General features: G+C 34.1%; 43 protein-coding genes and 7 pseudogenes (2 of these 50 cut by a window edge). 19 read left to right on the forward strand and 31 right to left on the reverse strand.

Annotation, left to right across the window (positions count from 1 at the left end; genetic code table 11):
- The 5 genes from HGO49_RS06715 to ubiA all read left to right on the forward strand — a co-directional run.
- A protein-coding gene (locus HGO49_RS06715) for an efflux RND transporter permease subunit (protein ID WP_017532603.1) crosses the window boundary here: on the forward strand, positions 1 to 1,055 show its final stretch. The gene continues 2,020 nt to the left of window position 1, outside the view; 1,055 of the gene's 3,075 nt are visible here — the last part of the coding sequence; its start codon lies off the left edge, out of view; its stop codon occupies positions 1,053 to 1,055.
- Between the two features lie 87 nt (positions 1,056 to 1,142).
- Positions 1,143 to 2,696 carry a transcription termination factor NusA gene (gene nusA / locus HGO49_RS06720; protein WP_017532602.1) on the forward strand — a complete coding sequence of 518 codons (1,554 nt, stop codon included), beginning with the start codon at positions 1,143 to 1,145 and terminating at the stop codon, positions 2,694 to 2,696.
- Between the two features lie 9 nt (positions 2,697 to 2,705).
- The gene (gene infB, locus HGO49_RS06725; protein ID WP_017532601.1) at positions 2,706 to 5,027 is read left to right on the forward strand and encodes a translation initiation factor IF-2; all 2,322 of its coding nucleotides are present in this window, start codon (positions 2,706 to 2,708) and stop codon (positions 5,025 to 5,027) included.
- A 9-nt stretch (positions 5,028 to 5,036) separates the two neighbouring features.
- Positions 5,037 to 5,387 (forward strand): ribosome-binding factor A, encoded by a 351-nt coding sequence (locus HGO49_RS06730; RefSeq protein WP_017532600.1) that lies wholly within the window; start codon positions 5,037 to 5,039, stop codon positions 5,385 to 5,387.
- A 3-nt stretch (positions 5,388 to 5,390) separates the two neighbouring features.
- Complete coding sequence (gene ubiA, locus HGO49_RS06735) at positions 5,391 to 6,278, forward strand: 4-hydroxybenzoate octaprenyltransferase (RefSeq protein ID WP_007302787.1); 888 nt, start codon at positions 5,391 to 5,393, stop codon at positions 6,276 to 6,278.
- Positions 6,279 to 6,591: 313 nt separating this feature from the next.
- Here the strand turns inward: ubiA and HGO49_RS06740 are convergent, their stop codons facing one another.
- From HGO49_RS06740 to HGO49_RS06755, 4 genes are all read right to left on the reverse strand, one after another.
- The gene (locus HGO49_RS06740) at positions 6,592 to 7,680 is read right to left on the reverse strand and encodes an IS481 family transposase (RefSeq protein WP_096616077.1); all 1,089 of its coding nucleotides are present in this window, start codon (positions 7,678 to 7,680) and stop codon (positions 6,592 to 6,594) included.
- Positions 7,681 to 7,849: 169 nt separating this feature from the next.
- On the reverse strand, positions 7,850 to 9,886 hold the full coding sequence (locus tag HGO49_RS06745; protein ID WP_172758529.1) for a hypothetical protein: 2,037 nt from the start codon (positions 9,884 to 9,886) through the stop codon (positions 7,850 to 7,852).
- 949 nt (positions 9,887 to 10,835) lie between these two features.
- On the reverse strand, positions 10,836 to 11,543 hold the full coding sequence (locus HGO49_RS06750) for an IS6 family transposase (protein WP_172758436.1): 708 nt from the start codon (positions 11,541 to 11,543) through the stop codon (positions 10,836 to 10,838).
- A 36-nt stretch (positions 11,544 to 11,579) separates the two neighbouring features.
- Positions 11,580 to 12,767, reverse strand: a complete 1,188-nt coding sequence (locus HGO49_RS06755) for a hypothetical protein (protein ID WP_237398553.1) — start codon at positions 12,765 to 12,767, stop codon at positions 11,580 to 11,582.
- A 50-nt stretch (positions 12,768 to 12,817) separates the two neighbouring features.
- Between HGO49_RS06755 and HGO49_RS06760 the strand changes: the two genes are divergently transcribed.
- Complete coding sequence (locus HGO49_RS06760; RefSeq protein ID WP_172758436.1) at positions 12,818 to 13,525, forward strand: IS6 family transposase; 708 nt, start codon at positions 12,818 to 12,820, stop codon at positions 13,523 to 13,525.
- A 240-nt stretch (positions 13,526 to 13,765) separates the two neighbouring features.
- Positions 13,766 to 14,689, forward strand: a complete 924-nt coding sequence (locus tag HGO49_RS06765) for an Rpn family recombination-promoting nuclease/putative transposase (protein ID WP_172758528.1) — start codon at positions 13,766 to 13,768, stop codon at positions 14,687 to 14,689.
- On the opposite strand, the gene HGO49_RS06770 is transcribed toward HGO49_RS06765, so the two are convergent.
- Positions 14,673 to 16,775 carry an ankyrin repeat domain-containing protein gene (locus tag HGO49_RS06770; RefSeq protein WP_172758527.1) on the reverse strand — a complete coding sequence of 701 codons (2,103 nt, stop codon included), beginning with the start codon at positions 16,773 to 16,775 and terminating at the stop codon, positions 14,673 to 14,675. The genes HGO49_RS06765 and HGO49_RS06770 overlap by 17 nt on opposite strands.
- Positions 16,776 to 17,514: 739 nt before the next feature.
- On the opposite strand from HGO49_RS06770, the gene HGO49_RS06775 reads away from it, so the two are divergent.
- The 3 genes from HGO49_RS06775 to HGO49_RS06785 all read left to right on the forward strand — a co-directional run bounded on the left by HGO49_RS06775 (position 17,515) and on the right by HGO49_RS06785 (position 22,240).
- On the forward strand, positions 17,515 to 20,019 hold the full coding sequence (locus HGO49_RS06775) for an ankyrin repeat domain-containing protein (RefSeq protein WP_172758526.1): 2,505 nt from the start codon (positions 17,515 to 17,517) through the stop codon (positions 20,017 to 20,019).
- Positions 20,020 to 20,189: 170 nt separating this feature from the next.
- On the forward strand, positions 20,190 to 21,515 hold the full coding sequence (locus tag HGO49_RS06780; protein ID WP_172758525.1) for an IS110 family RNA-guided transposase: 1,326 nt from the start codon (positions 20,190 to 20,192) through the stop codon (positions 21,513 to 21,515).
- A gap of 23 nt (positions 21,516 to 21,538) precedes the next feature.
- Entirely contained in the window at positions 21,539 to 22,240 is a 702-nt protein-coding gene (locus tag HGO49_RS06785; protein WP_172758524.1) for a hypothetical protein, read from the forward strand.
- Here HGO49_RS06785 and HGO49_RS06790 read toward each other — a convergent pair.
- The 3 genes and pseudogenes from HGO49_RS06790 to HGO49_RS06800 form a co-directional block, all read right to left on the reverse strand.
- Positions 22,230 to 23,416, reverse strand: a pseudogene (locus HGO49_RS06790) (molecular chaperone DnaJ). The gene HGO49_RS06785 and the pseudogene HGO49_RS06790 overlap by 11 nt on opposite strands.
- A 226-nt stretch (positions 23,417 to 23,642) precedes the next feature.
- On the reverse strand, positions 23,643 to 23,963 hold the full coding sequence (locus tag HGO49_RS07475) for a transposase (protein ID WP_172758443.1): 321 nt from the start codon (positions 23,961 to 23,963) through the stop codon (positions 23,643 to 23,645).
- 194 nt (positions 23,964 to 24,157) lie between these two features.
- Positions 24,158 to 24,820, reverse strand: a complete 663-nt coding sequence (locus HGO49_RS06800; protein WP_172758493.1) for an exopolysaccharide biosynthesis protein — start codon at positions 24,818 to 24,820, stop codon at positions 24,158 to 24,160.
- A gap of 322 nt (positions 24,821 to 25,142) precedes the next feature.
- Between HGO49_RS06800 and HGO49_RS06805 the strand changes: the two genes are divergently transcribed.
- The 3 genes from HGO49_RS06805 (at position 25,143) to HGO49_RS06815 (ending at position 28,948) form a co-directional block, all read left to right on the forward strand.
- Positions 25,143 to 26,288, forward strand: a complete 1,146-nt coding sequence (locus tag HGO49_RS06805; protein WP_172758523.1) for an actin-bundling T4SS effector WalE1 family protein — start codon at positions 25,143 to 25,145, stop codon at positions 26,286 to 26,288.
- A gap of 74 nt (positions 26,289 to 26,362) precedes the next feature.
- Positions 26,363 to 27,601, forward strand: coding sequence for an IS256 family transposase (locus tag HGO49_RS06810; RefSeq protein ID WP_172758362.1), 1,239 nt, complete (start codon positions 26,363 to 26,365; stop codon positions 27,599 to 27,601).
- A 108-nt stretch (positions 27,602 to 27,709) separates the two neighbouring features.
- The gene (locus tag HGO49_RS06815) at positions 27,710 to 28,948 is read left to right on the forward strand and encodes an IS256 family transposase (RefSeq protein WP_172758362.1); all 1,239 of its coding nucleotides are present in this window, start codon (positions 27,710 to 27,712) and stop codon (positions 28,946 to 28,948) included.
- Between the two features lie 37 nt (positions 28,949 to 28,985).
- Here HGO49_RS06815 and HGO49_RS06820 read toward each other — a convergent pair.
- From HGO49_RS06820 to HGO49_RS06910, 19 genes and pseudogenes are all read right to left on the reverse strand, one after another.
- Positions 28,986 to 29,950 (reverse strand): annotated as a pseudogene (locus HGO49_RS06820) (IS481 family transposase); the annotation flags it as partial.
- A 67-nt stretch (positions 29,951 to 30,017) separates the two neighbouring features.
- A pseudogene (locus tag HGO49_RS06825) lies at positions 30,018 to 30,527 on the reverse strand (baseplate J/gp47 family protein); the annotation flags it as partial.
- Positions 30,528 to 30,529: 2 nt separating this feature from the next.
- On the reverse strand, positions 30,530 to 30,865 hold the full coding sequence (locus HGO49_RS06830) for a GPW/gp25 family protein (protein ID WP_172758522.1): 336 nt from the start codon (positions 30,863 to 30,865) through the stop codon (positions 30,530 to 30,532).
- Positions 30,866 to 30,887: 22 nt separating this feature from the next.
- Positions 30,888 to 31,142: a PAAR domain-containing protein gene (locus HGO49_RS06835; protein ID WP_172758521.1), complete on the reverse strand. Its 255-nt coding sequence runs from the start codon at positions 31,140 to 31,142 to the stop codon at positions 30,888 to 30,890.
- Position 31,143: 1 nt separating this feature from the next.
- A complete protein-coding gene (locus HGO49_RS06840; RefSeq protein WP_172758520.1) occupies positions 31,144 to 31,608 on the reverse strand; it encodes a phage baseplate assembly protein V in 465 nt (154 codons plus the stop codon).
- Positions 31,595 to 32,071: a hypothetical protein gene (locus tag HGO49_RS06845; RefSeq protein WP_172758519.1), complete on the reverse strand. Its 477-nt coding sequence runs from the start codon at positions 32,069 to 32,071 to the stop codon at positions 31,595 to 31,597. Before HGO49_RS06845 ends, HGO49_RS06840 begins: the two co-directional genes overlap by 14 nt.
- On the reverse strand, positions 32,068 to 32,589 hold the full coding sequence (locus tag HGO49_RS06850) for a phage tail protein (RefSeq protein ID WP_237398556.1): 522 nt from the start codon (positions 32,587 to 32,589) through the stop codon (positions 32,068 to 32,070). The genes HGO49_RS06845 and HGO49_RS06850 overlap by 4 nt, the downstream gene beginning before the upstream one ends.
- Positions 32,582 to 32,896: a head-tail joining protein gene (locus tag HGO49_RS06855; RefSeq protein WP_017531704.1), complete on the reverse strand. Its 315-nt coding sequence runs from the start codon at positions 32,894 to 32,896 to the stop codon at positions 32,582 to 32,584. The genes HGO49_RS06850 and HGO49_RS06855 overlap by 8 nt, the downstream gene beginning before the upstream one ends.
- Entirely contained in the window at positions 32,893 to 33,897 is a 1,005-nt protein-coding gene (locus HGO49_RS06860) for a major capsid protein (RefSeq protein ID WP_172758517.1), read from the reverse strand. The genes HGO49_RS06855 and HGO49_RS06860 overlap by 4 nt, the downstream gene beginning before the upstream one ends.
- A gap of 29 nt (positions 33,898 to 33,926) precedes the next feature.
- Entirely contained in the window at positions 33,927 to 34,298 is a 372-nt protein-coding gene (locus tag HGO49_RS06865; RefSeq protein ID WP_038536951.1) for a head decoration protein, read from the reverse strand.
- A 74-nt stretch (positions 34,299 to 34,372) separates the two neighbouring features.
- Positions 34,373 to 35,389, reverse strand: a complete 1,017-nt coding sequence (locus HGO49_RS06870; RefSeq protein ID WP_172758516.1) for a S49 family peptidase — start codon at positions 35,387 to 35,389, stop codon at positions 34,373 to 34,375.
- A gap of 23 nt (positions 35,390 to 35,412) precedes the next feature.
- Positions 35,413 to 36,819 (reverse strand): phage portal protein, encoded by a 1,407-nt coding sequence (locus HGO49_RS06875; protein WP_172758542.1) that lies wholly within the window; start codon positions 36,817 to 36,819, stop codon positions 35,413 to 35,415.
- On the reverse strand, positions 36,816 to 37,520 hold the full coding sequence (locus HGO49_RS06880) for a glycoside hydrolase family 25 protein (RefSeq protein WP_017531715.1): 705 nt from the start codon (positions 37,518 to 37,520) through the stop codon (positions 36,816 to 36,818). The genes HGO49_RS06875 and HGO49_RS06880 overlap by 4 nt, the downstream gene beginning before the upstream one ends.
- Positions 37,517 to 37,741: a gpW family head-tail joining protein gene (locus tag HGO49_RS06885; RefSeq protein WP_017531716.1), complete on the reverse strand. Its 225-nt coding sequence runs from the start codon at positions 37,739 to 37,741 to the stop codon at positions 37,517 to 37,519. Before HGO49_RS06885 ends, HGO49_RS06880 begins: the two co-directional genes overlap by 4 nt.
- Positions 37,734 to 39,555 (reverse strand): annotated as a pseudogene (locus tag HGO49_RS06890) (phage terminase large subunit family protein). The gene HGO49_RS06885 and the pseudogene HGO49_RS06890 overlap by 8 nt, the downstream one beginning before the upstream one ends.
- Positions 39,555 to 41,055, reverse strand: a pseudogene (locus HGO49_RS06895) (ankyrin repeat domain-containing protein). Before HGO49_RS06895 ends, HGO49_RS06890 begins: the two co-directional pseudogenes overlap by 1 nt.
- Before the next feature lie 3 nt (positions 41,056 to 41,058).
- A complete protein-coding gene (locus HGO49_RS06900; RefSeq protein WP_172758515.1) occupies positions 41,059 to 41,535 on the reverse strand; it encodes a hypothetical protein in 477 nt (158 codons plus the stop codon).
- 7 nt (positions 41,536 to 41,542) lie between these two features.
- A complete protein-coding gene (locus HGO49_RS06905; protein WP_172758514.1) occupies positions 41,543 to 42,763 on the reverse strand; it encodes a DNA modification methylase in 1,221 nt (406 codons plus the stop codon).
- Positions 42,764 to 42,872: 109 nt separating this feature from the next.
- Complete coding sequence (locus HGO49_RS06910) at positions 42,873 to 43,340, reverse strand: crossover junction endodeoxyribonuclease RuvC (RefSeq protein WP_017531739.1); 468 nt, start codon at positions 43,338 to 43,340, stop codon at positions 42,873 to 42,875.
- A 258-nt stretch (positions 43,341 to 43,598) separates the two neighbouring features.
- On the opposite strand from HGO49_RS06910, the gene HGO49_RS06915 reads away from it, so the two are divergent.
- Positions 43,599 to 47,135, forward strand: a complete 3,537-nt coding sequence (locus HGO49_RS06915; RefSeq protein ID WP_017531741.1) for a DEAD/DEAH box helicase — start codon at positions 43,599 to 43,601, stop codon at positions 47,133 to 47,135.
- A 2,478-nt stretch (positions 47,136 to 49,613) separates the two neighbouring features.
- Positions 49,614 to 51,671 (forward strand): annotated as a pseudogene (locus tag HGO49_RS07575) (AAA family ATPase).
- A 469-nt stretch (positions 51,672 to 52,140) separates the two neighbouring features.
- On the opposite strand, the pseudogene HGO49_RS06925 reads toward HGO49_RS07575, so the two are convergent.
- Positions 52,141 to 52,899 (reverse strand): annotated as a pseudogene (locus HGO49_RS06925) (IS3 family transposase); the annotation flags it as partial.
- Positions 52,900 to 52,958: 59 nt separating this feature from the next.
- Between HGO49_RS06925 and HGO49_RS06930 the strand changes: the two are divergent.
- From HGO49_RS06930 to HGO49_RS06945, 4 genes are all read left to right on the forward strand, one after another.
- Positions 52,959 to 53,751, forward strand: a protein-coding gene (locus HGO49_RS06930; RefSeq protein ID WP_160142696.1) for an IS5 family transposase whose coding sequence is annotated in 2 segments (ribosomal slippage) — positions 52,959 to 53,222 and positions 53,224 to 53,751 — 792 coding nt in all. Because the reading frame shifts where the segments join, the coding sequence is not laid out codon by codon here.
- A complete protein-coding gene (locus HGO49_RS06935; RefSeq protein ID WP_237398557.1) occupies positions 53,748 to 54,170 on the forward strand; it encodes an ankyrin repeat domain-containing protein in 423 nt (140 codons plus the stop codon). Before HGO49_RS06930 ends, HGO49_RS06935 begins: the two co-directional genes overlap by 4 nt.
- Positions 54,171 to 54,237: 67 nt before the next feature.
- The gene (locus HGO49_RS06940; protein WP_172758512.1) at positions 54,238 to 54,465 is read left to right on the forward strand and encodes a hypothetical protein; all 228 of its coding nucleotides are present in this window, start codon (positions 54,238 to 54,240) and stop codon (positions 54,463 to 54,465) included.
- 20 nt (positions 54,466 to 54,485) lie between these two features.
- Positions 54,486 to 55,409 (forward strand): patatin-like phospholipase family protein, encoded by a 924-nt coding sequence (locus HGO49_RS06945; RefSeq protein WP_172758511.1) that lies wholly within the window; start codon positions 54,486 to 54,488, stop codon positions 55,407 to 55,409.
- A 78-nt stretch (positions 55,410 to 55,487) separates the two neighbouring features.
- Here the strand turns inward: HGO49_RS06945 and HGO49_RS06950 are convergent, their stop codons facing one another.
- From HGO49_RS06950 to wmk (HGO49_RS06960), 3 genes are all read right to left on the reverse strand, one after another.
- On the reverse strand, positions 55,488 to 55,820 hold the full coding sequence (locus tag HGO49_RS06950; protein ID WP_007301898.1) for a WD_0736 family protein: 333 nt from the start codon (positions 55,818 to 55,820) through the stop codon (positions 55,488 to 55,490).
- Positions 55,821 to 56,157: 337 nt separating this feature from the next.
- Positions 56,158 to 57,135, reverse strand: a complete 978-nt coding sequence (gene wmk / locus HGO49_RS06955; RefSeq protein WP_172758541.1) for a WO male-killing family protein Wmk — start codon at positions 57,133 to 57,135, stop codon at positions 56,158 to 56,160.
- Between the two features lie 46 nt (positions 57,136 to 57,181).
- A protein-coding gene (wmk, locus tag HGO49_RS06960; protein ID WP_172758510.1) for a WO male-killing family protein Wmk crosses the window boundary here: on the reverse strand, positions 57,182 to 57,671 show its 3' portion. Its footprint extends 425 nt past the window's final position; 490 of the gene's 915 nt are visible here — the last part of the coding sequence; its start codon lies off the right edge, out of view — the gene reads right to left on this strand; the stop codon is at positions 57,182 to 57,184.

Here is a 57,671-nt window from a genome sequence, read left to right on the forward strand (position 1 = left end):
TAGCAGAGAAAATCCTAAAAATTATGGACCAACCTTCATCTGGATTTATAAATATTCAAGATAGTAGATCAGCACCTGAAATAGAGTGGAATATGAGTATTGATAAGAGTAAGGCTACAAGCTCTGGAGTAAGTGTTGCAACCATCGGTGATTTTATAAAAATGGTTACAAATGGAGTATTAATTGGAAAATATAGACCAAATAACGCAGATGAAGAAATTGATATTGTACTACGCTTTCCCAGAAAGAATCGCAACATGAAAACTATAGATAACCTTTTTATTAATACAGCAAATGGACCATATTCTATGAGTAGCATAGTGAAATACGTTCCCGAAAAAAAGGCAAATAAACTAAGTAGGATTGATGGATCACGCACAGTAACAATCTCTGCTGACGTTGATACTGGCTATCTTGTTGATGAAAGAGTTAAGTTCATTCAAAATTCGATTACTCAAGACTGTAGTAAAGGAGTAAAGATTGATTTCAAAGGTGATAAGGAAGATCAACAAAAATCAGGAGCATTTTTATTAAAGGCTTTTATATTAGCAATTACATTGATGATATTGGTGCTAGTGGCACAGTTTAACAACATATACTATACATTTATCGTAATGACAGCAGTGTTTTTATCAACAACATGTGTATTTTTCATTTTCTTTCTTATTCAGAAAGTTTTTGTAGTTGTCATGTGTGGAGTGGGGATAATTGCTTTAGCAGGAATTATAGTGAATAATAATATACTATTGCTTGATGCCTTTCATCAGCAAATTAAGGTGCGCAAAAATAACATTAAGCAATGTATAATAAACGCTTCAATTTCTCGCATCAGGCCAATACTACTTACCGTTGCAACTACAGTTCTTGGTTTAATACCTATGATTACTAGGTTAAATATCAGTTTTTTTACGCTACAAATCACATATGATGCTCCATCAAGCCAGTGGTGGGTTGATATTTCAGCAACCATAGCAAGTGGAATATTGGCTGCAACGGTCTTAACTTTACTCTTTACTCCGGCGTTGCTTGTCATACAAAGACATGAAAAAACTTGACTTAAATTAGCAATCATTTAACATTTAAGATAGCGTTCTTTACCTGTTGAAGCTATAATTATAACTAATTAAATTGGATTTATTTATATGATTGCTAATCGTAAAAGCAGTGTTAAGCAGAAAAGCAACAAGAATAACATAGTTGGAAGCCTTGATGTAATAAAAACAGCGGGAGAGCTCTCACTTCAAAAAGGTTTAGATTTTGATATTATAATAAATGCACTTAAAAGTGCTATTGAAGCAGTGGCTCAACAAAAGTATGGTAGCAAAAGTAAAATTGTAGTTAATATAGATAGAAACACAGGCAAAGTTACCTCATATAGACAACTAAAAGTCACTAATGATGAATCAAATGAAAATGAGTGTGACTTAATTAAGTTGACACAAGCTAAGTTAATAAAAGAAGATGCAGAAGTTGGAGATACTATTAGTGAGTTGATTTCTCTTAACACTGATCTTGTTTCAGCAAGAATTGCCCAGCAAAAGATTTCTCAAATAATCAAAGATGAAGAGTTAAAAAAGCAATATGAGGAATTTAAAGATAAGGTAGGAGAAATGAGGTATGGCATCGTTAAACAAGTAGAATATTCAGATCTTATTATAGACATAAACGGAATTGGAGCATACCTCCCTTTACGGAACTTGATTGGTGGTGAGTCATTTCGTGAAGGCGATAAGGTTAAAGCTTACATACAGGCTGTTAAGCGCTCTGACGATGGACGTCAAATCATTCTTTCTAGGTCTCATGAAGGCTTTTTAGAGGCATTGTTGAATCAAGAAGTACCAGAAGTTGCTGACGGATTGATAACAATTAAAGGTATAGCTAGAGATGCTGGTTCAAGATCTAAAGTTGCTGTTTTTTCATCTGATAAGAATATCGATCCAGTAGGTGCTTGCGTTGGAGTTAAAGGAGATAGAATAAAAACTATTATACACGAATTAAACGGTGAAAAAATCGACGTCATACATTACTCATCAGATTTGGGTCAATTTGTTATTAAAGCCATTACTCCTGCAGAAGTATCAAAGGTCATTATTGACGAAAATGAAAATTGTATAGAGTTAATAGTTGCTGAAGATCAATTGAGTTTAGCTATAGGAAAAAAGGGTCAGAATGTAAGATTAGCTTCAGAGCTTGTTGGATGGAAAATTGAGATATTAAGCACTCAGCAAGAATCAGAAAGAAGAAATAAAGAATTTAGTCAATGTTCAGTTTTATTTGCTGAAGCTTTAAACTTAGAAGAGATTATGGGCCAATTATTGGTAACAGAAGGTTTTTCAAGTGTAGAAGATATATCTAACACTTCAATTAAAGAACTTGCTTCAATAGAGGGCTTTAATGAAGATATTGCAAATGAACTTCATAATAGAGCAAATAATTACCTGAAAGCAGAGAATGATAGAAAAATAGAAGAGCTAAAAAATTTAGGTATGGAAGACGATGTAATCAACTTAGCCTTATCAATAGATAATAAAATTGCTCTTAGTAAACATAATATTAAAACTTTAGAGGACATAGCAGATTTATCAAGTTATGAGTTTTGTAGCATACTCTCTTCCTCATCCGATAGCAAAGAAGATCTAAAAGATACAGCAGATTTAATAATCATAGAAGCACGTAAAAAGCTTGGATTAATATAATAAAATAATATGAATAATGAAGATATCAGTAATAAAAAATTAACCCTACAAGGCTTAAGCAAGCTTAAATTAGACATTAATTTAAACTCTTTAGCTAGTCAAAGTACTGGTACTACAATAGTAAAAAAAAGAAGAAAAATTCATTCTGCAGAAGAATATAGTTTATTTGACGAGAGTAAATTAGGCTCTTTAACTGAAAAAGAACAAATTTCCCGCATTAATGCTGTACAGAATGCCACTTTGCTGAAAGAAAGAAATCATAGAGAAGAAAAAGAGAAAATAACAAAAGAAGAAAGTAATAAAGAGGTTGAAGATAAAAATGAAGCAGACTCTTTACCTAAAGAAATAAATAAGAAAGTTTTAAGTAGTACTAACTCAGTTGAAAAAAAAGAAGATAGCACTGAATATGAGAACAATGATAAAAAGTCTCTTAAAGCTAGTAAAGATATATACTCTAAGCATTCTAAACTAGTCATTACACAGGCAATAGATGAAAGAAATGAACACCTCCCTGTATTTAAGCAAAAATTTGGTATAAGAAGTAAACAATCAAAGTTTACTAAGGGTAAAAATATATCAAGAGAAGTTATTATACCAGACAAAATAACTATCAGGGAGTTATCTATTCGTATGGCAGAAGATAGCAAGAGTGTGCTAAAAATGCTCAAAGAAGAAGTTGGGGAGAGCTATAGAGTAGATGATCTAGTAGATCCAGATATAGCATGCGAAATAGCAAAAAAATTTAATCATACGGCTAAACGAGTAAGTGATGCTGATAAAGAAAAGAATTTACTCTTCATAAGCAACAGAGAAAACTTACCTAAAAGACCAAAACCACCTATCGTTACTTTTATGGGACATGTAGATCATGGTAAAACATCATTGCTCGATGCATTTCGTGAATCCAATGTTGCAGAAAGAGAGTCAGGTGGCATCACTCAACATATAGGTGCTTATCAATTAACGACAAAAAATAAGCAAAAAATTACTTTCATTGATACACCAGGGCATGAGGCGTTTACTGCAATGCGTGCACGTGGTGCCAATATTACTAATATAGTTGTGATAGTAGTTGCAGCTGATGATGGAATCATGAAACAAACAGTTGAAGCAATAAACCATGCAAAAGCAGCAAATGTCTCTATTATAGTTGCCATTAATAAAATTGATAAATCACAACCTGGCGATGTAGAAAGAATAATTAATAGTTTGCCTCAGTATGACCTCATCCCCGAAGAACTTGGTGGTGATGTTATAATTGTGCCAGTATCAGCAAAAAAGAAAATCAACTTAGATAAACTAGAAGAGGCAATTTTATTAATTGCTGAATTAATGACGCTAGAAGGAATAGAGGATTGTCGAGCACTTGGATGGGTAATAGAGTCCAAAATAGATAAAGCTAAAGGAATATCAGCTACATTAATAGTTGAAGAAGGGACATTAAAGATTGGTGACATATTGGTAGTTGGTACAACATACAGCAAAGTACGCAGTATGGTTAATCACCTTGGTCAAAGAGAAAAAGCGGCACTACCTTCTACTCCAGTTGAAGTTACTGGTTTAAATGGTGTACCAAATGCTGGAGATAAATTTGTTGTTGTAAACTCTGAAAGGCAGGCTCGTGAAGTTGTTGAATACAGGTTAGAATTAATCAAGAAAAAGCAAGAAGATTTAGACGACAGTAATTTAGATATATTCAGTCGTAATGATAGTGAAACAGAAGAACTATCTGTAGTTTTAAAGTGCGATGTCACTGGTTCTATTGAAGCAATATCAAGCTCAATTGATAAGCTTGGTAAAGAGCAAGTGAAATTAAATATTCTACACAAAGCAGTAGGAGGAGTAACAGATTCAGATGTGCTGCTTGCAGAAGCATCAAGCGCAGTAATTTTAGCTTTTAATGTAAAAGTGGATTCAAAAATAAGAGAATTAGCAAAACAAAAAGGTATAGAAATACATACTTACAATATAATATATGAGCTTATTGAAGACATGAGGATGTATCTAACTAAAATGTTAAAGCCTGTTACACGAGAGGTTCGTGTTGGTTCTGCATCTGTAAGGCAAATATTTAATGCATCCAAAGCCGGTAATATAATCGGATGTTATGTCACTGATGGAGTTATAAAAAAAGATTCTTTAATTAAGGTAGTACGTGGCAGCAAATTGGTGCATGAAGGAAAGTTAAAAGCACTACGTAGATTTAAAGATGATGTTAAAGAAGTGGGTGTAAATTTTGAATGCGGAATATCGCTAGAGGGTAATATCGATATTAAAGTTGGAGACATTTTGGAAGCTTATCAATTAGTGCAAGAAGAAAGGACGTTATAGTAGTTGAATATGAAAAAGGAAATTAGAAACCTAAAAGTAGCATCGGTATTACACAGGGCAATATCAAAAGTCTTAATGGAAGGTAATGTTCTTAATGAAAAAGTAGTAGTATCTGATGTAAAGCTAAGCAAAGATTTGAAGAAAGCAGATGTATATATTGTGTTATCTTCATTAAACACCCAAAATGATAATGATGATATCAGCACTGTTGTTAATGAAATGAACCAATCTGCATGGTCAATACGTAAATCTATATTGTGTTATGTTGATTTGCGATTTATACCTGAGTTAGTTTTTAAGCCTGATTTAGCATTCGATAATTTTGTCAATGTAAGCAAAATATTACATAATCACACTTAATTAATGTATTTCAACCATTATTTCTCATTAATGAGAATACACAGTTTAACAGGTTTATGGCTTGTGCTATTTTCTAGCTTAAGCGGCATTCTTTTAGCCTCAACTTCTCTATCGTATCAGGCTCTTTTTCTCCTTGTTTTGTTTACTATAGGTGCATTTTTAATGAGACCCGCAGGGTGCATAATCAATGATATCTTCGATAGAGAAATAGATGCGCACGTTGAACGAACAAAATATAGGCCACTTGCAAGTGGTGCATTAAACATAAAGCAGGCTTTGGCTTTACTTTCACTGTTACTGTCTATTGCCCTGGTAATCTTATTATTAACCAATAAAACTACTCTTATACTTGGAATAATTTCAATGTGCATGATAGTTATCTACCCCTTGCTAAAGCGTTACGTTTGGTGGCCACAATTGTTTTTAGGGTTTACTTTCAACATGGGATCACTCATGGGTTCAGCAGCAATAACAAACCAGATTAGCATAGAATCCTTGCTATTTTATATAGGATGCGTCTTTTGGACGCTTAGTTATGATACTATATACGCTCATCAAGATAAAAAAGATGATGAGAAATTAGGAATGAAATCTACTGCATTATATTTTGGCAATACAACAAAATCTTGGTTGAAAAGATTTTATTTAATATCCTTAATGGCATGGTTGTACGCTGGTATACTATCATCATTAAATAACATCTTTTATATTGCTTTACTTGCCATAGGATTCATATTTCACCACCAACACAAAAATTTCAATCCAGACGATTCTAATCAATGCATGTCCATATTTAAAAATAATTCCCAGATAGGACTCCTGCTCTTTTTCGGTATCCTTTTAGATAGAATTCTAAATTCTACTTTTGTATCCGTTCAGATGCATGGCTAATGTGTAAATATCGAAGCAAAAATGGTGTCAAGCTCTGGAATGACAGAGAAAGCATCATATTGGGATGACACCATTTATTTCTATGGCTGTCTTTTCTATCTTATTTTGTCACCCTGATGAACAGATTCTACTGTTTAGAACATATCTTGAAAGGAAATTAGGAAGATAATATGATAGGATCAGTAAAAAATATATCTAGGTGATGTAGCTAAGAGTTGCACAAGGTGGCCAAGAAAGCACAAAATCAGAACAATTATTAATGCTATACGATACATAATGTGTACTAGACACAACTTAATCTGACAGGGATGAATTAACTGACAGAAGAATTGAGGTAGTTAAAACTAATATCAGTCTCTTGTTTCATGCTACTAATATTTTTCTGAAAAGCAATGTGTTTGCTATTAAGAAAAGTCTGAGTAGGCGTTTTGCCATAGCAATATTTGCCTGAATGAGGCCTTGTCTCATTATAAGAACGCAACCAATGATCAACATCTATCTGCAGATCTTCCAAAGAATTGTAGATTTTCTTGCGAAAAATAATATTGTAACACTCATCTTGCATAGTCTTATGGAATCTCTCGCATATGCCATTAGTTTGCGGAGAATTGGCTTTAGTTCTTGAGTGATCAATATTTTCGATTCCTAAGTATAACTGATAAGCGTGATTCTCTGGTTTGCCACAATATTCTGTACCTCTATCGGTCAAAATGCGCAATAATGGCACGCTTTGTACATCAAAAAATGGTATTACTCTATCATTCAGCAAGTCAGCAGCGGTAATAGCAGTTTTATCTGTATAAAGCTTAGCAAAAGCCACTCTCGAATAAGTATCAATAAAAGTTTGCTGATAGATTCTTCCTATACCCTTGATGTTGCCTACATAATAAGTATCTTGAGAACCTAAATAACCTGGATGCTCTGTTTCAATTTCACCATGTGCTTCCCTTTGTTCTTTAACTTTTTCTAAAGCCGCAAGTTGCTCCTCTGTTAGAATTATTCCATCTTGCATAACTTTTGCCTCAAGAGCCCTCAGTCTTTTTTTGAAGGTCTCAAGGTCATTTCTCAGCCATACAGATCTCACTCCACCTTCAGAGATTATTATGCCCCTTTTTCTCAGTTCATTTGCAGCTCTTTGTTGTCCATATGCAGGAAATTCTGTTGCAATATTAACTACAGCTCTTTCCATGTCTTCAGAGACTCTGTTTGCCATAAGTGGTTTTTTCTTGCTTATCTCATGCAGCGCTTCTTCTCCTCCATTTTCATATAGTTCTTTGAATCTATAAAATGTATCCCTTGAATATCCCATAACCTTGCATGCTTGAGACACATTTCCAAGCTGTTTTGCTAGCTCTAGCAATCCTAGTTTCGGCTTTAGTATTTTTGTTTGTATCGTACTCATTTCTAACACTCCTTTCTTTTATTATTTTATAACTTACTTTTTTAAAGTGTCAGATCAAGTCTTGTTTAATACAAATTAAACAACTTCAGGAGTAAATGGCACTTTGTAGTTGCTTGTCCACTGTCATATTATTTTTGTGTGATTTATAGAGATTATTACAGCTGATCTATCAGATTAAGTCTAAACTATTAGATATAAAACCAGTATCAGCGAAAGCTGAATTACCTTCATTATCATAATAGTAAGGATTTGTTTTTTGTACATCATTAAAGACAGTTTTTAATAGTACTTCCTTATCACTATTCCATGCAACTTTCTCCATAATTGGAATATACTCATTACACTTATGGTCACTTCCACAGTCCTTGATTTTACCGTTAGCCTTTAGATAAGGCTTTAATTGATTATAGCGTATTTGAGTGTTATTGCCCTCTTTATCTATCATTTGCCCTAAGTGATTAACAAGTATCAATGGTGCAATTTGTTTTACTTTCATAACACTTGTTCCACTGGATTCTTTAATGAGATCAGGACATGATTCTCTAGAAAAAAAGTTCTTATTTAATTCTTTATTACTGTAATGAATATCATAGTGACAGAAACTCCTAATTTCATCATCCTGACAGGATAATTCTTTTGTATTATTCACACAATTACCACATTTTATATTACTGAAATAGGATGCTGAATCAACATTCCCTGTAAAGGCAAATTTAAAATTTACTGCACCATAATGACCATCTGCTCCCTTTTCTATATATTTTACAATTTTAGAATTATTGTACATCTCAGGATACAATTCCTTTAGTAAATCAGATGTATTAAAACCTTGATGACCTATCTTCTTATAAGTTTTATAGAAATGAGCATAAGGCCCACAATTTTCTTTGTTGGAACAATCTGGAGTTATTTCTTGAGATGTAATTTCTCCATTTTCATTTCCTCCTTCATTAATAACAGGTTTATTTGTACCAGTTCCATCTCCTTCATTGGTAACAGGTTTATTTGTACCAGTTCCATCTCTTTCATTGGTAACAGGTTTATTTGTACCAGTTCCATCTCCTTCATTGGTAACAGGTTTATTTGTACCAGTTCCATCTCCTTCATTGGTAACAGGTTTATTTGTACCAGTTCCATCTCCTTCATTGGTAACAGGTTTATTTGTACCAGTTCCATCTCCTTCATTGGTAACAGGTTTATTTGTACCAGTTCCCTTCTCTTTTTTACATTCTTCAGCTCCTTTTTTATACCACTCAGTCTCTGCTTTTGCCATGTCAATTTTACACTGCATAAGTTTTTCTTTTACCTCTTCAATCCTAGACCGCATAACTTCTTCTTTCTCCTGTTCAATTTTACACCTCAAAGCTTCCATTCTTGCTACCTTAACTTCATTCTCAGCCTGTTCTACCTTTTCTTTAAACTCTGCCTCTATATCTTCTTTAGCTTTTTTTAACTGCTCAACTTCTTCTTTTGCTGCCTTAGCTTCATTCTCAGTCTGTTCTACCTTTTCTTTAAACTCTGCCTCTATACCTTCTTTAGCTTTTTTTAACTGCTCAACTTCTTCTTTTGCTGCCTTAGCTTCATTCTCAGCCTGTTCTACCTTTTCTTTAAACTCTACTTCTATACCTTCTTTAGCTTTTTTTAACTGCTCAACTTCTTCTTTTGCTGCCTTAGCTTCATTCTCAGTCTGTTCTACCTTTTCTTTAAACTCTGCCTCTATATCTTCTTTAGCTTTTTTTAACTGCTCAACTTCTTCTTTTGCTGCCTTAGCTTCATTCTCAGCCTGTTCTACCTTTTCTTTAAACTCTACTTCTATACCTTCTTTAGCTTTTTTTAACTGCTCAACTTCTGCTTTTGCTACCTTAGCTTCATTCTCAGCCTGTTCTACCTTTTCTTTAAACTCTGCCTCTATATCTTCTTTAGCTTTTTTTAACTGCTCAACTTCTTCTTTTGCTGCCTTAGCTTCATTCTCAGTCTGTTCTACCTTTTCTTTAAACTCTGCCTCTATATCTTCTTTAGCTTTTTTTAACTGCTCAACTTCTGCTTTTGATTGCAGAACCTCCTTTTCACATTCCACAAGTGAACTTTTTTCCTCTCTTATAATTCTATTCTCAATCATCTCGCCTACACTTTCTTCACTATAATAAAGTTTGTTAGTATATGAATCACCGTTACTCATTTGATCACCATAGCTATCTTTTAACACAAAAACCTCCTCCACAGCAAAACTGTAATTACATTAAAACAAAAAAACTAAAGATTTAATGTGGATAAAAGAAACCACAACTAAAAAAATCTCCAGTACACTACAGAAATATTATAAATCAAAATAATTAAAAATGTAACAATTGGATTGCCATATTTAGTATAAAACTAGCGTTGTGATCTAAATTTCTACCTTGATTTACCTTTGAATTATGTTTTTGGTATGAATTGGCTCAATCTTTCTTTATTATTGAGAACTGTTCCTTTTGGGATGCGTTGGTCTACCACTTGATTCATGCGAACTTTTATTTATAATCACTTTATTATACCTTATAACTAGCCATAATAGACTACTTTAGTCAAATTTAGATATGAACTGATCGGCTTAGCTTTGTTACAAATTTTACACTTTTATTTGCACAACGCTGCTTTTATTTAAGCCGTTCTCGCAAGGATACGTACCTTTTTGCGATTTTAGGAAAAGTAAATAAGTAAATTTTACTTGATGCTAAATGAGATGCATGTTTTAAAATGTTTCTCTGAAAAGTTTTACAGCTTCTTCTTTGAATTCTGCTGTATACTCTCTTCCATTTGTCATATTACACCCCTTTATAAAAACATTTTTTACTAAAAACGTCCCAACTTTTTCTGGAAGGTCTGTATCTTTTCAAGAAGAGAAAATATAAAAAAACACTAAAATGAGTAAAATTATACTTGCATTAGGTTTTTTATTTTACATAATATATAATGTTTTTTTGTAATGGTGGAAAGTCAAAGGTATCTTTAATCCTAAATAAGTTTCTGATACAAAAATAAGTCCATCATCTAGAGAGTTACACTGTTGTGAAAATGTTTTAATAAAGAATGTAATGTTTACAGGTAAGTTTCAGGGTTCTGTCGCATCTATAAATTGTAGTACAAGAAGATTGTAAAAACTGGAATTATGAGAGTTATAGAGCCATTAACATAGCAAAATTTTCAAAAGTAGAACCATTATCATTAGCTTTAATAATTTGTCTTTTTTGAATCATACGAATATTTTCTATGCCTGTGATGGTAATCTTTGCAGAATGGAAGCTTTTAAACCCAAGCATTGGTTTTATTAATTTTTTGATAAATCTATGATCTTGTTCAACAATATTATTTAGATATCTTACTTGAAAAACCGTGATTCTATAAGGTTCAGGAATTTCCGTATTCAAGTCATCAATAGCAGCAATATTACTGCCGCTTTTATCAATTACTACTTTCTCAGGAAGATTATTCCTTCTAAAGGCTTTACGAAAGAATGCAAGTGCTGCAGACTTGTCTCTACGAGTACACATCAGAAAGTCTACAGTATTGCCGAGACTATCTAGTGCTCTGTATAGATAAACCCATTTACCGTTTAATTTTATGTAGGTCTCGTCCATTCTCCAGCTACTGCCAACCTGCTTCTTCCTTTTCCTCACCTCTTCATCTATCAGTGGCACAAATCTGATAATCCACCTTTGTAGCGTAGCATGATCAATTTTCGCTCCTCTTATACTCATCATTTCTTCCAAATCTCGATAGCTCAAAGAAAATCGACACTTCATGTATACTGATAACATTATTATCTCTGCTGAAAAGCTAAATCCTTTGAAATAGGGCAATAATTTTGGACTAATACGCAACATCTTTGCTTTTTTAAAGATGATTATATTACTTCTTTTCTATTTTCCTACAAATGAAACTGACTTCGCTCTATAGATGCGACAGAACCCTGAGAAATTGTCGATTACTAACTTAGCTAACTGTTCTTGGTTTAAGTTTTGTAAAATTCTTTTTTTATAGTATCTGATAGAATAATCATCCTTCTGAATTATTGCTTTTTTGAGCTCCTTTACTAGATATGTATCTAGCTTCATTAGATTTTCATACATGCCTTGATTATCATGCAATTTAACATTCAATTGATCTATTAAATGATTTAATTTATCCAATGCTTGACCACTTATATAGTCCGAAAGCTTACTCTTAAGATCTTCTGTAGATAAATTGGCTGAGCTATCTAACATTACTAATTTTACTTTATACTTATTTTTGTCACAAAAATCTCTGAGTTCTTCCAATGGGTATTTTTCTTTATTACACTTATACTTAGCATTAGAAAAAATGGTATACAAAGCAAAAACAGGGATTCCTTTAGTTACCATATAATGAAGTTCATCACGACTTTCTAATGTCATTCCAAGAGCTCCCCCAAGCTTTTCTAGTAGCTTTTTCTCATTTTTTCCTAGGGAGGTAGATCCTGCAAACTTATCTTGTTCTTTATCACTATATTCTCTGACAAAATTCATAAACTCTGTTCTTTCATCAGCTACTTTTTTTCCCATTCCACATAAATCATCTATTTTACTTTCTTCTACTCCATGATATTCAAGATAGTCTCTTACTACAGCATCGTTGCCGTTACTGAGTAAATCTACTAGCTTTTTAGGAACTTGTTCTAATCCTTCAGATGACATCAAGAGGTGAAGTTTTTTATCTTGGTTCCAGTTTCTTATCAATCTTATGAACAAATCATAGTCTTTGTTTTCCTTTAGAACATTAATCACAGATTGCATATGTTGAGCAAGCTCTTGCTTCAATTTATCGCTTTGAACACCTTGGTCTTTAACGTATGTTTCTAAATCATAATTATTGTCTAATGCTGCTTTAACTTCTTCTACTAAGCCTTTCAAATCTGTACACCTCTTTTCATCAAGCTCGTGTCTGTTTAGACCCGTTAAGCATGAAAGTGTATTCTCAATTATTCCATGCATTACGCGGAATGCAGAATAATCAGCAATACCACTAAAATCATAATATTCTTTTACAATTTTGGTTCTGTCGCATCTATAGAGCGAAGTCAGTTTCATTTGTAGGAAAATAGAAAAGAAGTAATATAATCATCTTTAAAAAAGCAAAGATGTTGCGTATTAGTCCAAAATTATTGCCCTATTTCAAAGGATTTAGCTTTTCAGCAGAGATAATAATGTTATCAGTATACATGAAGTGTCGATTTTCTTTGAGCTATCGAGATTTGGAAGAAATGATGAGTATAAGAGGAGCGAAAATTGATCATGCTACGCTACAAAGGTGGATTATCAGATTTGTGCCACTGATAGATGAAGAGGTGAGGAAAAGGAAGAAGCAGGTTGGCAGTAGCTGGAGAATGGACGAGACCTACATAAAATTAAACGGTAAATGGGTTTATCTATACAGAGCACTAGATAGTCTCGGCAATACTGTAGACTTTCTGATGTGTACTCGTAGAGACAAGTCTGCAGCACTTGCATTCTTTCGTAAAGCCTTTAGAAGGAATAATCTTCCTGAGAAAGTAGTAATTGATAAAAGCGGCAGTAATATTGCTGCTATTGATGACTTGAATACGGAAATTCCTGAACCTTATAGAATCACGGTTTTTCAAGTAAGATATCTAAATAATATTGTTGAACAAGATCATAGATTTATCAAAAAATTAATAAAACCAATGCTTGGGTTTAAAAGCTTCCATTCTGCAAAGATTACCATCACAGGCATAGAAAATATTCGTATGATTCAAAAAAGACAAATTATTAAAGCTAATGATAATGGTTCTACTTTTGAAAATTTTGCTATGTTAATGGCTCTATAACTCTCATAATTCCAGTTTTTACAATCTTCTTGTACTACAATTTATAGATGCGACAGAACCGTTGTAAAAGATGATAAAATATAACATCTAAGGTGCGCAATGGCATTTTAGGGTTATCTATGAAGGTAGTTTTTTGTCAACTCTTGAAGTTTAGCTAACTTTAATAGACTTTAGCATAAAAACGTTGAATATTTCTTCACAATTGTGTATAATTATTAATGCTTTTTATCTTACTTTCTCATGGCTCTTTCGAAGTTTCTCGATCCAAAATTAGATTTAACATTTAAGAAAATCTTCGGTACTGAAAAAAATAAGAATATCCTTATCCATTTTTTGAATGATATCTTAGGCTTTACTGGAGTCAATGCTATTCAGGATGTTGAGTTCCTCAGCACCATTATGAACCCTGAGATTGCTTCTGATAAACAAAGCATCGTTGATGTCCTCTGTAAGGATTCTCTCGGAAATAGGTATATTGCGGAAATGCAGCTCGCTCGTGATAAAGGCTTTGAGAAACGTGCCCAACTTTATGCTGCTAAAGCCTACTCAAGACAGTCTGGCAATTACATTGATTTTAAAACTGTTTTCTTTATTGCTATTTCTAATAGTACTCTTTTTCCTTCAGATGTTTATTATATTTCCACTCATAATATACGCGATATAAAGACTAACGGACACTATTTAAAAGATTTTCAATTTGTCTTCATTGAACTACCTAAATTTACAAAAAGTAAAGTAGAACAGTTGGAAACTACTGTTGAGAGATGGTGCTTTTTCTTTAAGTATGCAGAAGAAACAACTGATGAAGATTTAAGAAAAATAGCAGAAAAGTCACCGATAATAAAGTTAGCGTATGACGAGTTAGATAAATTTCATTGGAATGAGAAAGATCTTGTAGCTTATGAAGAAAGGGTAATGGATTTACAGAAAGAAGCTGCTATCTTGGAACAAAAACTTGATGATGCTACTCACAAAGGTAGACAAGAAGGTAGACAAGAAGGTAGACAAGAAGGTAGGCAAGAAGGCATCCAAATCGGCCATCAAAAAGGTAAAATTGAAGGTAAAATTGAAGTTGCAAAAAATTCACTTAAGGCCGGTGTCTCTATTGATGTTATCGCTAAAATCACAGGCCTTTCTTTAGATGAGATTAAGAAATTAATTTAACCTTATTTCTAGTCAAATGGCCTTGAATAGAAGCATTATTTAAATAACTCCTAGGTCCTTGCTGTTCTTCTATATTATTGACCTCTAATGTATCATCTCTTTTGTGTAATATCTGTTGTGTTGATTGATTTAATATTACATCTAATCCTTTATTAAATTTAGCCATAAACTCATTAAACTTTTTCTCGCTTAATTTACCAGGGCACCCTACTTCCCTACCAGGACATGCTTTCTCTAGATGTGAGTTTAAAATCCCTGAAATTTCATTAAACTTACCACTCATGACTTTTCTAGTAATATCTTTCTGCACTCCCATATAATCAATATTTAACCGATGCATTGATATCCCACTTTTTAATGCAGCTTGCTCTACTACTTTCTCAAATTCCTCTATAATATTTAACGCATAGCCCTGTGCTTCTAATGGTGATATAGACTGAACTACTGTGGAAATATACTTCTGACCTGTGATTTTCCTTATAAATACATCTAATAAAAGAAGTATACCGTTGTTATCAATACCTTGAACTGTAATAGCTTTAGAAGGTTCCATACTTATAGCTGCCTTAAAAGGAGAAGAAACAAACTGAAAAATACCTTTAATAGTATCTACCGTAGTGTAAGCAAAAATATTGATAAATGAAGATGGCTTACTTGTTCCGCTTGTAACTCCTATTTTATTAGGACCTATCTTATCATTTTGCAACGAATTTTCATCCTCTTCTCCAGCACTTCTGTGATTACGCACACGTGTTGATAAGATAACACCTTGTTTTTGTAAATCTTGTAAAGTAAGTTGCAGGATTTCTTCACTTTTTCTTATTCTTTCTTCTAGAAGGTTTAGTATTTCCGAGCTATTTTCTTTACCGAGAAGCTTAATTATATTCGCTTTGCCAAGAGCAGCTGCTGAGCTTAAAGGCACCCAATCACCATTCGATTTACTAAGAGCAGCCGCTGAGTCTAAAGGTGTCCAACCATCTTTATTTTTAGCGTTAACGTCAGCATGTTTACTTATAAGAAATTCAGCTACTTCTGAATGACCAGAGATAGCAGCCAAGTGTAGAGGAGTATCACCATAATTGTTCTTAGTATTAATATCAGCCCCTTTCTCTATAAGTTTTTCTACTGTACTTAAGTAATCACGTGCAGTAGCCAAGTGTAGAGGAGTATCACCATAATTGTTCTTAGTATTAATATCAGCCCCTTTCTCTATAAGTTTTTCTACTGTACTTAAGTAACCACCTTCAATAGCCAAGTGTAGAGGAGTACCGCCTTCATTGTTTTTAGCATTGATATCAGCCCCTTTCTCTATAAGTTTTTCTACTGTACTTAAGTAACCACCTTCAATAGCCAAGTGTAGAGGAGTACCGCCTTCATTGTTTTTAGCATTGATATCAGCCCCTTTCTCTATAAGTTTTTCTACTATACTTAAGTAACCATGTCTAGCAGCCAAGTGTAGAAGGGTATAGCCATGATTGGCTATAATATTAACATCAGCTCCTTTCTCTATAAGTTCCTCTAATACTTGTAATTTACCATGAAATCCAACCCCAATAGCAGCCGCAATCAGGGGAGTAAGGCCATGATTTTTAGCATTAATATCAGCTCCTTTCTCTATAAGTTTTCTTACTACCTGTAAATTACCATTTAGAGCAGCCAAGTACAACGGAGTGTAACCTCTATTGGTCTTAGCATGAATATCAGCCCCTTTTTCTATAAGCTTTTCTACTATATCTAAATGACCATGCTTCGCAGCTTCGTGCAGAGAAGTAAAGCCTTTATTGTCTTTAGCATGAATATCAGCTCCTTTCTCTACAAGTCTTTCTACTATCTTTAAGTAACCACGTCTAACAGCCAAGTGCAACGGAGTGTAACCTCTATTGGTCTTAGCATGAATATCAGCCCCTTTTTCTATAAGCTTTTCTACTATATCTAAATGACCATGCTTCGCAGCTTCGTGCAGAGAAGTAAAGCCTTTATTGTCTTTAGCATGAATATCAGCCCCTTCATTGATAAGATCTGCAACCAGATTAGCATCTCCACTACGTACAGCAGCAAATAATTCATTATTATCACCAGGAATCATTTAACCCTCCATATAAAAACATCTAATTTAGTTAAGCAAAAGTAAGGTATTCAATCTCAAATAAGAAAAAATATCCTTTTCTAAATAAAACAGCTACCTAACAATATAAAGAAAAATATTTTCACTATCATATTTATTATACATAAAAAATTAATACCTCAATATACCTTCTATAAAATACTCCATCTCTAAAACCTGTCAATCCCTATTTAAAAATTTTCTATGCAATGAATTGCTATTAACTTATTAGTAATATTCAATAATAATTGAGTTAACATGGGCACTTCCAGCACTCAAAACTAAGGACAGTGAGAAGAGTTTGTTTTGGGATGTGTTGGTCTACCATGTGTACCATACGAACTTTTCTTTATAATAATTTTACTATACGCTAAAATCACCTATATTAGCCCATTTAATCAATATCTACATACGAACTGTCTTGCCTAGCTTTGTTTGCAAAGGTTTCAAACTTCTATTTTTGTAACCTTATTTTTACGCGGCTTGTTCTCACGAATGTACGACCTTTTTTAAAGTAGTAAATAATACAATTCTTTATAACACTAGTTAGTATGGTCTTCTTATTAGAGTTATCCCTTCAAAAAGACTGTGAATTATCAATCTGCTTTAATGGTATTATAATGTTTTACATATAAACCTATTCTGTAAAAATTCACATTTCAATTCATTATAATTATGATATATAATATACCATATGTTGATTTTAGTAGGGGGTATAGGTATGCTTAATCCAAATCAGATAGAACATGTTAGTAATGGTTTTGAAGACACTACGTCTCGTGAATTTGAAGGTTTGCATGAAGAAATATTTGAAGATATCAATAAAGAAAATTCAGTAATAGATAATTTAGAAAGTAAAATAGAAGATCTACAACAAGAAAATTTTGATCTTAAAAGAAATCTAGGGTTACACAAACACTATAAGCAAATAGCAGAAGAGGATAACGAAGTAGTAATTGCACTGACCAGAAAAATACAAACCCTAGAAGGGGAAATTAAAATGCTTAAAGTTACAATGGAGAAAGACGAAAGAGAGAAACGTAACATCTGTGAAGAAATTGAAAGATTAGAACAACAGAGAGAAGAATTAAAAGGAGATCTGGAAAATAAGATTTCTAGAATTAACACCTTAAAGAAGAAGTTAAAGGATCAAAAAGATGACATTCATTTCATGAACATAACAAATAAAAAGCTAAATCAAGATTTGGATCAAGCTAAGGCTTTAATAAATCGGTTAAAAGAGCGGTTGGGAGAGAAGGAAAAGCAGCTGGAAGACTTAACAAAGAAGTTACTAGATGATAATAATTATTTACAAAAAATTGAGTGTCTGAGAGATAATCTAAGGTTCGCTTATAGGAAACTAGATCAAGAAAAATTTAAAAATCATGATTTGATTGAAGAGTTGAATAGATTACAAAAAGCAGTTAATGAAGATCTAAAATTAAAAACTCTACATCCTCAACCCGGAAGATCACTCTTAGATGAGCTCGATCAGGCAGATATCAAAGCAGACAAACTTACTAAAACGGAGAATGATTGTGATAAAGGTGGATATAGTCAGGAATCAGATTTAGGTTACGCTTCTTTTCTTGACGGAATAAAACCAGAGTCGAGTTCTGAGCAAAAGTGTCTAGAATCAAATAGGCCATTGAATTTAGAAAAACAGGATTTAACTAGAGAGTTGAGTACATTACAAAAAGAAAATGAAAATCTAAAATTAAAAGCTCTACATTTTCAACCTGGAAGATCACCCTTAGATGAGCTCAGTGAGGTAAAGATCAAAGCAAACAAATTTACTAAAATGGAAATTAATTATGATAGAGGTAGTTGTAACCAGAAAGAAATTCATTATGAAGATGAATTTTTAGATGAAGGTTATCATAGTTTATTTGAGCAAGGAAAAGAATTACGTGCTAAGCAAGAGTGGTTAGAAGCAAACAAACTATTGGATGAAGAGTATGAATTAATTAAAAAATATTTATGGTTTCCATCTGAATTCAGTAAAGGTAGATCTCTAATGGCTAGTCAATACTCATTTGAGGAGCTACTGTGTATCTGGCTTGCTTGTACAACTAATTTGACCAAAAATCAAAAAAAGTTAAATAAAGAATTATTAAAGATTCTTAAGGGTATAGAGTGTTTTTATCAGTACGATACTGATAAACTAGAAAAGTTCTTAAAAGATAACAAGAACGATCAAGATTTAAAAGTTGTTCTTAATCTTAAAAGAGGAGAGTCTGGATTAACATTATTACATGCTGCTTCAAAACTCAATCATGACGGTTCTATTTTAGTAGATTTACTTTTACAAGCAGGAGCTGACCCTAATATAAAAAGCAATGAAGGGAAAACACCTTTACATTATGCTGCTAATAGAAATTATGCTTATCCTATTATAGATCTACTCTTAGAGGGAAAAGCTAATCCTAACATACAGGACAATACAGGAAAAACCCCTTTACAAATTGCGATTGATAATAATAACGTCAACAGTTTAGAATACTTCTTCACTACAAATCAGAAGAAGTTGAGTAAGGAACTATATGATATACTCCTAGGTACAGTATTATCTAAAGATAGTAAAAAACCTCATATGATAGGTAAATCTGCTAACGCTCGAGCTATTGAAAATTTAGAAAAATTTCTGAATAAACACAATAATAGTCAGGATCTGAAAATGATTTTCACTATTCAAGATAGAGCAGGTATGTCGAAAGTACTTAGTTATGCTAAGACTGCGTGCAAAGAAGTAGAGGATTTACTTCTAAAAGCAGGAGCAACTCACCCTGAAAAAAAGGACTCAAAAATCCACAGTAAGGAGAGAAAGTGTTTACCTCAACCAAGTACTTTATGGAACATACAAAATCAAGAGATAGTACTAGACAGATTTTTAAATGAAATATCTCAAGTTAAAGATATGGAACAGCTAGAAAAATTAGTCAATAAGGCTATAGTTTCTGGGATAGTGCTAAATTTTGCTAAAAAATCTTCTAAAAATAAAAAATACAACTTTCTAGATTATGTAACAAAAAAAATTAATAGATTAGAGAAGAATTCTAAAGTTGCCAATGATATAATATATAAATTGGTAGCAAGAGGAGCTGTCTTCTATTCTCAGGATAGCGCCGGACAGATAAAACCTGTCAAACCAAAAAGAAACTTCCTAGCTGAGTGTACGGCAAATTTTATATATAATTTTGTAGAGAAGAGCTTTTTGCAGTTATAGCCGAACTGTGCAATGGTGCCTTAAGTGCCCGTAGAATAGCGTGGCTTTGGAGGAACGGTCAAACCACTGATGGAGCCTTTTGGGCTACCTCGATTAGAAGAATGTATAACTCAACCGTCCCAAGCTTAAGCACTTCTCAACTATGGATTATTATATAATGGAGATTAAAAATGGCAAAGGTCAAAAGTAAATTAGAGATAACGAATCCTAATGCAGCAGGAATCGATGTTGGCTCGGCTGTACATTATGTATGTGTACCCGAAGGAAGCGATGAACAACGTATACAAAAATTTAGCTGCTTTACGGAAGATCTCTACAACATAGCAAAATGGTTGAAAAAATGTAAAGTTAATACAGTAGCCATGGAGTCAACAGGAGTGTACTGGATTCCTTTGTTTCAAGTACTTGAATCACACGGATTTGAAGTAAAACTGGTAAACGCAAAACATGTTAAAAATGTACCTGGGAGAAAATCAGATGTGCAAGATTGTCAATGGATTCAACAACTACACAGTTACGGGTTACTCCAAGGGTCATTTAGGCCAGATGATCAAATGTGTGTATTGCGTAGTTATGTTCGGCAACGTAAAAATTTAATTGAAAATGCTTCTACACATACTTTGCGTATGCAAAAAGCGCTAACACAAATGAATATTCAACTACATAGAGTTATAAGCGATACAACTGGTGTAACTGGAATGCAAATTATTAAAGCAATAATAGATGGTGAGAGTAATCCTGAAAAATTGGCTGAACTAAGAGATGGACGAATAAAAAGTGATAAATCTGTTATTGCAAAAGCATTAGCAGGAAACTATAGAAAAGAACACCTATTTACATTAAAGCAAGAATTTGAGCTATATAATATTTATCAGGAAAAAGTAGCAGAATGTGACAGGAGCATTGAAGAATATTATAAAACATTTGAGACAAAGTCTGATGAGAGTAAAAAGTTAGGTGAAGAGAAAAATAAGCATAGAAAAAGTAAACCAAACTTTGCTTTGCATGAAGAATTATATCGAGTAACTGGTATAGATTTTACCAAAATTCCTGGATTGGATATACTAACTGTACAAACTATCATTTCGGAAGTTGGTGTTAACTATAATAAATGGCGATCAGAAAAGCATTTTACTTCGTGGTTGGGGCTAAGCCCTGCTAATAAAATTACAGGGGAAAAAGTGTTTAGCACAAGAACACGTAAAGTCATTAATCGTGCCGCGAATGCATTTCGAATGGCTGCTCACTGTGTATCAAGAAGCAATAGCGGAATAGGTGCATATTGTAGAAGGTTAAAAAAAAGACTAGGTGCACCAAAAGCGATTACTGCTACGGCAAGAAAATTAGCATGTATCTTTTATAGTATGTTGAAGTATGGACAAGAATATGTAGAAAGAGGAATAGATTATTATGAAACACGTTACAAAGAGAGGGTTGTAAAAAATTTAATCAAAAAGGCACAGGAATTCGGTTATATCTTAGTTCAACAGGAATAACTAATGGGAAGTTTCTTAGAAGCATGGAAGTAATGATTACATTGGAATCGGAATTCAAAGACCACAAAACTAATATTATAAAAGCATATAAAGATTATATTAGAAAGACTCATAAGTTTATTGAAGTTGCAAAAAGTGCAACCAATTGTGAGCTGAACGACATAAGAATAGACAACTCTAATTTCTACTTGGAATATTCAGAAGATAGTATAATAGATGTTGCAAAAGTAACAAACAAAGTAAGAGATCTAGTACTAACTCAGAAAGAAATAGAGCGTGCAAGAAGTGTAATAAAGATCGGTAAAAGTGAAGTAGAAATTATTACTCAAGGAGGAATAAGAAATTACACAGACCTTGCAGATGGTAGTGATATAGTACTGACTTTCGATACTAGTTTTGGAGAGTTGGAAGTGAGATTATATCCTGATAAGGAAGATGAAAATTTGGTAATATTAGAAGTGAATGATGAAGATCTACTAGAGGAAATAGAAAACTATGACGAAAAAATAGGCAAGAATTGCTTACTAGGAGGGTTATCAGTAAGTGAAGCTATAAACCGAGGTTCTTTCGATAGATCTAGAGGATTAATTCATTCTGAAAAGATCGGTCAATCTGATGAGACAGAAGCCCCCCTTTGGAAAGAGCCTACAAAGATGAGAGTAGTCTCAAGTCTCCAAGAAACGCAAGCTACTCTCCACAATGAAGGAACTCGTACTATACTGTAATATTCCGCTCTACAAATTCAATTGGTTGAAGTTTTTTAGGTAACTTCTCAGTGCGAGCATCAGACAAATCAGTGCTTATCTCATCAAAATTTCTCTCAGCAAGTTCATTTGCCACTTCTGCAAAGCATTTCCTAACAAGAGGCATGATAATTGGCATTAATAGTTTTCGTGGATCGTACCATTTCAATAAGTCAGTTTCCTTTTCCACTCTATCCCTTGGATCCTCTTCTAACAAATCTTTTGTATGTTTTTCAGTGTATATTTCACAAGCTTTCAAAAAAACAGGAGCTAATATTGCAATAAATGTTGCTAACAACAACATTGGACCAAGTATAACTCCACCAACAGTTACTCCATTGCAATGAAATTTGTTGTAATTAAATAAACAGAAAAAGCAGCTGAAGGATATATAATAAGAAACTTGCTGCCTAGCATAATATAGCTCAATTTACTTATAAATTCATCAGTAGAAATCTCTGAATTTTCATATTTTTTCATATAGTAATTTAGTAATAAACCAGTGACTTTGTTGACAAAGAAGTTGAGTAGTATGATCACACATGAAAAGTAGCAAGCTATAGTAATAGTAATTAGTAGAAACAAGGGCAAATAAGCAAAATTTTGAAAAGTTAATAAGGCATTTTTACGTTCTATAAACTTTAATGCTAATGCTTTTTTGTCTTCTTTTATTAGATTCTCTTTTTTGTTTAGAGGAAAAATGTAAGAACGTAATTGCGCAATACAATCTCTTGATAAAGGATCATAAGAAAGCTTTTTTTCTAGCATAGAATTCAATTTTTCAAAATCTGCGCCTATAGCTTCTTTACTGATTCCCAGCTTTACAAACAATTTCTGCCTATAGCAAAATTCTCTTTCTGTTAAACGACCATTACTTTCAGCATTAACACTCACTTTAATACAAGGATTCCCTGACTCTAAAGGTTCAATGTATTTTTTTAGTCCTTGATAAACATTATAAATTTGATTAAATCTATTTTTATCTCCACCTTTATCAGGGTGATTCACAAGCACCAGCTTATTATATTGTTTTTTTAAAATCCTACTAAGCTCTTGATAATTCTTACCTACAACCTGTACAGCTTTTAGTTCTAATAAATCGAATAGCTCGGTATTATTGTTAAATTCTTGATCAGTTAATTTTAAATGTTGACCCATTTTTGTCCCCACACAAATACATAGTACTTTGAGTATATTACACTTAAATATTTTTTGCAAGTGATCAGTAGTAACTTAGATGTATTACACTATAGTGTGAAGGTATATGGAATATTTTAGAAACATTCTTCATTTTGTTTTAGTTTCTATGAACAAGGTTAATTTTCATTATATATGGCAGATATTATTATGGTAATATTAATAATCCTTATGATATAATTATCTTTTAAGGCTTTACTTTAGCTCGAATAAAAAGATCTAGAGCAACATGACGATCTTGAACGCTTGCACTGTGAACATCTGCCATAATAACTAGGCCTACTGTGTCTACAACAATATGACGTTCTCTACCCTTTATTTTCTTGCCAGCTCCTTTTTGAGTAGTCTTCACTGATTGACTATCAATTATTCCTACTGATGGTGTTTCATTTTTGCCAACCATTTTTCTTACCTCTTTTACTAGCATATCATGTATTTTTTCCAATTTGCCACTACCTGAGAAAATAGTCGTACACTGTCTCCAATGGTGAAAAATCTTTTGCTCCACTGGCAACCACCTCCCATTATATATCTTATTGCATTAATAATTATTCTGATATTATGCCTTCTTAGCCGACCTATCGCTCCTTGTGCAACACTTGGCTCTCATTCTTTGTCACTTATATCGCTTGTTACTCTCCTATTTTTTGCTTACCTCATCTTATTCTCTTCTTTATTCCCTTTCAAAATAGGTTCTCACAGTTAAAGATTAACCATGCACAAAACTTTTAGAAAAGAAAACGCACTCATTATAAGCTGTGGACCTTTAACTATTACAATAAGAGCAAATAATATTCCACACAAGGATACCAACACTCCAAATATCGAGACAAGACCATCCTTACTCATAATACCAAGTGAAATAAGAGTTGTACCGATTGCTGGAATAAAGTGAGTTAACGGAAACGGATTGGCTATCACCAACGCACAAACTAACATTATAAATGCCAAAATCTTTTCACCTGGCTCTAGGAAGATAAAGGACATTCTTGGTTTCATGAACTTTTCTATTTTTTTTAATGCAGGTAAAGTTTTTTTGACCACAAGGGCTAGTGTTGAACGTTTAAAGGATTTTCTTTCTAACCAATTTGGCATCCAGGGAGAATGAAACCCAAGCAGAAGCTGCAGTGAAAATAAGATTAACGGTATGGAAAGTATAGTTGTATAGCCAGGTGGAACTGGTATAGGCACAGATAGTGGCAAGGAGAAAATAATTATTAAAATACCAAAACCACGTTCTTGTAGAGATGTTTTAATTTCAAACAACGTCACTTTGTCACTATTAGCATTACCAGCATCTGCAACCTCTTGTAGAATATCAGATGCTAATTTTTTATCTTCAGTCAAATTCTCACTTTTTTGCACAATTACTTTTTAACAAAATCATTCCTAATAAATAGCATAATTACTCGTATATTCCAATCTTGATTTAACACTATTATCAGGATAATCCTCTGATATTCTATATACAGCCTTATCAGTTTGAATCTAATTATTTTGGCTGAACAAAGTCTCTTGATTCATTTATAATGACTATACTCTAGGCTCTAATCGTAAATTTGAGTCTCTATAAAATCATGTCCAGCTAAATTATTTTAAGCTATACCAATATTAGTAATCAAGTTAACACTAATTTAATGATGACATATATAAAATATAATATATTGAATTAATAGTGAGGTTAAAAATGTTACCTAATGAAACAAATTCATATTCTCTTGTAACTCAACAAGAAAATGATCTTGATTTTAAGAAATTTACTGAAGATCTATCGAATATGAAGAGTGTTAATAATCACAAAAAGCTAAAGGAAAGAATCACTGACCTGTTAAAAGGAGATACAGAATTCTCTCGCATGAAACAAGGAGATCAGGCTCTTGTAGTAGGTACAGCAAGTGGGTTATTTACAGCATTATTACCACTTTTAGCAGTTGGTGTAACACTTGCTATACCAGGTGCTATAGTTGGTCTTACTTTATATTTCGCTGTAAAAGTAGCTGTAAAATCAGTTCAATCTGGATATAAAGGACTCAAATGGTCAGCTGAAAAAACTGTTGAAGGAGCACAATATACTGCAGGCACAATAAAAAAAGGCTTTATAAATGCTAGAGATTCATTAAAAGAAGCTGGAAGTTCTGTAGCACAGAAAACAAGAGAAGGCACCAGTGATACACTTAAAAAAGTAGGAAGTAAATTGGGTAATTTGGGTTCAAGTATATCTAATTTGGATAGCATTCCATATTCAATAGACTTACAGAGTCAAACTGTTGTTTTAAAAACAGAAGAAAAAACGAAAAATTTCAACAGTGTGAAGGAGATGCTTGTTAGTGAAATTTTGCAAGACAAGACTGTAAATAAGTCTGCTTTAATTAAGGAAATATTCTCTGGATTAAACAGAAAAATATCAGAAAAAGCTGGTTCTATTGATGGTCCACAAGGTTTCAAAAAGGACCAATTAGTTTATCAATTGACACAGCAAGCAAGTTTTGTCGATAAATTAGATGCTAAAAAGTTGCAAAATTTGTTAGCTCAAAATGATAACAATCTCTATGAAATTTTCTCTGAACATCATGATGAAATTAAGAGGATTATTAGAGAATGTACAATAGAGCATAAACTTTCTAATTCTATAGAGAAGCTTAATAAGATAGCAAGCAAGTGTGGTGAAAGCAAAAAAGTAAGTAATGTGAAGTATCAAGTTTTAGCTGCAACACCAACTGCAACAATAGGAAGTAGACCAGGAGTAACGCGACGTAATAGCACTGGTAACCTTACTAAGGTATTAACTCCAAAAGTACCAAATATAAGTTGTACTAGACACAACTTGATCTGACAGGCAGGGGATGTTCAAAAAAGTGTGTCAAACCGAGAAGTAAAATATAATTGAGATAAAAATGGAGGTTTGACATGAGTCAAAGAATAGCAGATAGAACTACTGGTTTGGTAGATTATAAAGAATTAGAAACAAATATCTTGTCGTCTATACGAGAAGGTAGACCATTAATGGGAAAAGATGGTGCATTAACGCCATTTGTAAAAAGGCTACTTGAAGCAAGCTTGGAGGGTGAAATAGAACATCATTTATCTACTGAAAGCGAAGAAAACAATCGTAGAAACGGAAGGAATGGAAAAACTTTGAAAACAAGTGCAGGTTCATTTGAACTATTGACACCAAGAGACAGAGAGGGAAGTTTTGAACCACAGATAGTGAAAAAAAGGCAAACAAGCCTACATCCAGAACTTGAAACAAAGGTCTTGAACATGTTTGCAAGTGGTGTGGGATACAGAGATATAGCATCATATGTGGAAGAAATTTATGACCATAAAATATCTGCAGCAGAGATATCTGGAATTACAGATAAATTACTACCTATAATCAATGAATGGCGTAGCCGTCCACTGCAATCAGTGTATCCAATAGTATTTATGGATGGGATGTTTTTTAAGGTAAAAGAAGACGGTCGCTGTGTAAGTAAGTGCATGTATAACATATTAGGAATAGACCAAAATGGCAGAAAAGAAGTACTGGGTTTTTACTTAGCAGAAAGCGAGGGAGCTAGCTTCTGGTTAGGCGTATTAAATGACTTGAAAGAGAGAGGAATAGAAGACATTTTGATAGCTTGTGTCGATGGCCTAAAAAGCTTTCCTGCAGCTATAAATAGCGTATTTCCTAATGTGGAAGTACAGCTATGTGTAGTGCATCAAATACGGAACTCTCTGAAATACGTATCAAGCAAAGATGTAAAAGTTTTCATGAATGATTTAAAAAAAATATACCGCGCTACAAGTAAAGAAATTGCAGAAAATTATTTGCTTGAGCTGGAGGAAAAATGGGGCGAAAAGTATCCATTAGTTGTAAAATCTTGGCAGAACAATTGGGAAAGTTTATCTGGTTACTTCAAGTATTCAGGTCCTGTTAGAAGGCTAATTTATACCACTAATCTCATCGAGGGGCTACACAGGCAAATTAGGAAATTTACCAAGACCAAAGGCGCATTCACCAGCATAAATGCCTTGTACAAGCTGGTATATTGTGCTATAAGAAAGGTGGAAGAGAAATGGACGATGCCTGTACATGATTGGGCATTATCTATATCTCAACTCGATATTTTTTTCCCTAGTAGATTAAAGATTGAGTTGAATTAAAAATTCGGTTTGACACACTTTTTTGAACATCCTCAGCAGTGGGGATGTTCAAAAAAGTGTGTCAAACCGAGAAGTAAAATATAATTGAGATAAAAATGGAGGTTTGACATGAGTCAAAGAATAGCAGATAGAACTACTGGTTTGGTAGATTATAAAGAATTAGAAACAAATATCTTGTCGTCTATACGAGAAGGTAGACCATTAATGGGAAAAGATGGTGCATTAACGCCATTTGTAAAAAGGCTACTTGAAGCAAGCTTGGAGGGTGAAATAGAACATCATTTATCTACTGAAAGCGAAGAAAACAATCGTAGAAACGGAAGGAATGGAAAAACTTTGAAAACAAGTGCAGGTTCATTTGAACTATTGACACCAAGAGACAGAGAGGGAAGTTTTGAACCACAGATAGTGAAAAAAAGGCAAACAAGCCTACATCCAGAACTTGAAACAAAGGTCTTGAACATGTTTGCAAGTGGTGTGGGATACAGAGATATAGCATCATATGTGGAAGAAATTTATGACCATAAAATATCTGCAGCAGAGATATCTGGAATTACAGATAAATTACTACCTATAATCAATGAATGGCGTAGCCGTCCACTGCAATCAGTGTATCCAATAGTATTTATGGATGGGATGTTTTTTAAGGTAAAAGAAGACGGTCGCTGTGTAAGTAAGTGCATGTATAACATATTAGGAATAGACCAAAATGGCAGAAAAGAAGTACTGGGTTTTTACTTAGCAGAAAGCGAGGGAGCTAGCTTCTGGTTAGGCGTATTAAATGACTTGAAAGAGAGAGGAATAGAAGACATTTTGATAGCTTGTGTCGATGGCCTAAAAAGCTTTCCTGCAGCTATAAATAGCGTATTTCCTAATGTGGAAGTACAGCTATGTGTAGTGCATCAAATACGGAACTCTCTGAAATACGTATCAAGCAAAGATGTAAAAGTTTTCATGAATGATTTAAAAAAAATATACCGCGCTACAAGTAAAGAAATTGCAGAAAATTATTTGCTTGAGCTGGAGGAAAAATGGGGCGAAAAGTATCCATTAGTTGTAAAATCTTGGCAGAACAATTGGGAAAGTTTATCTGGTTACTTCAAGTATTCAGGTCCTGTTAGAAGGCTAATTTATACCACTAATCTCATCGAGGGGCTACACAGGCAAATTAGGAAATTTACCAAGACCAAAGGCGCATTCACCAGCATAAATGCCTTGTACAAGCTGGTATATTGTGCTATAAGAAAGGTGGAAGAGAAATGGACGATGCCTGTACATGATTGGGCATTATCTATATCTCAACTCGATATTTTTTTCCCTAGTAGATTAAAGATTGAGTTGAATTAAAAATTCGGTTTGACACACTTTTTTGAACATCCTCATAGCAGTATTTACCTGAGTGAGGCCTTGTCTCATTGTAAGAACGCAACCAATGATCGACATCTATCTGCAGATCTTCCAAAGAATTGTAGATTTTCTTGCGAAAAATAATATTGTAACACTCATCTTGCATAGTCTTGTGAAACCTCTCACATATGCCATTGGTCTGTGGTGAGTTGGCCTTGGTTCTAGAATGATCAATGTTTTCTATTCCCAAATAAAGCTGATAAGCATGATTCTCTGGCTTACCACAGTATTCTGTACCACGATCAGTAAGAATGCGTAATAGTGGTACATTTTGTCCATCAAAGAATGGTATTACTTTATCGTTTAGCAAGTCAGCAGCAGTAATTGCTGTTTTATCTACATAAAGTTTGGCAAATGCAACGCGAGAATAAGTATCAATAAAAGTTTGCTGATAAATTCGTCCAACACCCTTAATATTTCCTACGTAATAAGTATCCTGAGAACCTAAATAACCAGGGTGTTCTGTATCAATTTCCCCGTGAGCTTCCCTTTGTTCTTTGACCTTTTCTAACGCTGTAAGTTGCCCTTCTGTTAAAATTATTCCATCTTGAGCAACCTTTGCTTCAAGAGCTTTAAGTCTTTTTTAAAGGTTTCAAGATCATTTCTCAGCCATACAGATCTCACTCCACCTTCAGAGATTATTATGCCCCTTTTTCTAAGTTCATTTGCAGCTCTTTGTTGTCCATATGCTGGAAATTCTGTTGCAATATTTACTACTGCTCTTTCTATATCTTCGGAAACTCTGTTTGCCAATAGGGGTTTTTTCTTACTTATTTCATGTAATGCTCCTTCTCCCCCACTTTCATATAACTCCTTAAATCGATAAAATGTATCACGCGAATAACCCATCACCTTACACGCTTGTGATACGTTACCTAATTGCTTTGCTAGTTCTAATAACCCTAACTTTGGTTTTAGTATTTTTGTTTGTATCGTACTCATTTCTAACACTCCTTTCTTTTATTATTTTATAACTTACTTTTTTAAAGTGTCAGATCAAGTTCTATCTAATACACCTTATATCATCTCTAGTAACTTGCTTTTTTACAATTTCTAGTAGCTCTTCTGACGCTGTGGATAACTCTGTGGATAAAATTGAGATTTCTACACTTCCTGGCACTTTTGACTCAACCAGCGCATCCTTTACTCTTCTATCTGCTGAGAGTGCTTGAAACCGATAATGCTCTTTACTACCTCCTGTGCTTGAGCCAACTATTCTTGCCTTGATTCTTTTTCTGAAGCGTTCATCTTCTTCTCCATCTTGCCTCTCTGCTCCATAAAACTCAGCTAAATTATCAAGCTCTTCTCCCCTTGCAAACTTGAGTAAATTGCTTTTTACCGCTTCATTTATTCTTTGTCTCAGCAAAAGCTCTCTCCAGGCTGCTACTTCTAAAATCTTCATCGCTGGGTCACTTTCAATTAGTGCTGTAAAACTTTTATCTCGACTTATTAATTCTTCTTTCATCCGAGCAAAAATCTCTTCAAAGTTCAGTGGTTCGATAATATTTGGCTGCTGCATTTTTAAACAACTACTCCATTAATATTTATGAACTTACCTTCTGAAAGATAGACACCTTCTAAATTCAATGTTACTCTCCCTTCTTTTACTTCTGTTATCTTCACTTTCTCTAATTTAAACCTTCTCTCCCATTTTTCTAGTGCTCCTGCTACTGCTGCATAAATTTCTAGTGTAAAATCACGATTTATTGGCTTATCCACCAATTCAAATAATCTTGAGCCATAATCTCTCCTCATTATTCTACTGTTTACTGGAGTGGTTAATATATCAATTATTGATTGCTTTAAATGTTCTATTCCCTCTAATTCTTTACCTGTTTTAGCATCCATTCCTCTCATTTTTCGATTACTTTAATTTTTTTTATTTTGAAAACACACTTTGATTTTTACTTACTACTTGAAAACTACAGGACGCCACATCACCTGTTCTCGCTACACCAATACCATTTACAAATACGCTGTTTGATCCTTGTGTTAGTGTCTCTCCCATAGTTAAGGTATCACTTCTACGACAGACAGATCTACCATTAATACGCACATCTTTACTCCCGCTTACGCAAACATGAATAGGTACTCCAGTACAACTATCACCTGTACAAACTATAGCTCTTCTCATGTCAATTTAAATCTATTCTACTTCCTTTCAGTTTTATTCCACTTTTTGTCATTTCTATACTCGATTCTCCAGCTTTCAGTGTTATTTTATCTACTACTTCAATCTCTAAATGATGCTTCTCTTTATCATATAACAATCTTGTTCCATCCTGAAACTTCACACTATTTATTTCTTCTTTATTCTCTGGTGCAGGGTATTTTTCCTGATATATTCCTCCTAATACCACTCCTAATGATAGTTCACCAAGAGGAGAAAATATCATAACCTGTTCACCGATATCTGGTGGAGACCAATCTCTATCTTTTCCTGCTTTGCTCGTTATCCACGGCAACCAATCTGTTAAAAATTCTCCTATTTTCACTCTTACTTTTGCTTTTTCATAATCTATTTCTTTTACAACTCCTATACGAATGATATTCGCTAATCTTCTATTTAGCTCTGAAATTGCAAAACTATGGTCTAACATTTATATTTCCTACGTTTATTGTATGTGGTTTAATTTCCCCCTCTTCCCATACTGATTTACCTAAATGAAGCTGATGACTCCAATCAACCATCCACACCAAATATGCATCTAATTCGGGTCTAAATCCATCAGGCTCTGCAGAGAGAAATTCAGCAGGAGAAATATTTTTTACGTTCCAAGTATTTTTATTTACTACTCTTGCTACTTCTGCTGCTAATGACCTTACAACTAACGAGGAATACTCGACTGTTCCATCAACTACAATCCTTGCCTCAAATCTTACTTTTAGTGCTAACTCTTCTGTTCCAGGATCATGTCCCTTTTCAAATCCGCTAAGCTCCACAAAAACCGCTGGTGCTACTAATTCTTTTCTTATTGCTGGATATACTTCGCATGTCTGTATCGATGATATTTCTCTCTTCAGCGTAGTGCAGATTGCATTATGCAAATCTTTAAAATTCATACATTTCTTGTAATATAGTTCAATTCACGTTCAAAGAACTTTCCAAACATCCTTTCAAACTCATAATTAACTAGCTCCTTTATTATTTTTGATGCTTCTGGCTCCAGTCCTAATTTTACCTCTTGTATTGGCAAAGCTTTTCTTCCTTCACGCCTAAAAACACCACTATTTCCTCTTGGCATTGTTGCAGTAAACGCTCCTATAAACTCATGTTTTCCTATTTTTGTACCTCTTTTTGTTTGTCTCATCTTGCCCATTGCTGATACTCTAATATCATACAAATTTGCTCTAATTAACACGTCTAATCTGCTAGTTTTTGCCTTAAAAATTCTTAATCTCTTTCTTATCAAACTTAATTTTATCTGCTTTTCCTCACTGATTTCCTTAGCTGCTTGCGCTTTTAACCATAGTGCTGTTCTATTTAGTGCTTTTATAGCTGCTAGTTTTATTTTCTGCTCTTTTCTTTCAATATTGGAGATTATTTCATTAATATTATTACTAATTTTAATATCAAACACTTTCTATTGCCTCAATTTTCAATATTTTACCTGAAGAATCTTTCAATGGTGGTTCAAAAATCTTGTAGAACCTTTTTTCAATCTTGATATAATCACCTATGCTAAAGGAAGTAACGTCCTGATCACGTATTTCTATAGAAGCAATTTGCTGAGTTAATGTTCCATCTGCACCTAGAGAGTACGTAGTCTCAGGACGTTTAATTAGCACTTTTATTTTTCGAATCGCCTCCTTATTTTTATTACAATATATGGCTTCCACTCCTAGATGATCAAAACAATCCTTCAATAACCTCTCTATAATCGTCAACTTGCAGTAATTTTGATTAATACTCCAGGTCTGTGGCACATTGGCAGAGGATTTGACTGCGTATGCAAATCACTTCCTCTATCAAATCTCCTTGGTTCTTGTTTTGCATAAAGTGATTTTCCTAGTGTATTTACTGTCTCATTAAAGTCTGCTGGTGCAAAATATGTCGTAAATGTGCTCGCTGTTCCTAGTGGAAAACAGTGCCCTGTATCTTTCTCAATAAATCTTCTCACCGTTCCTTCAGGGTCAGTTGCTTGCCCTCTATACTCCTCAAATGTTATGCCACAGAACGTAAATCCTGATCTCATATCATTTCGAAGCGCTGCTCCTTCTTGCCATCTCTCATATGCTTCTTTTACTTTAGCATGAGAAGTTAGTGCATCAAAAAACTCAGGGCTTACCAAGGCATGAACTCCTGTCATATATTCACCACTTAGATTATCTTCTATATGCCGGAGTACTTCCATACACTTACGCTTTACATCAGTTGTCGCTGTTCCCAGTGCAAAATTTACTACTTTTGGCGTAATTTCAAATTCGTTGTACAGATTTAATAATTCACTGCCATCTGCGTCCAGAATAATCCCTTTCAGCGCTCCCATTCGCAAATGCTCTAATGTTATTGCATGTTTGTTTCTCATTAGCTGCAAATGATCAGTTATTACATCTGCCAGCGCTTTCAGTTCACTTTCTGATCCAAATGCCCTTATTCCCTGTACTTCCTCTGGTAACACTACATCATCATGTGGAATATGCGGAATCGTAAATGTTCTTATTTTCCGTTTTCCTCGTTTTCCCACTGTTGCTGGTGCTCCTGGCACTTGTGTTGGTAGTAGACTTAAAACTCCGTTGTGTTCTTCTATGGTAATATGTCTAAATCTTACTGACCTATTTGGAAATAAATTTAAATTTTCAACCCGTCCATAATTTATCGGCAATATATTCATCGCATTTGTTAGTGCCGTCATGCTAAATGCTGTATTTGTAAATGGATTTTGCATTTTTCCCCCTTTGTGTTTTTTATTTAGCTTTAGGCCGCTTTACGGATAATGATTCCTCGTCCTTCAAGTTGCTTTATTGCTGTAGCTTTCTGTTCTTCAGTAATATTTGCTGGCCATACAACTGCATGATCAGCTAGCATGGCACCACGAGCAATAATTACTCCTTTACTATTTTCCTTTGCGTTTACATCGCTTGCTATCACTCCTATCGCCGTTTGTGTACCATCTGTGGCAGTTGGATTTAAAGCTTTAATAAAACCATCTTTAGTATCATAACCAACTACTGTTCCCAGCTTTAGATTTTGTCCCTTGGCTACTGTTATCTGATCTCTTGAATATAAGTTGGACACTTCATATTTCAGAAGATCTCCTAAATTATTTCCTTCAGTTATACTTATCATGTCTTTTTCTCTCCTTTTTTTATTTTTTTACCGCCATATTTGTGGTTGTTATACACGGCGGTTATACACATACTTTAAATGTTTGATTGCCCACGACTTTTCGCTACCTGCATCATCAATTCTTCTCCTGAATTCTGTGGTATTGCACTTATTATCTCTGTCTTCTTCGTTCTCTCTGCAAGTAATTCCATTAAAACTTCCCTTGCTTGCTCAATACTTACGCCCTGCTCAATAAATTCTCCTATCTTTTCTGGCATCTTTGATATATTACATAATCTTATTATCTCTAAAATTTCTCTACGACAGTTCTCCTCAATAGTTGTCATACTAACACTCCTATGATTATTGATAAATTCAAAAAATGTTGTAACTCCATCTGCAAGACCTATTTCTACTGCTTTCTCGCCAAAATATAGACCTGCTTCTGTTGATCGAATCTTTTCAATTGAAAGACCTCTGTTCCTTGCTATTAGCTGCAAAAACATTTCATATAGTCTTCCTACTTCTTTTTGTAAGCTTTCTAAACTTTCAGACGTCATTGGCTCATGCGGATTTAAATCATTCTTCCGACTACCAGCAAAAATTGTGGTGTATTTTATTCCCTGTTTTTCGTCAAATCCACTTTGATCTATATGACTTGCTATTACTCCAACACTTCCTACTCCTGAAGTTCTACTCACAAATACCTTTTCAGCGCTAGAGGCTATAGCGTACGCAGCAGAATATGCATCATCATTTGCTATTGCAATAATTCTCTTTTTTACTCTTGATTCATAAATAAAATCAGCTAGGTCAAAGACACCGTTTACTTCTCCTCCTGGACTGTCTATGTCAAGTAGAATCGTCTCTATGCTTTTATCTTCTAAAGCACTCTCTATCTCTTCATGAATATTTTCATACGAAGTCATATCTAAAATATGATCAAAAGCTTCTGTTTTTTTTGTCAAAACTCCATAAATACGTATTATTGCTATTCCTTTTGGGTTTATATGAAAATGCTTTAAGTTCTTAAAGATAGGTTGTTTGCTGTTATATAATGATAGTAGTTCAAAGCTTCTTCTCTCTACCATTATTGGTTTATTTATCCACATCACCTTCCTCCCCTTATTGTATTTTATGGCACATTAACGTCACAATCGAAACAAAGTCCAAAAGAATTAGCACGCTTTTGATCTTCTGCTATTTCTTGGTCAATTTCTTCTACATCATAACCCATTTCTGAAACAACTTCTGAGCGACTCTTAAAGCCATTTCTTACCGCCATTTGCTGTGCTTGCTGATCTTTTAGCGGATCCACCCAATCAAATCCCTGTGGTATCCATTTTACTTCTTCTTTCGCTGCTTTTACTACTTTTTCATCTATACTCAGTTCTCCACAAAGCACTGCTAATTCTAGCCATCTACTCCATACTGGTCTGCAAAACTGAAATACCATAATGTTATGTTGCAGCATAGCGCATCGACGACGAAACTCTATCAGCCCTGCTCGAATGGATGAATAATTAACACCTGTTAAATCTCCTGTTAGCTGTTCATATGTTATCCCTGTACCAATCGCTATTGCCCTCAGTTGCTGTCTCATGAATGCTTCATAACTTCCTCCAACATCAGATGGCTCTGAAAATTTTATGTCCTCTCCTGGGTCTAAAAGCTGCATTGTTCCTGGCTCTAAACCTGATAGTGCTACTCCTTGCTCATTACTTTCACCTTCTCCCATGATATTTGCTTCTGGATCGAGTCTCGTAATAAATCCAGCAAACATTGCTGCAGTTTTCTTTCTCACCAGCTCTGCATCATCATATTGATCAAGCTCATAAAGCTTCAGCAGTATATTAGAAAGCCAAGGCTCCCCTCTGATTTGCCCAGGTCTTAATGGTCTATAAATATGTAAAACATCATTTGCTGGCACTCTCACTGATTCTCCAAATAAGCCTTCTCCTGGATGTTCTCTAAATAAGTAATATGCCTCTCTTTGTCCAAGCCTGTTAAACTCAATGCCGTTTCTTATTACATTACCATTGGCTAGTGTTTTATTGCTCTTATTGTCCAAATGCTCTGATTCTAGTACTTGCAGTTGTAATGGCACAGAAAATCCATCTTCCAGCTTTCTCGTTCTTAAACGTACAAAACATTCTCCTCCCTCTATCATACTTCTGCATACTAGAGCTTGTAATCCATAAAAATCACTCATTCCACAGCTATCTGCTTCATCTGTCCATTTTAGCCATAATTCTTGCACCTTCTTTCGAAATTCTCCATCTCTTGCTTTTGATTGCGGTTTTATTCCTGTTCCAATAGAGTTACTTACTATCGTATCAATTATATTTGCAGCGTAAGGATTTTTTCTTACCATATCCCGAGAGCGGCTACGTAAGTGCCCAAGGCTCTGAGAAAGTAAATTATTTATGCTTCCCGCTTCTCCTTGCCAATATATTACCCTTCTTCCTGAGCCTGACGCATCCCAGGCTGAACTTTTGATTTTTGGCTTACTAAATAGTTGTTTGAAATTTCTCAGCATCATACTAACCAAAATTCTCTTAATTCTTTCAAAGTTCCGTTAAATTTATTTCTGTCACATTTTCCGATTCCTTCTACTTCATGTGGCTCTGGACTTGTTTTACCGTCAGTATATTGCCATAAAATCCAATCATTCCAGCCTTTTGGTAATGTGAGCTCTTTTCTCCAGCTTGCTATCCATAATGGACATTTTGTCAAAGTTGGCGTGGCAAAATCCTTAAGAAAATAGCTACTGCCATAAATTAGGGGTAATCTTCCTGTTACTTCTTCAACTCTCTTTACAAATTCCTCAGCTTGCTTAACTGTAATATTTTTGCCACTTTTGTTTTCTTCAATATCCAGCGCAAGTATGGTATTTTTGCTTTCGCCTACCGTTTTTAGAAAATGATCAGCTTGATTTTTGCCGTTTCCTTCTGTGCCAAAATGATATGCTCCCCAGAGTAATCCTTCTTCTTCAGCTTTCTTTCTTCTCTTCGCATACTTTGAATCCACATATTTTAGTCCTTGTGTTGCCTTGTGAATTACTCCAACTATACCATTCTCTTTGTCTAGCTTAAAATTCACATTTTCTTGCCAATGTGACAAATCTATTATTCCATTTACTGAACTCTCTCTATTCTCCCATAGTTTTATGAAAGTTTTTAATTGCTCTAAAAATTCAGAATATTCCTCTTTTACAACTTTTCTCAGAAAATTTTCCCTCATATAACTCCTTTATTTGTTGCAAAAATAATCTTTCGTTTAGGCTTCATTCCAGCAATCTTTAGTTCACCTTTGATGCGTTGTCTGAGGCTGAGCAAATCATTTATCTGAACTTCAGCATATCTCACCACATGGTCACCATATGCAATTGATACTACTCTCTCTCCGCTTTGCAGTTTCTTTATCGCTTCTTCGACTTGAATTAAATAATCTTCGTTATACATTCTCCAACCACTTACTCTGTCTTACTTTTTTAGATTTTTTGCTTTCTGGTTTTTCACTTAAACTATTCCATTTACTCTCTGGCCAACGATCAATTCCTAAAGCAATAGATGCTGCTCTTGCGTAAATTCGGCAATCTAGTACTTCATTTCTTTCTCTTACCTTTTGCCACTCTTGTTTGGTGTATCCTTTTACTACCTTGCTGACTAATTGCTCTGCCGTTAGCTGCTTAAAATATTCAGGTGCATACTCAGGAAAATGACAGTATCCTGCTGGAGCTTCTTCACCGTCCTTTAAAACATTAAGTAATTGAAAAAGTTCTGACTTTAAAATCGATACTCCCACTGGCCAGAGCTTTATTCCTCTTTTTAGCTTTTGACCACCAACTGTTATATCAACTCTACTTGGACTGCTAAGTGGTACTAGTGCTTTATTTACACCTTTTACTGCCATTACTCTTCCAGAGCCTTGATGACCTCTTACCCAATTGTATACTTCTTGTGTCGCATACCCAGCATCAACCGCCATCATACTTATCATGTATTCAAGACCATTTTCACCGATAAAATGATGACTCAGAAGCTCAGAGAGTTTTCCCCATACTTCTCCACTTCCTGTATCTCCTTCAAATACTCGGTAGTCTATTGACCAACTTTCACGACTTTTTCCCCATGCTACAACTTCTACTTCTAAACGATCTTTTTGGACATCTACTCCTGCTGTGAGAACTACTTCACCTTTTGGTACTGTGCCAATCTGAAAAAATTCTCTTCTGTTAAATAATTGCTTCCAGTCTGGTACTTCTCCCTTATCTACCCAGGTTTCTCCAAGCGTTGTGTTGATCCAAACTTTCAGTAATTGTTCACTTTCCTTTGCATGCAGAAAATCCTCTACTGCTTGTTGCCAACTATACCACCCAACTGGGCTATAAAGACTTGAAAGGTGAAATCCTATTACTTTGCTATTGTGTACTTGATTTGTAGCTCTCCATTCTCCACGGTCTAGCATCTCTGTCTTTTGATGATTTTCTATTTTGCCGCTACATTCAGTACAGACATAATGTGCTGTTCTTGAGTCGTTGTTCTCCCATTTTATTTGTGACCATTTCAGAACTTGATAGTAATTACAATGTGGACATGGTACAAAAAAGTATCTCTTATCTGTTGCTTCAAATTCCTTCTCAATTCTCATGAATCGTTGGTGTTGATACTAAAAAAATCTTTCTCCGTGCAAATGTATTAGTTCGGGCTATGCTGAGTAAAACTGGATCTCCTTCTCCTCCTGAATCTCCTGGGTAGGCATCTATTTCATCAAGAAAGAGATATTTTACTGGCATAGATCTCAGTCCTACACTACTATTCGCTCCAGTTATTACTACTATTCCACCTGGAAACTCCTTACTTTGTACAGTATTCCCTGAATCTCTTGACCTTGGGTCTTTTACTTTACTTTTTAAACATGGTGTACTCTCTATTAACGGTGCAAATCTTCCCTTTGACCAACGTTTTCCCATTTCAACTGTTGGCTGTACTACCAGCATTGGACCAGGGGTTTGATCGATGATATAGCCTATCCAATTGTTACCAGCTTCTGTTCCCCCAATCTGCGCTCCTTTCATGAATACCACTTTTTCTACTGGCGAGGAGGGTGATAGAGAGTCCATGATTTCTTTAAGGTATGGCGTTCTCTCTGTTCTCCATTTACCTGGCTCTGATGCTGCAGTTGCTGCTAAAACTCGATACTCATTTGCCCACTCTGATACTTTAAGCTGGGGATCTGGCTTTAATCCTGAACAAAAACTGGCACTGTAGATCATTATGCTCCACTCAAACAACTGTTGTGTAAACTTTCTACTTCAACACTATCAATTTCTGATCTAACACTTTCTGTGCCTCTTTGCCCTTCTAATTCCATAAGCATCTTTTTCTGAAATTCCTTTTCTATATATCTTTTGCTCATCTCACTTATCATTATTGCTATAACAAGCGCAAATACCCCTGTTATTGTTGCAAAAATGATTGCACTACTTATTGTTGTTGTTATCAACCCTATATATACTGCTACTGCTATTGCGCTGACTGTAGTATAGATGCAGATAATATTATTATGTTTTTTCATCCTTTTATCTGCTATTTCTCTCTGTGCTATATATTTATTATGAAGGGTTGGAAAATTAATAACGGTATCTCTGCAGAGCAAAGACCCATTTTTTTCAGTAAACAAAACTTTAAGTAACTCTAAATTGTTTGATTTGATTGCTAAGTGCAAAACAGGTGTATAATTTGCTCCTTTTTTCAGCAATAACTTTACTACATGTAAATGCCCTTTTTCTGCAGCAAGGTAAACCGGCGGTAGATTTTTATTATTTGAAATATCAATATCAATTTCTTCTTTTAAGATAGACTCTACAAGCTCAATTTCTCCCGTTTGTACAGCTAAATGGAGTAGACTATTCTTTTCAGAACCGTATTTACTACTCATCAAAGCCTTCTTTATCTCAGGTTTAGCGTAATCAAATGGTGTCTTGCCGCTATCGTCTTTTACCAATGGATCTATATCTTCTCGCGTTAGTAAAACTTCTATTGTTTTAAGTCTTTCAGCGTAATGTAGTGGCGTTTTATTTTCGTAGTCTTGCAAATTGACTTGAGCATTAGGCTCCTTTATTAAGCATTTGAGAATATCAAGACATAAGTCTCTTTCATCGTAATTAGTATTACTTACGGCTATATGAACAGGTGACAATTTCATTGAGTTTTGCCCTATGCGCGCGCTATTTACATCTGCTCCAAGCTTTAGCAGTAACTTTACTATCTCCAATTTTTTGTTATTAACTGCATAGTGCATTGGTGTCTGATTCCGTGCATCAAAGACATCAATTTCAGCATTTCCTTCTTTCACTAAAATTTTGACAACATTTTCATGTCCTATTCCTGCTGCTAGATGTAATGGCGTATGATGCAAAGTATTTCGTGCATTAACGTCAATACCTTTTCCTATCAAATATCTAACTGCATTAACTTCACCTATCATTGCAGCCAAATGAAGTAAGCTATCTTGTTCTGATCCGTATTTGTTATTAATGAGCGCTTGTAATATTTCTGCTTTTTTCCCTTCTTTGGCGTAATCAAGAACCATCATTATCTTCTACAAAAGGATTGATATTCTTTTTTGTGAGTAGCAGATCTACCATGCTTAATTCGTCAAACTCTATAGCGCAATGTAGTGGTGTCTTTCCATTTAATCCTCTAACATTAACATCTAATCCAGGTTGATTGATGAGACACTTTATTAACTCTAAACTTAAGTTAGCAGACATTATTTAAAACTTAATATTAGATAATTCTTGTAATGAGTTTGTAATCTCTTCAGTTAGCGCCATATGAATCTTTTCAGTGTCACTCAGTGATGCAAGTAGTGCTGAAACTCTATTTGGAATATTAAGCAAATTATTACGGACAACTCTTGCTACGTTAAATGCATCGCGCTTTACTTCCTCTAATGCTACAAGTTCACCAATCTCAGCTTTTGCCTTTGCCTCCAATAATCTACCCCGCTCCATTTCATTTTTTATTCGCGTTTTTAGCAACATTGTAGAAAGGTTACTTGTATTTTCGTTTTCTGGATTTTTCCTCCTAAGTGGCTGACTTGGATCTCTTATTGCTGCCACCGCTTCATTTGCTTGTTCTCTATTGATCAAACCATCCTCCAACTTAACTATTCCTTTTTTTACTAAATAACAGACATATTGCTTTGATACTCCTATCTCTCTTGCCCATTCTGTTTGTGTAATTTTCACTTTTTTCCTACTGTTTTTCTTCTTGAATTTCTGCAAAAGTTTTACCAGTACCAGAAAGAATTGCCTCCCTACCTGTGTATATTTGCCAACGTTTTATGGTTACATCTACAAATTTTGAATCTAGCTCTATTGTTCTACAGATTCTTCCTGTTCTCTCACATGCAATCAGCGTACTTCCAGAACCGCTAAATGGATCAAGTACAACATCTCCTGGTCTACTACTATTAACTATTGCTCTCTCCATTAGCTCTACTGGCTTCATTGTTGGATGTAGTGTATTGTGCGTTGGCTTATCATAAAACCATAGATCACTTTGATTTCTACCGCCATACCACTCACGTTTATTGCCGCTTTTCCACCCATAGAGCATTGATTCGTATTGTCTTTGATAATCAGATCTTCCTAGTGTAAAATGATTCTTTGCCCAAATGATAAATGTTGACCATTTCCCTCCCGCTTCCTCAAATGCTTTTTGCAACGTTGAAAACTCTGATGATGATATGCAAATGTAAATTGCACCTTTCGTATATGCTAAAATATGGGAACAGATATCGTAGAGAAAAAGTTCGTACTTTTCACCTTGATTATCGTTTAATATTTTTTTCTCTTCTCTCTCCTGACTGCTACCGTAATCAACGTTATATGGAGGATCACATACGGTAATATCTGCCATTTTATTATCTAATACCGCTTTATATGATTCAACTAAAGAGCTATCACCACAATAGATTCGATGATCACCTAAAATCCATAGATCAGCTGGTTTTGTTATTTCTACCTTTTTGTCATCAACAACTAAGTCAGAAAGGTCTTCTTTTTCACCATCAAAATCATCGAGAAACCGTTGAACTTTTTCCAATTCAAATCCAGTCATTTTAAGATCAAATTGTAAATCTTCTAATTCTTGAATTTCCACCTTCAAAAGATCATCATCCCACTTTGCCCAATTAGCTGATTGATTGGCAAGTAACCGAAAAGCTTTAGTTTGTGGTTCATTTAAATTATCACTTAAAACCACAGGAATACTTTCTATACCAAGTTTTCTTGCTGCTTTAAGTCTTAAATGACCATCAACCACAGTGCCATCGCTTTTTGCAACTATTGGTATACGAAAGCCAAATTCCCTGATTGAAGCACACATTCTATTTACTACGTCATCATTTTTACGTGGATTACGCTCATATTCGACCAGATTTTGAGTAGGATAGTAGTGGATTGCTAAATTCATATAATTGCTATACTAATTAAAAAGTTAATATTTAAAATATGTCTGACGCTAAAGAAGGCCTGGGGTCAGCATCACCAAACCCGCCAGTATGGACGAAAGGACCCACTTTTTATGGATTTTTCATCTTATTAATATCTTTACTAAAATCCATAACATAGAACATCAAAGCTAAAGCATCTGCTTGATTATCATCTTGAGGTGAAAAACTTTTTTCACGTATCGCTTCAATAACTTCACTTTTACTTGCATTGCCTTTACCTGCTATGAAGCGTTTGATAGTTTTAACATTAACACCTTTGTATGGCACATGATGTTCTTCACACCAAGCAGACAGCACTGCAAGAAACCCACCGTAGCAATGGGCTGCATCAGTTCCTAGATGTCTTCTCACTTCTTCAAAATACACTGCAGTGAACTCATGTTTCAAAGAATTAAGCCAATTACGAAAGTTTAAGAAGCACATTCCGCCTCCACTGAAACGACTACCATGAAAGCTTTTGCTTCCACTTTCAATTACTCCATCTGTAAGAATTGCCCAGCCCGTTTGTTTGCCGAGGTCCAGTGTTAGGATTGACATTTATTTGAAACTTTTGTGTTTGAAGCGCGTAGAGGTAAACTCACCTCATTGAAACAATGCCCTTCTATAATATATATACCGGATTTCTCACTACTTTTTCCGGGATTTTCTGAAAAAAAGTTAAAATAATTTTTAATCACAAAAAATGAAGAGACTGTAGAAAAAAAGGTTTTCATATTGCCTTTTCTGTTGTTTTTTTGGCATTTTGTAGTGATTTATGTTAGATTACTTGAGTTTATTTAGGCTAAAATATATATAATGTCTATTTACGGGAGAACATGGTGGGGTAAGAAATGGCTTCAATCTTTCAGTGAAGTTGATTACGATAACCGCCTTTCACGTGGTAGAACTTATGCTAATACTGGTCGAGCTTTTGGTATTCAAATCAACGGCAATACAATTACAGCCAAAGTTAGTGGTTCAAGACCTCATCCATATAAAGTTAAAATAACACTCAATGAATTAAATTCATCAGCTATCCGTTGTATTATTGAAAATTCTCCCTCTATATTACCTAAATTAATAAATAAACAATTACCAACACTTTTGTTTGATAAACTTAACGACTCAGGTATTAAATTATTTCCTTCGAATTGGGAAGAAATGAACGCAAGTTGCAATTGTCCTGATTGGGCTATGCCTTGTAAACATATTGCTGCTGTAATTTATCTTATTGCTGCAGAAATTGATAAAAACCCTTTCGTAATTTTCAATATTCATAATTGTGACTTGTTGTCGCTGATTGATGATTTTGGAAATGGAAAATTAGAAAACATTCAAAGTATTCTAAAAATTAATGATCTATTTAAATCGTCTTCTAAAGTTAAAGTATATGACCAAGTAAACTTAAATGATATTGATCTATCGACTATTCCTAACCTTGCTAGCTGTATCGAAAATATCTTGACGAATAATCCACTCTTTTTTGAAAAAAATTTTCACAGTATTCTGCAAACAGCTTACAAGCATTGGCAAAAATATCCTACGGGGAAATCAGATTATTCTTTCTACTCTTCCAAGAAAAAGCTATCGGAAGAAGAATTGTTTACTACCAAATGGGGAAGTATTGAACACTGGCAAACATTTCAATTATTTATCGATGACCAATACCAACTTATTCAAGTAAGCAATGGTATAGCTAATTCATTTGTGCTCAGCGAAAGTGTTTCGAGGAATATAGCACAATTTTTAAACGATATTCCTATTTCATTACTGCACAAGCTTAATCCTGAACTTCGTTTCATGCATATAATTTCACAGTTTGCACGTATGCTCATGGAAAAATCAGCGCTAGTACCACAAATACTACAAAATAAAAGAGAAGAATTTATAATTAGGTGGATCCCTGCGTTATTTAATGAATCAGTCAAAGAAATTCATAGAAAAATATCATCTATGTGTCCACCTCTACTAATTCAATATCAGAAAACTTCTATAGATCCTGAAGAACAGGTTAATATTGCAGTTTCTTTAATCCTTTTGGGATACATGGCAAATAATTTTCCTGCAGCACTTGATAAATATAGAGAAAAGAATACCTTTCCTTCATCAATGGACAAGTATAGAGACAAGCACATCTTTGCATTATTTTTTACTGGATCAGCATACAAGTTTAGTGAGTTTAGCAACAGAGAAATACCTCAATCAATTAATCTCTGGTTATCACGACTTTATTTAACAGATAAACCATACAAACTTTACTTAATGGTAAAAGATTATTATGAAAGATTTGAGCTTGATATACAGGTATCTTTAGATGATGGAAAATCGATAATAAAGCTGAAAAAAGCATTGTCTAACTGCAGCACAAAACTGAGCATTTTATCTGATATGGGAATGCTGTCCGAATACATACCTGAGCTAGAAAGATCGATTGACGACAGCAGTAGATTACTGTTTAGCTTAGATGATTTTGCACCATTGTTTTTAAATATCTTGCCGGTGTTAAAAGCAATTGGCGTTATAGTTATCTTACCAAAATCACTGGAAAAAATCCTAAAGCCAAAGTTGAGTCTTAATTTATCTGCTAAAGGCAAAATTGAAGAAGATCGGAAAAGTTTCTTAACGCTTGAGAAATTATTGAAGTTTGATTGGAAAATAGCGATAGGTGATAAAGAGATAAGCATTACAGAATTTAAAAAGCTACTGAAAGATTCTCGTGGACTTATAAAGATTATAGACCAATATGTGCTTTTGGATGATAAGGAGGTAGAAGCTCTACTGAAAAAATTTGATAAGTTACCTGAACACTTGAGTCAAGCAGAGCTGATGCAAGCTGCTTTAGGAGGTGAACTAGATGGAGCAAAGGTAGGACTTGATCAGCAGATTAAAAGCCTATTTGAAAAGCTTAACACTTATGTACCTGTTGATGTACCAAGTAACCTAACAGCACAGTTACGTCCATATCAAAAACGTGGATTTAGTTGGCTTGTGCAGAACATAGAGACGGGATTTGGTAGTATAATTGCTGATGACATGGGTCTTGGCAAAACACTACAAGTTATTGCAGCCATTTTATACTGTAAGAATGCAGGATTTTTAGATGAAGATAAAGTCTTGATAGTAGCACCAACAAGCATATTAAGCAATTGGCAACGAGAGATGGAACGTTTTGCACCAGAATTAAAGCTTTTTATCTATCATGGACAAAATCGAGAATTGGCAAATGATTATGATGTAGCTCTCACATCCTATGGTCTTGCGCGTCGTGATAAAAAAGAGCTTAACAGAGTAGGATGGTTTTTGCTCGTGATTGATGAAGCCCAAAATATAAAGAATCCCCACAGTGAACAGAGTAAAGCTATAAAAGCTATTGCAGCAAAAAATAAAATAGCAATGAGTGGTACACCTGTTGAAAATAGGCTACTAGAGTATTGGAGTATTTTTGATTTTACTAATAAATATTACCTTGGTACTCCTAAGGAATTTAAAACTCATTTTGCAACACCAATTGAAAAAGCGAGAGACAAAGTTTGTCTAGAAAGGTTCATGAAAGTTACTCATCCCTTTATGCTACGTAGGGTAAAAAGTGATAAAAGCATTATAGAGGATCTACCAGATAAAATTGAAAATAATCGTTATTGTTCTCTAACTCCAGAGCAAACAGCACTTTATCAAGAAGTAGTTAACACAACTATGAAAAAGATAGAAAGGAGTGAAGGAATTGAACGTAAGGGTCTAATTCTTAAGCTTATCAATGCTTTAAAGCAAGTTTGTAACCATCCATCGCATTTTGGCAAGAAAAAGCGTGCAAGTATTGAACAGTCAGGAAAGATGCAGATGCTAGAAGAGATATTGATAGGAATTAGTGAGCTTGCAGAAAAATCATTGATATTTACTCAATACACTGAAATGGGTGAGATTATAGCTAGGCTACTTGAAGAAAAGTTTGAATCAAAAGTGCCATTTTTGCATGGAAGTTTATCCCGTAAAGCACGAGACAAAATGGTTAATGATTTTGAAAACTCATTTCGATCAAATATTCTCATAGTATCTTTAAAAGCTGGTGGAACAGGGCTTAATTTAACAGCAGCAAACCATGTAATACATTACGATTTATGGTGGAATCCAGCAGTGGAAGCACAAGCAACAGATAGAGCGTACCGTATTGGACAAGAACGTAATGTTATGGTGTACAGGCTACTTTCAACAGGTACTTTTGAAGAGCGTATTGATGAGATGATTCAAAGCAAGAAAGAGTTAGCAAACTTAACTATAAGTAGCGGTGAAAGTTGGATTACAGAATTTAGCAATAATCAATTGAAAGATTTGATCAATATAAGAAATGCTGTATAAAAAACAAGTTCAGCTATCCACTTCTTATCTTAAAAATGTAAAAAAACAACATTTGGCCTGCTAACACATATCTTATCGCATTCGGACTATTATAAGAAAGGCTATACAGAGTATGAATCTGATTTTGATGAATTAATTAAAGCAGGTGAGAAAATAACTACAACAAAGACCAGCTTGTAGTTGAGTTATCTGTGTTTGACATCTTGTCTACCACCTTTTGTTTTAATTTCAAGGGGGGTGACCCACCCTTTAGAAAGCCCTATCTGCCAATAAATAGTGAAAACATAAATCTTTGTCTCCATTGTACGCGATGAAATTGGAGACGTAAATAAATAAATTTAGATCTTTATCTCCATTTTAAGCAGTTTACGAGCTCCATAGCTTATGTTTATGGCAAAACTTTTTTTCTTTAACTTCACCTACAATTTATTTATAGAGATTATCTAAAATAACCAGCTTTTATTGCACCGATTTAAAAGATCGTCCACTTTTTTTGAAAAAATATTTTACAATAAATAAAAAACATGATAGAATAAAATGAGGTTTTTTGTAGTAAGTAAAAGTTTAAGGTAAAAGATAATTTACAAATGCCTCATAATCGAGTTTTGAGCTACCTTACATGAGTAACTTAGGTTCTGGTTGTACAATTGTACCCTGAAGTCGTAGAATCTTTTTAAAACGCTATTATCAGCTATCTTGTCTTTTGTAAGCATTTATCTTTTTTAGGTTATCCAAAATGCAATAGTAGATTTTTCATATTTTTGTCTCTGTGTTGTATTTTTATTTAGGGCGATCTGATTCATTAAGTTTTTTGAAAATGGAAAAGTAACATCTTATAGGTATTAAATGGATAAAAATGCAGAATTTCAATGGTTTAAGTGTATTATATTTCTATTTCTTTATTTTGAAATTTTGCTGGAAAACTCAGAACGGCTTTTTACTCCTTAAAACCTTACTTTGAAGAATAGGCCACAGTAGTAGATTAGGCATTTACCATAAAAATGTTACCTTTAGCTATTTTTAAAGGCTATTAAAGTTTAGTGATACCTTTAATTATCTTACAATAACTCGGTTTATGTCTACTAATATCATGAAATGCAGCTGGTCCACCTGTATGCATAAGTAGTTAGAGTAGGTTATAGGTGGCTTTAAAAAACCGGTTAGTTGCCACTTGAGTTTATTTTTTAAATGACTTTTATATTTCGGTTAAAAATTTAAATGGACGGTATATTAGCCTTTTTGAAAACCATTTCAGTTGAGCACCGCGGAACTTCTCTTAAGGTTTATATTATAATAAACTTATTACAGTTCATGTTTTTTTGCTTAACTTGTTATTTAAAAATTAAAAAAGTAATAAATTAAACACTTAAGCGCGTTAATAATATTTAGGTAGGTATTATGAAAGGTACATATCCTATATGTTCTATTATTATATATTATTATTTATTATATATATAATATATAAGGTTTTACCTGAAACTGGGCTACACTCAAAAACCCTCTATAATCCTAGCTTTTAAAGCAATTAAGAAGTTTTTTTGAATTTCAAACTTAAATTACTCTTAACCCTTTAATATAGCCGGGTTTTTTCCTTTTAGGAGATTTCATTTTCCAATCTAAAATGGCTTAAACTGCCAAAAATCTATGTAATCTCGAATCTAAAGTACTTAATTCACAAGTAATTATTATGAATACCTTTACCAATATAGCGTTTTGTGGCTACTTCTTATAGACTCTCCCCTGAGTATATTGTAAACACGTTAAGCTCTATTAAAGTTTAATAGAAAAATCGTAATGAAAAAAATTTTAGAGCAAATCATATTTCAGACTGCATTTCTAGTATATATCTGTTATGGAGGAGAAAAAAGGATGGCTTATTTGGTTATTCTCATAAGCAAAGTATAGTATATTTTGCAACATAATGCAGATGCAACTTATAGGCGGCCTTTTTGTTTAAAGTTAAAATGAAATTAAATTTTGTAATTTTTTTGAGGAGTGTAAGTTGAGAGCAGAGTTAAATTTTCAATACCACCATTTACCTCTACAGAAGAGAACTTTTTTAGTGTTGCCTATATATTTTTGTAGTTTTTCGGACGAATTTGAAATTGAACGTATATATATACTACAGGGGCATATGAAAGATAAGAGAACGGAGTTGTGCAAAATTCTTAAAAAAAAGTGAACAGTTTTTGTAATTTTGTTGAACTTACTATAGTAAGACCTAGCAAACCTAGTCTTCTGAATTGCAAATATTTGGAGTAAATATGGACAGTGTCAACTTACGCTTGAAAAAAAATTTCTCTACCCTTCCGGAAAAACATGTGAGAAATCCGGTATTACTATAGTAAAAGGTACAGAGACATCTCTCTACCTATTTATGACTGTATTTTAAATTACCAGCCTTTAAGAACATCATCGTTAGCAGAAAAAAAGACATTTTGTCAACAAACATAGCTTATTTTAACAGGAGAAAACAATATGCATGACAAGCAAGCTTTATTTGAAAGAGCAGCAGAAGTAAAAGCAGAACTACTCTCAAGAATAGAATCATCTTTATCCTACTTATTACCAAATGGTACTTTCCACGGTGGTAAGTTCTATGTTGGTAATATTAGAGGAGATAAAGGGAAAAGTTTAGTAGTAGAAACAAGAGGAGAAAGAGCCGGATTATGGCACGATTTTGCTACTGGTGAAGGCGGAGATATACTTAATCTCTGGTGGGATGTTACTAGTCAGACTAAGTTTCTTGATACCATAGAAGATATAGAAAAATGGCTTGGTCACTCAACAAACCATAAAGAAGAATTTTCAGAACGTTTAATAGCATGTTGGGACTATCATGATGAAAATAATCAAGTAATAGCTAAAATTTACCGTTATGATAGCACTTCAGGGAAAAAACGATATAGCTGTTTTGATGTAAAAAACTCAAGTAGTACTGCTCCAGATCCAAGGCCTTTGTACAATGTTCCAGATATAATTAAATCCGATAAAATTGTTTTTGTTGAAGGTGAAAAGTGTGCTGAAGCTTTAATAAGCAATGATATAACAGCCACAACAATGATGTTTGGAGCAAATTCACCTGTGGATAAAACAGATTGGGCTCCGCTAAAAGGTAAACACATAACCATATGGCCAGACAACGATAGTTCAGGTCAGAAATATGCTGAAAATGTTGCAAAGAAGCTTTTAGATATAGGCGTTGCATCGCTTTCTATTCTTAAAATTCCACAAGATAAACCAAAAGCTTGGGATGCTGCTGATTGTATTAAAGAAGGAGTAGACGTCGAAAGATTTTTAACCTCAACTGTTTCTCTCCCATATACAAAAAACGTTACTTAATTTCCTGTATTGCAGTACCTAAATGACAAATCACCAATGCCAGAAGACATAATTGCTCCTAGAGTTTTAACTCCTAGTGGTCTTTTAGTTTTTGCTGGCGCGCCTAAAGTGGGAAAAAGTGACTTTCTTATTTCTTGGCTTTTTCATATGGCATCTGGAATTCCATTTTTTGATATGGTGCCAAAAAGGCCCTTAAGAATCTTCTACCTTCAGACTGAAATCGGTTACCACTATATGCGTGAACGGCTGCAACAGATGAAACTTAGTGAAGAGCTTATTAAACTTGCTGCAAACAATTTAGTTATTACACCACAGACTAAGCTGCTTTTAAATGAAAATGGCATTAAAGATATCGTAACTGAAGCAGAAAGAAACTTTGACCTAAACACCATTGATATCATAGCGGTAGATCCATTGCGTAACGTTTTTGATGCTGATGAATACGGTAACGAAAATGATAATAATGCCATGATTTTCTTTCTCCAGGAGAGAGTTGAAAAACTTCGTTCTCTAATCAATCCAGATGCTGGAGTTATTCTTGTGCACCATACAAAGAAAATGCAAAAGAAACTATTAGAAGAAGATCCATTTCAAAGTTTTAGTGGCGCTAGCAGCTTACGAGGATTCTATACCACTGGAATGATCATGTTTAGGCCTGATGAGAAGAACAGCTATCGTCAACTGATGTTTGAGTTGCGTAATGGAAATTCTGTTATGCCAAAATTTGTTGATAAAGTTAATGGTCATTGGTACGAAGTTGACGCTGAGTCACAAAGGTTAATAAATAAAGACTATGGTGAAAAACTAGATGCCGAACGTTCTCGTAGATATGACATCATCTTGGACTTAATATTTGCAGAAGGACGTAAGGGTCATGCTTATACAATTAATCAGTTTTGTCAGGTATTTGAAAATAAAGAAGGTCTTGGCAGTACACATTCTATTCGTGATCGTCTCGATGTTCTTGCTACCAAAGGCTACGTTAAATTCAACAAAGAAGGCAAAAACGCTGCAAGAAACAAATACGGAGTACTTTGTGTTGAAGGTATGGAATTTGGGCAAAAAATATTTAATCCAGAGAAAAACAAAAAGGTTACAGTCTATCACAGGTTACTACCCACACACTACAAGTCACCACACTATGGCAGCGTAATTCCTGTAGAAAATCCAAATACTTGGGTTTATCACAATTAACACTTTAATCATTTCTTAATTAGAGGGGGAAAATATGCGTGCGCCAAGCAAAGTGCGTAAAGTCCAGTTGGTGAAAATCCAACCCAGGCAAAGCCTAGCCAGCAGGCTGGAACAAACCACTATGCTGCGTAAGGTAACGAGCGTAGTAAAGCTAGTGGAATGGACAACACAGGGTACAACGAAAGTGAAGGTATTGAGTCCCGAAATTCTCGATGTCATAGAGGTCGACACTTTTCATATAGTGGAAGACAGCAAGAAGGGTAACGATAAGGCAAGTTATCACTCACTCTATCGGGATCTGAGGCCGTATCACGTGTTGAGATGGAGTTTACGTAAACTTGGGAGATCCTTTGTATTCCTATTAAGGTACGTTGGAACAAGTCAACAAAGGCGAGTACTGACGGAAGATACAAAGGAAGTCGGACTGACCTTACCCAGAAAAAGTAGACAGGTAGTTAAGACGTTTTTTTCATGAAAATGATGAATCAAATTTTTCAGGAATGCAATAGTTAATAGTAGAATGTCTACGTTGTTTGTTATAAAAAATTTCTATGTATTCAAATATTGCGGTTCTAGCTTGTTGTGCGGAGTGTTGTGAGGTATCAATGAGTAATTCCCTCTTTAGTGAACTAAAAAAGCTCTCCGAAACAGCATTATCGTAACAACAACCTTTGTGACTCATGCTAGAAATAATACTTTTTGTATTCAGTAAAAATTGATAATTTTTAGAGGTGTACTGTGATCCTTGATCGCTATGAAATACTAGATTTTTAACGGGTTTGCGCCTATCAACAGCCATCAATAAAGCATCTATAACTAATTGCTTATTTATTGAATTACTCATTGACCAACCAACTACCATGCGTGAATATAAATCTATTATTGCTGCCAAATATAGCCATCCTTCGTTGGTGTTTATGTATGTAATATCAGTTACCCATATCTTGTTTGGCTGATCAGTGGTGAAATTCTGATCCAATATGTTAGGAGTTATAACTCTATTGTCTGTTTGAAGTTTCTTAGTCTTAAACCTTCGTCTAAGTTGGGCTTGAATGCCATTTTCCTGCATAACATTTTGCACTGTTTTGATGTTATAATTTTTACCTAAAACCTTTAATTCAGCGTGGATTTTGGGAGCTCCGTATCTGCATTGTGACGCTTGATATATCTTTTGAATATCTTTTATGAGCTCTTCTCTTGTTGATTTTTTATTACTTTTTTCCTTAGAACCTGTACGTGATCTCAAAAAAGGGATAGAATGAGAGGATAAAGTATATAAAGTAGGATATGCGAAATTTATATCCAAGTGATATAAGTCGAGAAAAGTTTGAGATTATTGTAGCAGATCTGGAGTCTTGCAGGAAGAGAACAAAGCCAAGAACACTTGATTTATATGATGTATTTTGTGGAGTATTATACGTCTTAAAAAGTGGCTGCCAGTGGAGAATGTTACCAAAAGAGTTTCCAAAATGGCGGAATTGTTACGACTATTTTAAGAAGTGGAGTGAAAAAGCAGATGCAAATAAAGAAAGTGTTCTGGAGCTGGTATTAAAAAAAAATAGTTGGCGTGGTCCGACAAAACAATGGTCGGAAAGAAAAAACCAGCTTCTGCATAATTGATGCACAAAGTGTAAAAAATGCAGATACTGCTGAAGAAAAAGGCTATGATGCAGGCAAAAAGGTTTCAGGAATAAAACGCCATATTGCGGTAGATACGCAAGGTTTACCCCACGCAATTTATATAACAACGGCAGAAATAACTGATCGTAGTAGCGCTGTGAGAATGGTTAAAAATGCTAAAGAAAACCTATCTGAAGTTAAAAATATACTAGTTGATGCTGGCTACACAGGAGAAAATTTTGCAACACAAATAAAAGCAACTATTGGCGCTACCGTTGAAGTAATAAAGCGAAACGAATTACACACCTTTGTCGTATTGCCGAAAAGATGGGTTGTTGAGAGATCTTTTGCTTGGTTGCAAAAATATAGGCGATTGTGGAAAAATTGCGAGCGGAAACTCAACACTAGCCTGCAAATGGTCGTTCTTGCTTTCGCTGCTTTGCTTCTGAAAAGATTATGAACAGGCTCTTACGCATTGCTTCTGAAAATTGTAACCTAGATGTAGTAAAGTTTTCAGTAAAGAACCTATTGAGCATTAACACACAAATTCCTAGATTAACAGCGCTACATTGTGCAGCAGAGGGAAAGTGTCTAAAATTAGTAAAATTTCTAGTGAATGAAGGAGTTAATATAAATGATACAGGTAGATATAAAGGATGGACAGTATTACATTCTGCCGCATACGGAGGCAATTTAGAGATAGTTAAGTTCTTATTAGAAAGAGGTGCTAATCCTAATACTAGAGATACAGATGGAAAAAATCCTCGAGATGTAGCTGTAATAGAATCAAGGCGCAACAAAGACAAGCCCTACGATCAAATAATAAAGCTACTTGCAGAAGCAGAGGATCGATACGAATCAACAAAAAGTAATCACTAAAGCTGTAAGTTTTCTATAATCTATATATAAACTTCTCAAGCTATCCATAATAGATTAATACCTTCACATGAAAAAGCAAAAAATCCCAATTACGGTAATTATTACCATATTAATCCAAACAGTAGCATTGATATGGTGGTTATCCAAGTTAGACTCAAGGGTACAATTTCACGATAAACTGATTGAATATGGTTTAATGGAAAAAGTGTTAGTACTTGAGGAAAGGGTAAAAAATCTTTCTGAGGAATTGGATGAGTTTAAATTGCAGGTTTTAAGCGGAAAAATTAAATCTTAATATCCTTACCTAAATTCATAATGATTAAATATATTTTATCCGTTGACGGAGGAGGCATAAGGGGCATAATACCAGCCATAATATTAGCAGAAATAGAAAAAAGAACAAGAAGAACTATAGCTGAAATCTTTCACTTAATGGCAGGAACCTCAACCGGTGGAATTGTTATAGCAGGATTATGTAAAAAAGATAAACAAGGAAATCCTCAATATTCAGCCAATGATTTAGTCGAGCTTTACCAAAAATACGGGTCATATATTTTTAAGTCTTCATTCTTCCGGCGATCAATATTATCTTGGTTTAACTGTGCACAATACCCACATAAAAATATTGAATTTGTATTGGACAAATATTTTGGTGATGATACTCTACAAAACACTTTAAATAATGTACTGCTTACCAGTTACGACATTCAGAATAATTGCCCATTTTTCTTCAAAAGCTGGAAAGAAGGTAATATTAAGCTGAAAGATGCACTCAGAGCTGCAACGGCTGCACCTACTTACTTTGCACCTAAATATCTTAAAATCAACCACAAGGAAATGGTATTAGTGGATGGCGGGGTATTTGCAAATAATCCAGCGGCTTGTGCATATGCAAGTGGTAAGAGGTTATTTCCAAATGATGATATTCTACTGTTATCGATAGGTACTGGAAGAACAGATAGAAGCATAGAGTATGCCAATTCAAAGAGATTTGGAAAAATAGGATGGATAAAACCTTTGTTAAATGTGATGTTTGCCTCTGGATTGGACTGCGTAAATTATCAGATGAATCAAGTAATAGGCAATAGATACGTAAGAATACAATCGCAATTGAAGCTAGCGTCGGCTGACATGGATAACATTACATCAAAAAATATCAAATCTCTTCAACAAGAGGCAAAGGCAATGATAGAGGACAATCAGAAAGTGATAGAAAAATTTTGTGAAATTGTATCTTAATTTACATCAAGTAAAATCTAAAGCTTTAGTTGAACCAGAAAAGTAAAATAAGCAAATTTGCCTTGTTGAGAAATCTTATTATCTTTGTGTACTACTTTCTTTTTCACTACTAAAAAATCCACATAAATGGTTAAAAACCTTTTCAATAAAAAGCTCGCTTTCCTTTCCTGTAAAAGCTTCTTTTATTTCATGCAAACTACTTGTTACCTTATTGCTATTTTTTATGACTGAGTAGCTTTCAATAGCTTGGCAAGCAGACAAAATAGTTATTGCCCCTATTATAGTTGAAACAATTATGGCAATTAAAGGCGCTATTGTTGTAAGTACTGCTGCAATTAATGAGATGCCAACACAAAACGCAATAGCTGAAATGCAAAATGCTACTGTATGTTTCCTTTCATGACTAACCATACATACCTTCTTAATAAATCTGTTAAAAGGATAACTTATTTTTTTAGTACCTTCAATATTTTTAGAAAAATTGGCATACTCAAGATAATCATTTGTGATACCAATGAATTACATTAAGCAAATTTCTAGTACCTAATTTAGTTAATTCACTTCAATCTATTTGAACATTATATATTAAACACAGAAGCACAAGAATTTCATTCAGTAATTTAGATATATTAAATATACAATTATTTTTATTGATATTTTAATGTATTATTTATGAGTAAGTAAACTACTGAAATCTTTTTTACTTATATCTTAATATAATATTTCTTAGTACCGTCTTTAACACAATTCAATTTTCACACTCATCAGCAGTTAGGCCACTTGCTCGCACAATAATATCAATAGCAACACCTTCCTTAACTAGATCTTTTGCAATCTTGATTTTCTCTGCTTTTTTAACCTTTTCTTTACCAGTTTGCATTCCTTCAGATAAAGATCTAGCTACCGTATCCAGTAATTCTTGATCCTCAATTTTTTCGCATTTACCTATAAACCTAAAAACTGGCTCATTTTCATATTCTGTTAGTCCAAGAGCTTTAATGTTAACTGATAATGTCTTTGCTATCTCATATAATATTTCAATTGGAATGTCTGTATATCCTCGTTCATAGTCGTGTATTTCTTTAGGTGTTGAACCGATTTTATTTGCCAAGTCCTCCTGAGTGTATTCCCGTATTAATCTCTGCTCTTTTATCCTTTTTCCCACTTTGTAGAGTATAGAATCAGTACAAATTTCTTTCTCTATATCATCATATTCGTAAGTAGATAAGCGAGTCACTTGGGAAATAATATCAACTGAAACTCCTTCTTTAACTAGATTCTTTGCTACTTCTATTTTCGCTTCTTCTTGGCTAATTTTCTCGCTAATATATACAAACCTTACTAATGGATACAGCTTCTTGCGTAATTCCTGATCCTTAATTTCTCTATGTATTTTTGTTAGATAGACTATTTCTTTATCCTCATCTTCATACCAACTGTTTTCTCTTAGTACTGTTGGTTCTGGAAGTAGATCTATAACATTAACTGACAATGCTCCTGCTATTATATACGATTCTTTGATTGTAATAGCCTTGCACCCTAGTTCAAAGTTATGTATTTCCTTATGTGTTAAACCAATTTTGCTTGCTAATTTTGCCTGAGTATACCCTTGTACTATCCTACAACCTTCTATTTTTTTCCCCAGCTCGTAGCTTGCTGAGCCAATATGCTCTGAATTATCATAGATAAATCCTCTAAAAGCTGTTTTTCCTACAGAAGCAAACATATATTCTATCACAAAAAAATCCACTATTGGCTAAGTTTTTATGAAATCACAAAAATTTCTCAATCATATAATTTGATAAGCCTGTCGTTTGCAAGATAATATCAACAGAAATTCCTTCTTTCACTAAATTCCTTGCAACTTCAATCTTCTTTTCCTCTCTGACCTTTTCTCTACAAACATGTATACCTTTAAATAAAGACTTGATTAGCATATCGCGTAATTCTCGACTCTCAATCTTTTTGTATTCTTCTATCAAATTTGATAGCTTTTCTTCCACTTCTTCATCTGATTCGGGAAGTAGATCTATGATACTGATTGATAATACCTTTGCTATTTCATCTAACATTTCAAGTGAAACAGCAGCTCTCCCTTGTTCATACTCGTATATTCCTTGATTTGTTATGCCAACTTTATTCGCTAAATCTTTTTGTGTATATCCTCGTATCAATCTCCACTCTTTTATCCTTTGCCCTACTTTGTATGGAACCGAAATTTTGTTCTCCTCATACTCACCAATAGATAGGTTAGTTGTTCGA

Origin of the sequence: Wolbachia endosymbiont of Diaphorina citri (assembly GCF_013096535.2) — a bacterium.
Taxonomy (GTDB): Bacteria; Pseudomonadota; Alphaproteobacteria; order Rickettsiales; family Anaplasmataceae; genus Wolbachia.

Bases quoted from the DNA above. Each gene is read 5' to 3' on its own strand.
- ubiA (WP_007302787.1), top strand. From the start codon at position 5,391: ATGTATTTCAACCATTATTTCTCATTAATGAGAATACACAGTTTAACA.
- HGO49_RS06815 (WP_172758362.1), top strand. From the start codon at position 27,710: ATGAGTCAAAGAATAGCAGATAGAACTACTGGTTTGGTAGATTATAAA.
- HGO49_RS06860 (WP_172758517.1), bottom strand. From the start codon at position 33,897: ATGCAAAATCCATTTACAAATACAGCATTTAGCATGACGGCACTAACA.
- nusA (WP_017532602.1), top strand. From the start codon at position 1,143: ATGATTGCTAATCGTAAAAGCAGTGTTAAGCAGAAAAGCAACAAGAAT.
- HGO49_RS06845 (WP_172758519.1), bottom strand. From the start codon at position 32,071: ATGAATTTTAAAGATTTGCATAATGCAATCTGCACTACGCTGAAGAGA.
- HGO49_RS06755 (WP_237398553.1), bottom strand. From the start codon at position 12,767: ATGAAACTGACTTCGCTCTATAGATGCGACAGAACCAAAATTGTAAAA.
- HGO49_RS06910 (WP_017531739.1), bottom strand. From the start codon at position 43,340: ATGTCAATCCTAACACTGGACCTCGGCAAACAAACGGGCTGGGCAATT.
- HGO49_RS06875 (WP_172758542.1), bottom strand. From the start codon at position 36,819: ATGATGCTGAGAAATTTCAAACAACTATTTAGTAAGCCAAAAATCAAA.
- HGO49_RS06935 (WP_237398557.1), top strand. From the start codon at position 53,748: ATGAACAGGCTCTTACGCATTGCTTCTGAAAATTGTAACCTAGATGTA.
- HGO49_RS06840 (WP_172758520.1), bottom strand. From the start codon at position 31,608: ATGTTAGACCATAGTTTTGCAATTTCAGAGCTAAATAGAAGATTAGCG.
- HGO49_RS06945 (WP_172758511.1), top strand. From the start codon at position 54,486: ATGATTAAATATATTTTATCCGTTGACGGAGGAGGCATAAGGGGCATA.
- HGO49_RS06810 (WP_172758362.1), top strand. From the start codon at position 26,363: ATGAGTCAAAGAATAGCAGATAGAACTACTGGTTTGGTAGATTATAAA.
- HGO49_RS06770 (WP_172758527.1), bottom strand. From the start codon at position 16,775: ATGATTCCTGGTGATAATAATGAATTATTTGCTGCTGTACGTAGTGGA.
- HGO49_RS06785 (WP_172758524.1), top strand. From the start codon at position 21,539: ATGGAAGTAATGATTACATTGGAATCGGAATTCAAAGACCACAAAACT.
- HGO49_RS06730 (WP_017532600.1), top strand. From the start codon at position 5,037: ATGAAAAAGGAAATTAGAAACCTAAAAGTAGCATCGGTATTACACAGG.
- HGO49_RS06775 (WP_172758526.1), top strand. From the start codon at position 17,515: ATGCTTAATCCAAATCAGATAGAACATGTTAGTAATGGTTTTGAAGAC.
- HGO49_RS06905 (WP_172758514.1), bottom strand. From the start codon at position 42,763: ATGAATTTAGCAATCCACTACTATCCTACTCAAAATCTGGTCGAATAT.
- HGO49_RS06915 (WP_017531741.1), top strand. From the start codon at position 43,599: ATGTCTATTTACGGGAGAACATGGTGGGGTAAGAAATGGCTTCAATCT.
- HGO49_RS06765 (WP_172758528.1), top strand. From the start codon at position 13,766: ATGGCTCTTTCGAAGTTTCTCGATCCAAAATTAGATTTAACATTTAAG.
- wmk (WP_172758541.1), bottom strand. From the start codon at position 57,135: ATGTTTGCTTCTGTAGGAAAAACAGCTTTTAGAGGATTTATCTATGAT.
- HGO49_RS06835 (WP_172758521.1), bottom strand. From the start codon at position 31,142: ATGAGAAGAGCTATAGTTTGTACAGGTGATAGTTGTACTGGAGTACCT.
- HGO49_RS06940 (WP_172758512.1), top strand. From the start codon at position 54,238: ATGAAAAAGCAAAAAATCCCAATTACGGTAATTATTACCATATTAATC.
- HGO49_RS06880 (WP_017531715.1), bottom strand. From the start codon at position 37,520: ATGAGGGAAAATTTTCTGAGAAAAGTTGTAAAAGAGGAATATTCTGAA.
- infB (WP_017532601.1), top strand. From the start codon at position 2,706: ATGAATAATGAAGATATCAGTAATAAAAAATTAACCCTACAAGGCTTA.
- HGO49_RS06780 (WP_172758525.1), top strand. From the start codon at position 20,190: ATGGCAAAGGTCAAAAGTAAATTAGAGATAACGAATCCTAATGCAGCA.
- HGO49_RS06750 (WP_172758436.1), bottom strand. From the start codon at position 11,543: ATGTTGCGTATTAGTCCAAAATTATTGCCCTATTTCAAAGGATTTAGC.
- HGO49_RS06760 (WP_172758436.1), top strand. From the start codon at position 12,818: ATGTTGCGTATTAGTCCAAAATTATTGCCCTATTTCAAAGGATTTAGC.
- HGO49_RS06870 (WP_172758516.1), bottom strand. From the start codon at position 35,389: ATGTGGATAAATAAACCAATAATGGTAGAGAGAAGAAGCTTTGAACTA.
- HGO49_RS06950 (WP_007301898.1), bottom strand. From the start codon at position 55,820: ATGGTTAGTCATGAAAGGAAACATACAGTAGCATTTTGCATTTCAGCT.
- HGO49_RS06740 (WP_096616077.1), bottom strand. From the start codon at position 7,680: ATGAGTACGATACAAACAAAAATACTAAAGCCGAAACTAGGATTGCTA.
- HGO49_RS06885 (WP_017531716.1), bottom strand. From the start codon at position 37,741: ATGTATAACGAAGATTATTTAATTCAAGTCGAAGAAGCGATAAAGAAA.
- HGO49_RS06865 (WP_038536951.1), bottom strand. From the start codon at position 34,298: ATGATAAGTATAACTGAAGGAAATAATTTAGGAGATCTTCTGAAATAT.
- HGO49_RS06830 (WP_172758522.1), bottom strand. From the start codon at position 30,865: ATGAGAGGAATGGATGCTAAAACAGGTAAAGAATTAGAGGGAATAGAA.
- HGO49_RS06805 (WP_172758523.1), top strand. From the start codon at position 25,143: ATGTTACCTAATGAAACAAATTCATATTCTCTTGTAACTCAACAAGAA.